The 56,672-nt window shown below is 64.8% G+C and carries 52 protein-coding genes, 1 tRNA gene and 1 pseudogene (2 of these 54 cut by a window edge); 35 read left to right on the forward strand and 19 right to left on the reverse strand.

The window, feature by feature from the left end; translation table 11 throughout:
• A protein-coding gene (locus tag E2484_RS08015; protein WP_137284677.1) for a hypothetical protein crosses the window boundary here: on the reverse strand, window positions 1-49 show its 5' portion. The gene continues 224 nt to the left of window position 1, outside the view; 49 of the gene's 273 nt are visible here — the first part of the coding sequence; it begins with the start codon at window positions 47-49; the stop codon falls past the left edge of the window.
• 442 nt (window positions 50-491) lie between these two features.
• Here E2484_RS08015 and E2484_RS08020 point away from each other — a divergent pair, with 442 nt between their 5' ends.
• The 5 genes and pseudogenes from E2484_RS08020 to lhgO all read left to right on the forward strand — a co-directional run bounded on the left by E2484_RS08020 (window position 492) and on the right by lhgO (window position 8,293).
• Window positions 492-2,015 (forward strand): NADH-ubiquinone oxidoreductase-F iron-sulfur binding region domain-containing protein, encoded by a 1,524-nt coding sequence (locus E2484_RS08020; protein ID WP_137284678.1) that lies wholly within the window; start codon window positions 492-494, stop codon window positions 2,013-2,015.
• Window positions 2,012-5,341: a formate dehydrogenase subunit alpha gene (gene fdhF, locus E2484_RS08025; protein ID WP_137284679.1), complete on the forward strand. Its 3,330-nt coding sequence runs from the start codon at window positions 2,012-2,014 to the stop codon at window positions 5,339-5,341. The genes E2484_RS08020 and fdhF overlap by 4 nt, the downstream gene beginning before the upstream one ends.
• Window positions 5,342-5,432: 91 nt before the next feature.
• Entirely contained in the window at window positions 5,433-6,161 is a 729-nt protein-coding gene (gene yqeC / locus E2484_RS08030; protein WP_137284680.1) for a selenium cofactor biosynthesis protein YqeC, read from the forward strand.
• 394 nt (window positions 6,162-6,555) lie between these two features.
• A pseudogene (locus E2484_RS08035) lies at window positions 6,556-6,918 on the forward strand (VOC family protein); the annotation flags it as partial.
• Window positions 6,919-7,075: 157 nt separating this feature from the next.
• Window positions 7,076-8,293, forward strand: a complete 1,218-nt coding sequence (gene lhgO, locus E2484_RS08040) for an L-2-hydroxyglutarate oxidase (protein WP_137284682.1) — start codon at window positions 7,076-7,078, stop codon at window positions 8,291-8,293.
• Between the two features lie 399 nt (window positions 8,294-8,692).
• Here the strand turns inward: lhgO and E2484_RS08045 are convergent, their stop codons facing one another.
• A complete protein-coding gene (locus tag E2484_RS08045; protein WP_137284683.1) occupies window positions 8,693-9,484 on the reverse strand; it encodes an IclR family transcriptional regulator in 792 nt (263 codons plus the stop codon).
• Window positions 9,485-9,831: 347 nt separating this feature from the next.
• On the opposite strand from E2484_RS08045, the gene E2484_RS08050 reads away from it, so the two are divergent.
• The 5 genes from E2484_RS08050 to E2484_RS24840 all read left to right on the forward strand — a co-directional run bounded on the left by E2484_RS08050 (window position 9,832) and on the right by E2484_RS24840 (window position 16,342).
• On the forward strand, window positions 9,832-10,944 hold the full coding sequence (locus E2484_RS08050; protein WP_137284684.1) for a TAXI family TRAP transporter solute-binding subunit: 1,113 nt from the start codon (window positions 9,832-9,834) through the stop codon (window positions 10,942-10,944).
• Between the two features lie 78 nt (window positions 10,945-11,022).
• Complete coding sequence (locus E2484_RS08055; RefSeq protein ID WP_137284685.1) at window positions 11,023-13,053, forward strand: TRAP transporter permease; 2,031 nt, start codon at window positions 11,023-11,025, stop codon at window positions 13,051-13,053.
• Between the two features lie 17 nt (window positions 13,054-13,070).
• Entirely contained in the window at window positions 13,071-14,234 is a 1,164-nt protein-coding gene (locus E2484_RS08060; RefSeq protein WP_137284686.1) for an acyl-CoA dehydrogenase family protein, read from the forward strand.
• 3 nt (window positions 14,235-14,237) lie between these two features.
• Complete coding sequence (locus E2484_RS08065; protein ID WP_137284687.1) at window positions 14,238-15,485, forward strand: CaiB/BaiF CoA transferase family protein; 1,248 nt, start codon at window positions 14,238-14,240, stop codon at window positions 15,483-15,485.
• 692 nt (window positions 15,486-16,177) lie between these two features.
• A complete protein-coding gene (locus E2484_RS24840) occupies window positions 16,178-16,342 on the forward strand; it encodes an HVO_A0556 family zinc finger protein (protein ID WP_170977271.1) in 165 nt (54 codons plus the stop codon).
• 39 nt (window positions 16,343-16,381) lie between these two features.
• Here E2484_RS24840 and E2484_RS08070 read toward each other — a convergent pair whose 3' ends face one another.
• Window positions 16,382-17,545 carry a tubulin/FtsZ family protein gene (locus E2484_RS08070; protein WP_137284688.1) on the reverse strand — a complete coding sequence of 388 codons (1,164 nt, stop codon included), beginning with the start codon at window positions 17,543-17,545 and terminating at the stop codon, window positions 16,382-16,384.
• 366 nt (window positions 17,546-17,911) lie between these two features.
• Between E2484_RS08070 and trmY the strand changes: the two genes are divergently transcribed.
• From trmY to E2484_RS08100, 6 genes are all read left to right on the forward strand, one after another.
• A complete protein-coding gene (trmY, locus tag E2484_RS08075; protein ID WP_137284689.1) occupies window positions 17,912-18,508 on the forward strand; it encodes a tRNA (pseudouridine(54)-N(1))-methyltransferase TrmY in 597 nt (198 codons plus the stop codon).
• A gap of 72 nt (window positions 18,509-18,580) precedes the next feature.
• Complete coding sequence (locus E2484_RS08080; protein ID WP_137284690.1) at window positions 18,581-19,303, forward strand: CPBP family intramembrane glutamic endopeptidase; 723 nt, start codon at window positions 18,581-18,583, stop codon at window positions 19,301-19,303.
• A 71-nt stretch (window positions 19,304-19,374) separates the two neighbouring features.
• Entirely contained in the window at window positions 19,375-19,830 is a 456-nt protein-coding gene (locus tag E2484_RS08085) for a TIGR00725 family protein (protein WP_137284691.1), read from the forward strand.
• Window positions 19,831-20,021: 191 nt separating this feature from the next.
• A tRNA-Pro gene (locus E2484_RS08090) sits at window positions 20,022-20,094 on the forward strand.
• Window positions 20,095-20,238: 144 nt separating this feature from the next.
• Window positions 20,239-20,877, forward strand: coding sequence for an SDR family oxidoreductase (locus tag E2484_RS08095; RefSeq protein WP_137284692.1), 639 nt, complete (start codon window positions 20,239-20,241; stop codon window positions 20,875-20,877).
• A 180-nt stretch (window positions 20,878-21,057) separates the two neighbouring features.
• Window positions 21,058-21,846 carry a chemotaxis protein CheC gene (locus E2484_RS08100; RefSeq protein ID WP_137284693.1) on the forward strand — a complete coding sequence of 263 codons (789 nt, stop codon included), beginning with the start codon at window positions 21,058-21,060 and terminating at the stop codon, window positions 21,844-21,846.
• Window positions 21,847-21,960: 114 nt separating this feature from the next.
• On the opposite strand, the gene E2484_RS08105 is transcribed toward E2484_RS08100, so the two are convergent.
• Window positions 21,961-22,644, reverse strand: a complete 684-nt coding sequence (locus tag E2484_RS08105; RefSeq protein ID WP_137284694.1) for a haloacid dehalogenase type II — start codon at window positions 22,642-22,644, stop codon at window positions 21,961-21,963.
• Between the two features lie 126 nt (window positions 22,645-22,770).
• Between E2484_RS08105 and E2484_RS08110 the strand changes: the two genes are divergently transcribed.
• Window positions 22,771-23,490 (forward strand): hypothetical protein, encoded by a 720-nt coding sequence (locus tag E2484_RS08110; RefSeq protein ID WP_137284695.1) that lies wholly within the window; start codon window positions 22,771-22,773, stop codon window positions 23,488-23,490.
• 43 nt (window positions 23,491-23,533) lie between these two features.
• Here the strand turns inward: E2484_RS08110 and E2484_RS08115 are convergent, their stop codons facing one another.
• Complete coding sequence (locus tag E2484_RS08115) at window positions 23,534-23,920, reverse strand: DUF5684 domain-containing protein (protein WP_137284696.1); 387 nt, start codon at window positions 23,918-23,920, stop codon at window positions 23,534-23,536.
• A gap of 106 nt (window positions 23,921-24,026) precedes the next feature.
• Complete coding sequence (locus E2484_RS08120) at window positions 24,027-25,199, reverse strand: M20 family metallopeptidase (protein ID WP_137284697.1); 1,173 nt, start codon at window positions 25,197-25,199, stop codon at window positions 24,027-24,029.
• A gap of 313 nt (window positions 25,200-25,512) precedes the next feature.
• Here E2484_RS08120 and E2484_RS08125 point away from each other — a divergent pair, with 313 nt between their 5' ends.
• The 7 genes from E2484_RS08125 (at window position 25,513) to E2484_RS08155 (ending at window position 32,721) form a co-directional block, all read left to right on the forward strand.
• Window positions 25,513-26,040 carry a P-loop nucleotide/nucleoside kinase family protein gene (locus E2484_RS08125; protein ID WP_137284698.1) on the forward strand — a complete coding sequence of 176 codons (528 nt, stop codon included), beginning with the start codon at window positions 25,513-25,515 and terminating at the stop codon, window positions 26,038-26,040.
• Between the two features lie 280 nt (window positions 26,041-26,320).
• Window positions 26,321-27,109 (forward strand): endonuclease NucS, encoded by a 789-nt coding sequence (nucS, locus tag E2484_RS08130; protein WP_137284699.1) that lies wholly within the window; start codon window positions 26,321-26,323, stop codon window positions 27,107-27,109.
• A 159-nt stretch (window positions 27,110-27,268) separates the two neighbouring features.
• Complete coding sequence (locus tag E2484_RS08135) at window positions 27,269-27,982, forward strand: DUF2270 domain-containing protein (RefSeq protein ID WP_137284700.1); 714 nt, start codon at window positions 27,269-27,271, stop codon at window positions 27,980-27,982.
• A gap of 83 nt (window positions 27,983-28,065) precedes the next feature.
• Window positions 28,066-28,998 carry a hypothetical protein gene (locus tag E2484_RS08140; RefSeq protein ID WP_137284701.1) on the forward strand — a complete coding sequence of 311 codons (933 nt, stop codon included), beginning with the start codon at window positions 28,066-28,068 and terminating at the stop codon, window positions 28,996-28,998.
• Window positions 28,999-29,130: 132 nt separating this feature from the next.
• On the forward strand, window positions 29,131-30,798 hold the full coding sequence (locus E2484_RS08145; RefSeq protein WP_137284702.1) for a potassium channel family protein: 1,668 nt from the start codon (window positions 29,131-29,133) through the stop codon (window positions 30,796-30,798).
• 88 nt (window positions 30,799-30,886) lie between these two features.
• Entirely contained in the window at window positions 30,887-31,933 is a 1,047-nt protein-coding gene (locus E2484_RS08150; RefSeq protein WP_137284703.1) for an ABC transporter ATP-binding protein, read from the forward strand.
• Window positions 31,930-32,721, forward strand: coding sequence for an ABC transporter permease (locus E2484_RS08155; RefSeq protein WP_137284704.1), 792 nt, complete (start codon window positions 31,930-31,932; stop codon window positions 32,719-32,721). Before E2484_RS08150 ends, E2484_RS08155 begins: the two co-directional genes overlap by 4 nt.
• Window positions 32,722-33,024: 303 nt before the next feature.
• Here E2484_RS08155 and E2484_RS08160 read toward each other — a convergent pair whose 3' ends face one another.
• The 5 genes from E2484_RS08160 to hmgA all read right to left on the reverse strand — a co-directional run bounded on the left by E2484_RS08160 (window position 33,025) and on the right by hmgA (window position 37,562).
• Window positions 33,025-33,852, reverse strand: a complete 828-nt coding sequence (locus E2484_RS08160) for a hypothetical protein (protein ID WP_137284705.1) — start codon at window positions 33,850-33,852, stop codon at window positions 33,025-33,027.
• Between the two features lie 344 nt (window positions 33,853-34,196).
• On the reverse strand, window positions 34,197-34,694 hold the full coding sequence (locus E2484_RS08165; RefSeq protein ID WP_137284706.1) for a DUF302 domain-containing protein: 498 nt from the start codon (window positions 34,692-34,694) through the stop codon (window positions 34,197-34,199).
• A 99-nt stretch (window positions 34,695-34,793) separates the two neighbouring features.
• The gene (locus E2484_RS08170) at window positions 34,794-35,774 is read right to left on the reverse strand and encodes a ribose 1,5-bisphosphate isomerase (protein ID WP_137284707.1); all 981 of its coding nucleotides are present in this window, start codon (window positions 35,772-35,774) and stop codon (window positions 34,794-34,796) included.
• Between the two features lie 47 nt (window positions 35,775-35,821).
• Window positions 35,822-36,145, reverse strand: a complete 324-nt coding sequence (locus E2484_RS08175) for a hypothetical protein (RefSeq protein WP_137284708.1) — start codon at window positions 36,143-36,145, stop codon at window positions 35,822-35,824.
• Between the two features lie 187 nt (window positions 36,146-36,332).
• On the reverse strand, window positions 36,333-37,562 hold the full coding sequence (gene hmgA, locus E2484_RS08180; RefSeq protein WP_137284709.1) for a hydroxymethylglutaryl-CoA reductase (NADPH): 1,230 nt from the start codon (window positions 37,560-37,562) through the stop codon (window positions 36,333-36,335).
• A 480-nt stretch (window positions 37,563-38,042) separates the two neighbouring features.
• Between hmgA and E2484_RS08185 the strand changes: the two genes are divergently transcribed.
• Window positions 38,043-38,417 (forward strand): CBS domain-containing protein, encoded by a 375-nt coding sequence (locus E2484_RS08185; RefSeq protein ID WP_137284710.1) that lies wholly within the window; start codon window positions 38,043-38,045, stop codon window positions 38,415-38,417.
• 102 nt (window positions 38,418-38,519) lie between these two features.
• Here the strand turns inward: E2484_RS08185 and E2484_RS08190 are convergent, their stop codons facing one another.
• Window positions 38,520-39,050, reverse strand: coding sequence for a DUF5817 domain-containing protein (locus E2484_RS08190; RefSeq protein WP_137284711.1), 531 nt, complete (start codon window positions 39,048-39,050; stop codon window positions 38,520-38,522).
• Window positions 39,051-39,514: 464 nt separating this feature from the next.
• Between E2484_RS08190 and E2484_RS08195 the strand changes: the two genes are divergently transcribed.
• Window positions 39,515-39,853 (forward strand): cupin domain-containing protein, encoded by a 339-nt coding sequence (locus E2484_RS08195; protein ID WP_137284712.1) that lies wholly within the window; start codon window positions 39,515-39,517, stop codon window positions 39,851-39,853.
• A gap of 292 nt (window positions 39,854-40,145) precedes the next feature.
• Here the strand turns inward: E2484_RS08195 and E2484_RS08200 are convergent, their stop codons facing one another.
• Window positions 40,146-41,045 (reverse strand): hypothetical protein, encoded by a 900-nt coding sequence (locus E2484_RS08200; RefSeq protein WP_137284713.1) that lies wholly within the window; start codon window positions 41,043-41,045, stop codon window positions 40,146-40,148.
• 134 nt (window positions 41,046-41,179) lie between these two features.
• A complete protein-coding gene (gene icd, locus E2484_RS08205; protein WP_137284714.1) occupies window positions 41,180-42,457 on the reverse strand; it encodes an isocitrate dehydrogenase (NADP(+)) in 1,278 nt (425 codons plus the stop codon).
• 213 nt (window positions 42,458-42,670) lie between these two features.
• Here icd and E2484_RS08210 point away from each other — a divergent pair, with 213 nt between their 5' ends.
• Window positions 42,671-43,567 (forward strand): isoaspartyl peptidase/L-asparaginase, encoded by an 897-nt coding sequence (locus E2484_RS08210; RefSeq protein WP_137284715.1) that lies wholly within the window; start codon window positions 42,671-42,673, stop codon window positions 43,565-43,567.
• A 153-nt stretch (window positions 43,568-43,720) separates the two neighbouring features.
• Here E2484_RS08210 and E2484_RS08215 read toward each other — a convergent pair whose 3' ends face one another.
• The gene (locus E2484_RS08215) at window positions 43,721-45,298 is read right to left on the reverse strand and encodes a hypothetical protein (RefSeq protein ID WP_137284716.1); all 1,578 of its coding nucleotides are present in this window, start codon (window positions 45,296-45,298) and stop codon (window positions 43,721-43,723) included.
• A gap of 231 nt (window positions 45,299-45,529) precedes the next feature.
• Between E2484_RS08215 and map the strand changes: the two genes are divergently transcribed.
• A complete protein-coding gene (gene map / locus E2484_RS08220; RefSeq protein WP_137284717.1) occupies window positions 45,530-46,426 on the forward strand; it encodes a type II methionyl aminopeptidase in 897 nt (298 codons plus the stop codon).
• Window positions 46,427-46,614: 188 nt separating this feature from the next.
• Here map and E2484_RS08225 read toward each other — a convergent pair whose 3' ends face one another.
• Entirely contained in the window at window positions 46,615-46,815 is a 201-nt protein-coding gene (locus tag E2484_RS08225; RefSeq protein ID WP_137284718.1) for a DUF7835 family putative zinc beta-ribbon protein, read from the reverse strand.
• 455 nt (window positions 46,816-47,270) lie between these two features.
• Between E2484_RS08225 and E2484_RS08230 the strand changes: the two genes are divergently transcribed.
• The 3 genes from E2484_RS08230 to E2484_RS08240 all read left to right on the forward strand — a co-directional run bounded on the left by E2484_RS08230 (window position 47,271) and on the right by E2484_RS08240 (window position 49,214).
• Complete coding sequence (locus E2484_RS08230) at window positions 47,271-47,807, forward strand: HIT family protein (RefSeq protein WP_137284719.1); 537 nt, start codon at window positions 47,271-47,273, stop codon at window positions 47,805-47,807.
• 113 nt (window positions 47,808-47,920) lie between these two features.
• On the forward strand, window positions 47,921-48,844 hold the full coding sequence (locus tag E2484_RS08235) for a cation diffusion facilitator family transporter (RefSeq protein WP_137284720.1): 924 nt from the start codon (window positions 47,921-47,923) through the stop codon (window positions 48,842-48,844).
• A 124-nt stretch (window positions 48,845-48,968) separates the two neighbouring features.
• Window positions 48,969-49,214 (forward strand): hypothetical protein, encoded by a 246-nt coding sequence (locus tag E2484_RS08240; RefSeq protein ID WP_137284721.1) that lies wholly within the window; start codon window positions 48,969-48,971, stop codon window positions 49,212-49,214.
• Window positions 49,215-49,252: 38 nt separating this feature from the next.
• Here E2484_RS08240 and E2484_RS08245 read toward each other — a convergent pair whose 3' ends face one another.
• On the reverse strand, window positions 49,253-50,503 hold the full coding sequence (locus E2484_RS08245; protein ID WP_137284722.1) for a tRNA (N(6)-L-threonylcarbamoyladenosine(37)-C(2))-methylthiotransferase: 1,251 nt from the start codon (window positions 50,501-50,503) through the stop codon (window positions 49,253-49,255).
• Window positions 50,504-50,631: 128 nt separating this feature from the next.
• On the opposite strand from E2484_RS08245, the gene E2484_RS08250 reads away from it, so the two are divergent.
• The 4 genes from E2484_RS08250 (at window position 50,632) to E2484_RS08265 (ending at window position 55,307) form a co-directional block, all read left to right on the forward strand.
• Window positions 50,632-51,639, forward strand: coding sequence for a sodium:calcium antiporter (locus tag E2484_RS08250; protein WP_137284723.1), 1,008 nt, complete (start codon window positions 50,632-50,634; stop codon window positions 51,637-51,639).
• 451 nt (window positions 51,640-52,090) lie between these two features.
• Window positions 52,091-52,870: a mechanosensitive ion channel family protein gene (locus E2484_RS08255; RefSeq protein WP_137284724.1), complete on the forward strand. Its 780-nt coding sequence runs from the start codon at window positions 52,091-52,093 to the stop codon at window positions 52,868-52,870.
• A gap of 83 nt (window positions 52,871-52,953) precedes the next feature.
• On the forward strand, window positions 52,954-54,033 hold the full coding sequence (locus E2484_RS08260; protein ID WP_137284725.1) for a YhjD/YihY/BrkB family envelope integrity protein: 1,080 nt from the start codon (window positions 52,954-52,956) through the stop codon (window positions 54,031-54,033).
• 65 nt (window positions 54,034-54,098) lie between these two features.
• Entirely contained in the window at window positions 54,099-55,307 is a 1,209-nt protein-coding gene (locus E2484_RS08265) for an outer membrane protein assembly factor BamB family protein (protein WP_170977272.1), read from the forward strand.
• 18 nt (window positions 55,308-55,325) lie between these two features.
• On the opposite strand, the gene deoC is transcribed toward E2484_RS08265, so the two are convergent.
• Window positions 55,326-55,967 (reverse strand): deoxyribose-phosphate aldolase, encoded by a 642-nt coding sequence (deoC, locus tag E2484_RS08270; protein WP_137284727.1) that lies wholly within the window; start codon window positions 55,965-55,967, stop codon window positions 55,326-55,328.
• A gap of 587 nt (window positions 55,968-56,554) precedes the next feature.
• On the reverse strand, window positions 56,555-56,672 hold the 3' portion of the coding sequence (locus tag E2484_RS08275) for a hypothetical protein (protein WP_137284728.1). 317 nt of this gene lie beyond the right edge of the window; only the last 118 of its 435 coding nucleotides appear in the window; its start codon lies beyond the right edge, outside the window; the stop codon is at window positions 56,555-56,557.

Raw genomic sequence — 56,672 nt, forward strand, 5'->3', positions numbered from 1 at the left:
CTGCTTCGGCAGTCTGTTCCTGGAGTTCCTCGAACCGTGGGTTCGTCATCGTCCTGGCAAACGGAACGCCACTCCCTCAACCCTTTGATAGCGCCGTCACCGTGCCACTTCGGATGATTGATGTTAACACCGTCGAGAGCGAGACGGAGGTATTAGGTTGTCGACCACTGTACGGTCGACCGATGTCGAGAGCCAAATGGTCCGCATTGCTCGCCTGCGTTCTCATCGTCGCGTCCGTCCTCGGCCGGTACCTGAGGCAGGACGACCCGACTCTCGAACCGCCGTTTTGAACCAACACACTACGGTATCTTCTCGACGTGAACTGCTGTGAACCGATGATCTACTGTCATAGCGTCAGAACGATCTATAAATGCCATAGGGAAACAGACCACCATTTAGTTGGGAACAAACGCCTTATCCTGACACCTTAGTCCCATTTTCGGGAGCGATGTTCGTGGATTTTTAATCCCCTCGTTACAAGGAGGGTATCGATGACGAACGTCACAGGAGCTGTTGGCCGTTCTCCGGTCGTTCGCGTCTCGGCAGACGTGACAGCTGCTCGTGGAGACCGAGTCTTCAACGCTGCTCGCGATGTCGCGGACTCTATACCTGTCGTGCGAACGGGACCGACCGGCATCCTGGCACTCGAACCGCTCGTCCTGGCAACGGAGGGAGAACGGACGACCTTCTTCGCGTCCCCCCGTCCGTCCACCGTACGCGATCTCGTCGAAGACTTCGAATCGGAGGGACTTCCGACGGACGATGCCGATGCCGTCGTCGAACACGATCCGGAGGTAGCGTCGCTACCGGTTCCGTCGGACGGACCGTTATCGGTTGGAGAGCGACGCACGCTCGGCCCCTGCGGATGGGTCGACCCCCTCGACCCGACCGAACACACTCTGGTCTCGACCGAGCGCGACGTGGGTTCCGTCGCGGACGTCGGCCTCCTCGGCCGCGGTAGGGGCGATGCCGCTGCGGACGAACCGATTGGTGAGACGTGGGAGCGCGCCCGCGGGACCGACGGCGAACCGGTTGTCGTTGTGAACGCCAACGAGTCCGACGACCGCCCGCGGGCGGACCGGACGCTACTCGCCGGCTCGCCGCTGTCGGTTCTCGATGGGGTGGCGGCCGTCGCGGAGTACGTGGACGCCGAGGACGTCGTGCTCTACCTGAACGAGACCGATACCGAACTCCAGAAGCACGTCCGCCGAGCCGTCGAGGCGGCTGAAGACGAACTGCCGGTGGTGCCTCAGATAGTCGCCGGCCCCGATGAGTACCGCGCCGGCGCTCCGACGGCCGCGCTCGAGGCGCTGGAGGGCGCGGACCGCATCGAACCGCGCGTCCAACCGCCCACCCCAGCAGAACACGGACTCTACGGTCGTCCGACGGTCGTTCATACGCCGCGGACGTTCGCCCACGTCCGACACGCACTCCGCAATCCGGAGACGTTCGACGCAGACGATGCGGACCCTGGAACCCGGCTCGTGACCGTCACCGGCGACGTGGACGCCGCGGCGACCGTCGAGCTGGGGTCCGGCGGTAGTCTCTCAGATGTGGGGGATGCCGTCGTGATGGACGGGTCGTTCAAGATGGCCTGCGTTGGGGGCGTCTTCGGCGGCATCACTTCCGAACTGGACGTCCCGCCGACCGCGCAGTCACTCGACGCCGCGAACCTCGGGACGGACGGCGTCGTGGAGCTGTTGAGCGACGAACGCTGTGCGGTCGCGACCGTGGGTGAGCGGGCCCGGTTCGCGTCGACGGCGAACAGCGGTCGATGCGTTCCGGGGCGAGAGGGGACGAAACAGCTCACCGAACTGTTACGCGAGATATACCAGGGGGCGTTCCGAACCGACGACATCCGCGAACTCGGACGCGTCATGCGCAAAACGAGCAACTGTCGAATCGGCGCTCACGCCCCGCGGCCGGTGACAACCGCGATGGACGAGTTCGAACCGGAGTTCCGGGCGCACGCCGACGGCCGCTGTCCGAGCAGCACCTGCGAGGAGAAACTATGAGTACTGACGAACCACTTCCAGGCGTTCCAGACGTCGACGACCCGCAGTCACAGACGCCGGTCACCGCGGAGTTCGAAACCGGGACCGCGAACGACCCCGACGTCGGCACGGACGGAGACGAGCCGACGACGCTGACAGTCAACGGGGAGGCGGTCACCGTGCCGCCCGGTTCGACCATCGTCGACGCGATGCAGGCCGTCGACGACGAGACGGTTTCGGTCGAACCAGGCGCCGACGGCGTCGAAGACGATGCCGACGTTCCCGCGCTCTGTTACTACGACCGGGAGGGAGACGCGAGCGACGAGATCGGCCCGCGCAGCGAGTGTCGCACCTGCATGGTCGAGACGGAGAAACACGGCCTTGTCCCCTCCTGTTCGTTCCCGGCCGAGGACGGACTGACGGTGGAGACCGACACGCCCGACGCCGAGGAGAGCCGAAGCGTCAACCTCGACCTCGTACTCTCGAATCACAATCTCCGCTGTACCACCTGTAACGGGAACGGTCGGTGCGAACTCCAGGACACCGCCATCAGCGAGGACGTCGAACATCCGCGCTACGGCGTGTTCGACGATCGCGACGAGTACGAACCCGTCGACGACACCTCGTCGTTCATCCAGATCGACCGCAACAAGTGCATCCTCTGTAATCGGTGCGTCGAGGGCTGTAACGACGTGCAGGTTGAGGGCGTCCTCCGCATGGAAGGACACGGCGAGGACACCCGTATCGGCTTCCAGTCCGACGCCGAAACGATGGCCGACTCGGAGTGCGTCTCCTGCGGTCACTGTGCGACGGTCTGTCCGACCGGCGCGCTCACCGAGAAGGGAATCGACGGCCCGGGAACGCTTCCGCTTCCCGGATTCACCCAACGGAACTCCGTCGGCAAAGTCATCGAGGGCGAAGCGGCCGAAACGCTGGACGACACTACCGCGCCGAACCGCTCGCCCGACCCCGGCGGCGACGTCGCGGTCGGGTCGAGTCCCAGCGTCGACGGTCGGAAGCGCGGCGTCGCGGGCTTCATGGAGCAGGCCAAGCACAGGGTCGCGGACGCCGCCAGCGAGTACGGCGAGAAGGCGTTCCTGGCCGCAGAACACACCGCCGAGGGCATCGCCGCGAACACGCTCCCCGAGAAGTACATGTTCGACATCGCCGAGAAAGTCAGCGACCACGGGCTCGACAAGCTCGACACCGAGGAGACGACGTGCGGGTTCTGTGCGGTCGGCTGTCGCTTCGAGATGTGGGGCAAAGACGGTGACTCGCTCGGTGTCGTCCCCGTCGACGACCCCGAGGACGCGCCCGCGAACAACTTCTCGACCTGCGTGAAGGGGAAGTTCGGCCACGAGTTCGCCAACAGCGACGAACGGCTCACGCAGCCACTCGTCCGAAACGACGCCGGCGAACTCGAACCGGCGTCCTGGGACGAGGCCCTCGACCACGTCGCCGAGAACCTGCGCGACATCCAAGACGAACACGGCGTGGACGCCGTCAGCTGTCTCGCCTCGTCGAAGGGGAGCAACGAGGAGGCGTACCTCGTCCAGAAGTTCGCCCGGCAGGTCCTGGGCACGAAGAACATCGACAACTGCGCCCGCCTCTGTCACTCCTCGACGGTGGCGGCGCTCCAGCAGACGGTCGGCTACGGCGCGATGACCAACCGCATCAACGAGGACATCGGCGAGGCCGACGCCTACCTCATCAGCGGGTCGAACACCACCGAGTCCCATCCGGTACTGGCGACCCGCATCAAGCAGAACGTCCGGGACGGGGCCGACCTGGTGGTGTTCGACCCGCGGAAGGTCGGCATCGCCGAACACGCCGACCAGTACACCCGGACCGAACCGGGCTACGACGTGGCGTGGATCAACGGGATGATTCGGTACATCATCGAAAACGACCTCCACGACGAGGCGTTCATCGAGCGGAACACGAAGAACTTCGAGGCGGTTAAGGAGAAGGTGCAGGCGTTCACTCCCGAGAAGGTCGAGGAGTTGGCCGGGGTTCCGCCGGCGGAACTGAAATCGGCGGCTGAGACGCTCGCCGAGGCCGAGAGCGTCGTGTTCGGCTGGGCGATGGGGATGACCCAGTCCAGCCACGGCACTCAAAATCTCATTGCGATGGCCGACCTCGCGCTCACCCTAGGACAGGTCGGGAAGCCGGGGGCCGGTCTCTCGCCGTTCCGCGGCCAGAACAACGTCCAAGGCGGTGGCGGCGACATGGGGACGCTCCCCGGAAGCCTCCCCGGCTATCAGGACCCGTCCGACGAGGACGTACAGGAGAAATTCGCGGACGCGTGGGGTGAGCACCCGCCCGAAGAACCTGGCCTCAAGGTCCCCGAGATGCTCAGTGAAGTCCACGAAGGGAACCTGCACGGAATGTACGTCGTCGGCGAGAACCCCGCGCTCTCCGAACCCGACATCCAGCACGCCGGGGAAGCCCTGGAGAAGTTGGACTTCCTCGTAGTGCAGGACATCTTCATGACCGAGACCGCGGAACACGCCGACGTGATACTCCCCGCGGCGACGTCGCCGGAGAAACACGGCACGTTCACCAACACCGAGCGCCGCATCCAGCGCGTTCGACCGACCGCAGAACCCCCCGAGAAGGCGCGCCAAGACTGGGAGATCACTCAGGAACTGGCGAGTCGGCTCGGATACGACTGGGGATACGACCACCCGCGAGAGGTCATGGACGAAATCAGCGACCTGACACCCATCTACGGCGGCGTCAGCTACGACCGCCTCGAGGAGGGCGAGGAACACGGCATCCAGTGGCCGGTCTGGGACGAGGACCATCCAGGAACGCCGTACCTCTACGACTACGATGAGGGGAACTTCAACTTCGAGGACGGGAAGGCGCGGTTCGTCCCTGCAGACGGCGGACACCCCGGTGAGGTTCCCGACGAGGACTTCCCGCTCACGCTCACCTCCGGGCGAGTCCTCTACCACTGGCACACCGGCCAGATCACCCGTCGCGTCGAGGGACTCATGGGTCACGTCGGCGAGAGCTTCGTGGAAGTTCATCCCGAGACGGCCGACCAACTCGGCGTCTCGAACGGAGAGTACGTCCGCGTGGAATCGCGCCGCGGCGACATCGTAGTCAAAGCGCAGGTGACCGACCGCGTCGGCGAAGGGACGCTGTTCATCCCGATGCACTTCGCCGCCGGTGCCGTCAACAAACTCACGCAGGAGACCTTCGACCCGCAGGCGGGAATCCCCGAGTACAAGGTGTCTAGCGTTCGCGTCGAGGCGCTCGGTCCCGACACCGACGCCGACGTGCTGGAGACGCCCGACGCCGGAGTGGGGAGCGAGGGAGTCGCGACCGGCGACGACTGACCCCGTTCCGTCGGGGGTCTCGGCAACGACCTTCGTGCCGTCCGTCCCGGAGAAGCGACGGCGCAAAGTACCACCGGGAGAACTGGGACGTATGGACCTCGTCGAAGCGTTGGACGCCGACACCGGCGTCGTCTGCGTCGTCGGCGCGGGCGGGAAGAAGACGACATTATACACACTCGCTGACCGCGTGGAACGGGCGGTCATCACCGCCACGGTACGGATTCCGATCTTCGACGACAACGTCGCGGACGTCGTCGTAACCGACGACCCCCGCGCGGCGATCGAGGACGCGACCACGTGGCCGCTCGGTGTCGTTCCCGAACGGGAACGGGAAGACCGATATCGCGGATACGATTTCGAGGTTATCACGGCTCTCAGCGACGAGCCCCCTGCCAATGTTGTCCTCGTCAAGGCAGACGGTGCGCGAACCCGTCTTCTCAAGGCGCCGAATCAGTCCGAACCCCAAATCCCGTCTGGTGCAGACACCGTCGTTCCCATCGCGAGTGCGCAAGTCGTCGGGAAACCGCTCGATTCGGAGTACGTTCACCGGCCGGAGCGGGTTGCGGAGGTAACCGGTCTCGAACCGGGTCATCGAATTCGGCCCGTCGACGTCGCGACCGTTCTGGCGAGCGAGAACGGCGGTCGCAGGCGGGTCCCCGACGGTGCGACTGTGGTGCCCGTGGTGAACATGGTCGATGATGACGACGCAGAAGCAGTCGGTCGCGAGATAGCGCGGGCGGTGCTGGAACGGGCGGACGTCCCGCGCGTCGTCCTCACCCGGATGGTCGCGCCCGACCCGGTCGTAGCGGTCGTGGACTAGAATTGAGCCATCACTGCCTCGAACTCCTCGCGCGTGTCGATGTTCTCGAAGCTATCGGCGATCGAAAGGTTCGACGATTTCGGGCGTCACACCGGAAAGTTGGCCGTAAGACTACGATTTGACGCGGGTTAGCGCCCCGCCACAGTCGGGACACTTGGGGGGCAGGTCGGCGTCGATCTGGACGGTGTACGCACAATCTGTACAGGTGCAGCGTTCGGCCCGCCCATGGGTCGACGAGGCAGCATTCGAGCGTGGGTCGACTGTAGGGTGGCTGACCCCGACCGGCGGAGAGTCGCTTGCGGCCATAGGGGAAAAGAGGGCCTGAATCCGTAAATATGTTCTATAGCGGATATCACATAGTCCTGTAGTAGTGCATTATGCAGGGTAATTACCGGTCGAGTTCTACCGCAAGATCTTCGGCCTCGACGTGCTTGCCCGATTCACCGTCTCCGGTGAGACCTTTTCGGAGGGTGTCGGCGTCGACGGGGCGACCGGCGCGTTCGCGCATCTCGACGCCGGTTCGGCCCGCGTCGAACTCGTCGAGTACGACCCTGCAGGCGAGGACCGCGGGAACGAAACGGTCAACCAACCCGGTGCGAAACACCTCGGTCTGGCGGTCGACGACCTCGATCGATTCTACGAGGAACTGCCGGCGGACGTCGAAACGGTGAGCGAGGCACAGACGACCGAGAGCGGAACCCGAATCCTATTCCTCCGCGACCCGGAGGACAACCTCGTGGAAATCATCGAGGTGTAGGTAGCATGGTCGATGATAGCGGGGCAACACTTCATGCTGTGGTCGGGCGTCTCGGCAGGCCGTGAGCGACGGCCACGACTGTAATCGGGGGGACGCGGCGTCGACACTGATTTCCGGAGTCCCTATCCTTTTCCCCGGAAGGCAAGCGTTTGCTAGTATGGCAACACACGATGTCGCTGTCGTCGGTGGTGGTTGCGTCGGCTGCTCGGTCGCGAAGTCCTTGGCCGAGCAAACGAGTCTCGATATCGCGGTTCTCGAAAAGGAGTATCATCTGGCAGAGCACCAAAGCGGTCGGAACTCCGGCGTACTGCATCCCGGCTTCAACTACGAACCCGGCTCGCTCAAGGCGCGGTTCAGCACCGAGGGCACGCGGCGCATGAAGGAGTACGCTCGCGCGAACGACATCCCCCTAGACGAGTGCGGCGTGGTCGTCGTCGCGCAATCCGACGAGGAGGAGGCTCGCCTCGAAACGCTCGAAGCGCAGGCAGACGAGAACGGCGTTGCGACCGAACTCGTCCGCGGACAGGACCGAATTCAACAGTACGAGCCCCACGCCGCCGGGCAAGCCGCACTGTACTGTCCCGAAGCGGCGTCGATCGACGCCCAGAAATACGTATACACGCTCGCGTCCGACGCGGAGGACTTGGGCGTCGACTTCTACCTGGGATACACGGTCGAACAGCTGCATCGGCGCCGCGGTGGCTATCGCATCGAGACCGACAAAGGCCACATCGAGGCCAACTACGTCGTCAACGCCGCTGGACTCCACGCGGATGCCATCGCCCACGATATCGGCGTCGGCGAGGAGTATCAGGTCGTCCCGTTCCGCGGCGAGTACTACGAACTCACGCCCGAACGGCGTCATCTCTGCGAATCGATGATCTACCCGACGCCGGACCCCAGTCTGCCGTTCCTCGGCGTCCACTACACACGCCGGACGGACGGCAAGGTAATCGTCGGGCCGAACGCCGTGCTCGCGTTCGGCCGGGAAGCCTACCGAAACACGAACGTCGACCTCGGGGAGCTCGCCGAGACGCTGGGGTACGAAGGGTTCTGGAAATTACTCGCGAGCCCCAAGATGCTACGCGTGGCGTGGAACGAACTCCACAAGTCGTACCGGAAGGCGGCGTTCGTCGACGCTGCCCGGCAACTCGTGCCAACCGCGCGCGACGGTGATTTCCGGCGGAGTTACGCCGGCATCCGCGCGCAGGTGGTCCGCGACGACGGCCAGCTCGTGAAAGACCCCGTGTTCGAGCGAGGGCCCGACTCTCTCCACATCCTGAACGCCGTCTCGCCCGGACTGACGTCGTCGCTCCCGTTCGGGGATCGTCTCGCCGACGAGGTCCTTGACGCTCTCGAAGGCGCCGAGACCTGACGGCCATCCTAGAGTCCTCGTTCGGAGTGTTGTGCCCTGCCTCGGATGCCGGTTGCTCTGCGGTGGCCGACCTCCGCTTGCATTGGCTTCTTTATCTCTTTAGATGACAGATACGGAAATTGTTTTCTTCATGGTGGATTTTCGTCTGTTGTCACTGTAGTCGCCTATTTGGGCTGTCGTATACGCGTATTCCGTCTATAGGAATTAGAACGGTTATGAAACCGGGAGTGAGATTTCCGTATTACTTTCCTACTATTTTCATATCTGGGCGGATCAATTCACGGATGGACGGGAGAGGGACTCACCAGTCACTCACCCCGTGAACAGTAGTATTTTCGCATCGGTGGATACAGTGGTGCTGTCGGAACCGAGGCGTTCGAGGGACGTGAGAACCGACGGTTAGGAGTAGGCGAGGTTGAGTTCGAGTTCGTTGACCACGCTCTTGAGGAGTTGGGGGAGGTCGTTGGTCAACCGCTCGTCGCCCATCCGGTGTTTTGGACCGGCGACGGCGAACGCCCCGATGGTGCTGTCGTCGGGGGCCGTCAGCGGGACGGCTGTCGCTCGGAGGCCTGCAGTGCTTTCCCCGTAATTGGTCGCGAAGCCGCGCTCGCGAATATTCGCCAGCTCCTTGAAGAGTCGCTCCTCGTCGGTGACCGTGGCGTCGGTGAGCGCCGGGAGACCGTGATGGTCGATGAACCGGCGGACCGTTTCGTCGGGGAAGGTCGAGAGAATGGCTTTGCCCGCCGAGCACTGATGGATGTAGAACCGTTTGCCGACCTTCCCTTTCGTGGGCACGCCGTGGCGGCCCGTATCCCGGTAGAGGACGACGGCGCGCCCGTGCTCGTGGGTCGTGAACTGGACGGTCTCCTCGGTCTGCTCGGCGAGCTCGTGGACTTTCTTCTCTATCAGATCTGCGCCCTGAATCTGGCTTCGGGCGTGTGCCCCCTCGTCCAAGAACCGGAGGCCGACATGGTACTCGTCGCCCTTCTTGGTCACGAAGTCGCACTGGAGGAGCGTCGTGAGGTGCTTGTGGACCGAGCTGGAGGACATCTCGGTCGCGTCCACGAGCTCGGTCAGCCGCGCTCCGTTTCGGTCCTTGATCGCTGCGACGATGTTGAACGTGCGCTTGAGGGACTGTATCTCCTGCCCGCTCTTCTCCGTTGGGAGGGCGTTTTCGAGAGTGTCTACCATACCTATCTCGCCTGACTCCCTCCTTATAAATTCCACTAATAGTGGACGCGATGGCAATACGGTGCGCATAAGTTAATGATTATAAAGCGGGGGTGTCATATTCGGCGGTGGGTCCACTCATAATAGATATTATTATAATATTTGCTGACTGTTCCGGAGCGTCTCGCCGCTGACCCCTGCCGGAGTATTTTTCTAACAATATCTCATAAATTCTGTACAGAAAGAACGGATATTAACTCAGTATCTATTCCTTCATAGTGCGAAAATCTGGCGTTCCAGCGCCTGAGTCGCCTGAATAGCAACATATATTAAATGGTGGGCCGGTATTAGTGTGTGTAGGTTTGACGATGGACGATTCACCCACTACCGATAGACGTACGTATATCAAAACAGTTGGCGCAACCGGACTGGCGGGACTCACTGCGCTCGCGGGCTGCAGTAGCAGTTCCGAGAGTAACGACAGCACCGGCGGCAGTAATACCACCGGCAGTTCTGGGAACCAGAGCTGGCGGCTCGGGACGTCCGGACCGGAGACCGCAACACACGCCTCCGGCGTCGCGATGGCGAACGTCGTGTCCGAACAGTCCGAGGAACTCAGCGTTAGCGCCCAGACGACCGGCGGGACGGCGTCGAATCCCCGACTGATGTCGAAGGGCGACATCGACGTCGCGCAGTCGACGACGTGGGCCGGGAAACGTGCCAACACCGGTCAGAAGCCGTACGGAAAGCCGGTCGGCGAGACCATCACGCAGGTCATCCCGTTCATGTCCCTCGAGTACTACCTCGTCAAGCGGGACACGGAGAAACTCGCTGACGTCGAGTCCGTGTCAGACATCCCGACGGACAACTCGATTTCGATGGCGTTCGGGCAGCGGGGCGGGACGAACTACTTCGCCGGCCTCGACGGATTCCGCCTCTCTGGCATCGAGAATCCGCAGGACAAGTACGACATCCAGTCGATGTCGTGGGGCCAACAGGCGTCGTCGTTCCGGAACGGTCAGCTCGACATCATCCTCACGTACGGCGTGAGCCGCGAAGTCCTGACCGGGTGGGCCCAGGAGGTCGGCTCGACCACCGAGGTCGACGTCGTCACTTGGGAGTTCGACCGCGACACGCTCGCGAACTCCGAGCACTCGTATGTCTACCTCGAGACGCCGGCCGACCTCTGGAATCAGGACCTCAGCGTCGATACCATCCCCTCCGTCGGCGTCAGCTACGAGACGGTGTTCCCGTCGAGCGTCTCCAAGGAACGCGGCTACCAGTTCACCAGCCTCGTCATGGACAACATCCAGCAGGTCCGGGACGCCTCGTCCGTGCTGTCGCGCGCCGGTCCGGAGTTCGCCTCCGAGTTCCTGCTTCGGTCGCCCGACCTCCCGGTCCACCCCGGCGCGGCGAAGTGGTACAAAGAACAGGACCTCTGGAGCGAGGACCTGACCTCGCTCGAGGAGTACGAGTCCTAACCGTCCCCGCTCCACCCGTGAGCACTGCAGTCGGACAGGCTATAACTGAGACCTCTCGAACCTTCCCAATACATAACAATGGCATTCGGTGAAACGCGGCAACGGACCGCCAAATACGCAGTCCTCATCGCGCTCGGGGTCGCGTCGCTCGTGTACCACCTCTGGTTCACGCGGACGTACGGCCTCGAGATGAACAAACACATCGTCGTCCACGTCGCCCTCATGCTGCTCGCGACCGGGATCGTCGCCTTCGAACCCGGCGCCGAGACCACCCGCGAACGGGTCGGCAACGCGGTCGCGCTCCTCGAAGGCGTCGCCGGGTTCCTCACCGCGGGGTACATCGTCCTCGGCTACGACCGCATCGTCTACCAGCAGTTGGGCGTCTACACCACCGCCGACACGGCCGCAGGGCTCCTCATCGTCCTCCTCGCGCTCGACCTCTGTCGACGCATCTACGGCCCGATTCTCTCGGTGGTCGGCGTCGTCGGCATCGTCTACGCGCTCTACGGACCCTACTTCCCCGGCCTGTTGCACCACCAGGGCGTCGACCCGCTCCGCTTCATCCAGGGGATCACCGTCGGGTTCGGGAGCGGCGTCTTCGGCATCATCACGAAGGTTTCGGCGACCTACATCGTCGTCTTCATGATCCTCGCCGGCCTGCTGGAGGCCTACGGCGCCCTCGAGTACTTCATCAAGCTCGGCTCGCTCCTCGGCGGCCGCATCCAGTCCGGCATCGCCCAGATGACGACCATCGCCAGCATGGGCATGGGATCGGTCAACGGGAGCGCGGCCGCGAACGCCGCGACCACCGGCGCGTTCACCATCCCGCTCCTCAAGAACCACGACGTCGAGAAGGACACGGCAGCGGCCTTCGAAGCGGTCGCCTCGAGCGGCGGTCAGATCATGCCGCCCGTGATGGGTGCCGCCGCGTTCATCATGGCCCAGATCACCGGCGAGGGATACCTGACCGTGATTACGGTCGGCTTCCTCCCCGCGCTGTTGTTCTACGGAACCGTCTCCATCGGCGTCCACCTGACCACACTTAAGGAGGGCATCACCGACACGGCCGACACGGACGAACTCTCGGAGATGGACACCGGCCAACAGGAACGCAGCGAGGCGCTCGCTTCGCTCTTCGGCTCCTCAACCGACCCTGTTTCGTTCGACGGCGTCTCGGCTCGCCGCCTCCTAGTCGACGGACTCGCGCTCTGGGTGCCGCTTGGAGTCCTCCTGTTCACGCTGGTCGTCCTGCTGTACGAACCTCTCTACGCCGGCTTCTGGGCAATTATCGCCGCCTTCATCGCGGCGTTCCTGCAGGGCATCTTCTTCCGCGACAGATACGGTGTCAAGGACTTCGCCATCGATACGCTCGACGGCTGCGCTCGCGGGCTCGAAAACGCGGCGCCGCTGGCCGTCGCGCTGATGGTGATGAACCTCTTCGTCGGCGTACTCAACCTCACCGGATTCACGCAGACGTTCGCCCAGAACCTCATCGCGCTGTCGGGCGGCATGCTCCCGCTCCTGCTGGTCTTTGCGATGGCCGCGGCGCTCTTGTTCGGCCTCGGCATGCCGACCGTGGCCGCCTACATCACCTCCGTGCTACTCATCGCGCCCGCGCTCACGAACATGGGCATCGACCTGTTGAGCGCCCACTTCTTCGTCTTCTATTTCGCCATCCTGTCGGCGCTCACACCGCCGGTCGCCATTGCCTGCCTCGTCACGTCCGAAATCAGCGGCGGGACGTTCTGGCGGACAGCCAGGAAGTCGCTCGTGCTCGCCGGCCCGCTGTTCGTGCTCCCCTACGTCTTCGTCGTCAACGATAGCCTGCTGTACTGGACCTTCCCCCAGACGATCACGACGTTCCTCGTCCTCGGGGCCGCGTTCATCGCTATGGTCATCAGTTTCGTCAACTACCTCGCTGGCGAGCTCCCGGTCGCGCTCCGCGGTGCGCTCTTCGCCGTCTCGGCGACCGTCATGTTCGCGCCGATTCTCCCCGCCACGCCTCTCGTCCGGGGCGTCGGCGCGATTCTCATCGCGACCATGGTGCTCTGGCGGCTCAACAGCCTTCCCGCGAGCCTCCAGACGCTCCTCGGACAGTCCTCGAACTGAACCTACACCATCCACCAATGCTCGACTACGTCGACCTCGAAACCGACCTCACCGAAGAAGAACAACTCATCCAGCAAACGGCCCGCGACTTCGTCGAAGAGCAGGTCAAGCCCGACGTCGCCGACCACTGGCTCGACGGCACGTTCCCGACCGACATCATCGGCGAGATGGGCAATCTCGGGTTCTATGCATCCAACCTCGACGGCTACGGGCTTCCCAACGTCAGCGAGACGGCCTACGGGCTGTTGATGCAGGAACTGGAGGCTGGCGACTCTGGCCTCCGCTCGATGGCCAGCGTGCAGGGCGCGCTCGTCATCTATCCCATCCATCAGTACGGGAGCGAGCGACAGAAAGACGAGTGGCTCCCGGACCTCGCGCGCGGCGACGCCGTCGGCTGTTTCGGGCTCACCGAGCCCCAGCACGGGTCGAACCCGTCCGCAATGGAGACCGACGCCGAGGAGGCCGACGGCGGCTACGTCTTGAACGGGTCGAAGACCTGGATTACCAACTCCCCAATTGCGGACGTGGCAGTCGTCTGGGCCCGGGACCGCTCGACTGAGGACGACCCAGTCCATGGCTTCCTCGTCGAGACCGACCGAGACGGCGTCACCACCAACAAAATTGACGAGAAGTTGTCGCTCCGGGCGTCCATCACCGGCGAAATTGGCCTGAACGACGTCTGGATTCCCCGGGAGAACGTGTTGCCCGGCGTGGAGGGAATGAAGGGACCGCTGTCGTGTCTCACCCAAGCGCGGTACGGCATCGCGTGGGGCGCCGTGGGGGCGGCCCGCGATAGCTTCGAGACGGCTCGGGAGTACGCCACCGAGCGCGACCAGTTCGGCGGCCCCATCGGCCGGTTCCAACTCCAACAGCAGAAGCTGGCCGAGATGGCGACCCAGATTACGACGAGCCAGCTCCTCGCGCATCGACTCGCGGACCTAAAAGAGCGCGGGGATCTCCGGCCCCAGCACGTCTCGATGGCCAAGCGAAATAACGTCCGGATGGCCCGCGACCAGTCGCGCATTGCCCGCGAAATGTTGGGCGGCAACGGTATCTCGGCCGACTACTCGCCGATGCGCCACATGGCCAACATGGAGACGGTCTACACCTACGAGGGCACCCACGACATCCACACCCTCATCCTCGGCGAGGACCTCACCGGTATCCCCGCCTACGAGTGACCGATGACAGGGGAAGCAAAGCAGCCGGACGGCGACTCCGGGCCGCTCGACGGAATCACCGTCCTCGACGCCTCTCGCGTGCTCGTCGGCCCGTTCTGCACCATGCAGTTAGGTGACCTCGGCGCGGACGTCATCAAGGTCGAACGCCCCGGAACGGGCGACCAGACCCGACACTGGCACCCGCCGCGATACGGCGACGCCGACGAGAGCGCCTACTACATGAGCGTCAACCGCAACAAGCGGTCGGTGACTCTTGACCTCACCGCGCCGGAAGGACGGGACGTGTTCCGGGACCTCGCCCGCGACGCGGATGTCCTCGTCGAGAACTTCCGGGTCGGGAAGATGGAGGAGTGGAACCTCGGCTACGAGCGGCTCAAAGAGGACAACCCCGGACTGGTCTACTGCGGGCTCTCAGGCTACGGCGAGTGGGGCCCGGATAAGGACCGTCCGGCGTACGACGTCATGATGCAGGCCGAGGGCGGCCTTATGAGTATCACCGGCGAGGAGAATGGCGCGCCCGTTCGCGTCGGCGTCGCCATCGCCGACATCGGAGCGGGGATGTACGCGACGCAGGCCGTCCTCGCAGCGCTGTTCGAGCGGGAATTCGGCGACGGCGGCGGACAGAAGGTCGACGTCAGCCTCCTCGACGGCCAGGTCGCGTGGATGAGCTACATGGCGACGAACTACTTCGCGACCGGCGACTCGCCGGGCCGGATGGGAAGCCAACACCCGACCATCGTCCCCTATCAGGCCTACGAGACCGCCGACGGGTACGTCGTTGTCGCGGTCGCGTCCGAGCACATTTGGCCGCGGTTCTGCGAGGCACTCGACCGCCCGGACCTCCTCGCCGACGACCGGTTCGAGACGAACCCCGACCGCGTCGAACACCGCGACGCCCTCAACGCGGAGCTCCGCCCGGAGTTCGCCGCGCGGCCAACCGACGAATTCCTCACCGCGTTCGAGCGCCACGACGTCCCGGCGAGCGACGTCAAGGATATGGAGGCGGTCTTCGAGAGCGACCAGGTGCAGGCGCGCGGCATGCGCGCGTCCGTCTCGCATCCGACCGCCGGCACCGTGGAGATGCCCGGTTCTCCGATGCACCTCTCGCGGACTCCAACGAGCGTCCGACAGCACCCGCCGCGACTCGGCGAGCACACCGCCGAAGTGCTCCACGACCACGGGTACACCGACCGACAGATTGACTCCCTCTACGAGGACGGCGCGCTCGGAGAGCGGTTCGTAGACGGCTGAGAGCCCCCGCGGTGTTCGTTCCTCAATTGAGAGCTACCGACCGTTCCCGCGTTTTCCGTCGTCTCGATAGCCGAAGCAGAGCGTCACTCGTCCCGTATCTGGACTGAGGACGGGACGCCGGCCGAGCCGACTCCAAACGCTTTTCTGACGGTTCAAGTCGGTGGAATACGGAACTGGCGTTCCCGCTCTCCACTCGAAGTTCCGAGTCGGCCGACCCTCTCGAGGCCGGGTTCGGCCCCGAAGGCCTGCGAGCAGCAGTCGAATACGCGAAGCGCCGCGAGATGCCGCCTGCGCGACGCTCGCCGAGGAGTACGGCGGGTATATGCGCTTCGGGGTGGACTAGACGTCCATGACCGCGACGTACGGACCCATCGCCGCCGACCCGCTCGGGTACGAACCCGGCGATTGTGTCGGCCTCTGTCTCGATATCGATGGTACCGTTTACCGGTCGAGTTCCGTCTTCATCGAGACGCTCGCGTTCCTCCCGTACGCCGACGGAATCACGCTGACACCTGCCGAACGACGACACCGCCGCACCGCGTTGACGGCCGTCGCCGAGTACCCTCGACTTGGCCACCGACATGCCCGGCTCCGTCGTTCTCGCTACCCCACTCGCTCTATCGTCGTCGGGATACGTCGAACGCCGGTTTCGACCGGTAATTTGACATTTCGTCACTGTTCCGTTCTGGACGATGCACTCGAAGACTCGACAGAACACGTCGGAACCGGTTCTCGCCGCGCTCGTCGGTGACGACTGTAGTTGGTGCGCGTCGGGAGCGCTGGCGCGCGAGGAGTTCAAGGGCGACGCGGCGGTGGTCTGCAACGAGTGCGGGACGCCCACGGTCCGCGTCTGGTGACTGCCGTCCCCCGCGTTCGCTCGAACGACTGCTCGATTTTCAGAACAGGGCTTCCAGTTCGTCGCCCTCGTCTCGGACGAGACTTTCGAGGTTCTGGTCGCTCTCCTCCTCGATGTCATCGAGGTTGTCCTGGGTCTCGACCGCGATGCCCTGTAGGTCCTTGATTCGGGGGACGTCCGTGACTCCAGACAGGAGCGTCACGGCCGCGACGTGGTCGGTCCCCTGCATCGGGTAGTCGCCGCCTCGGACCTCCATGCTCGCGGTCTCGTTCTCCAGCCACTTCCGGCCGCGTTCGATGCCTTTCCGGTTGAGATAGTCCTGGGGGCCACCGACGACGACCAGCGAGCGGTCGGTGCTTCGGACCTCGCAGGGGAGCGTGAGACGGCCCAACGCGGCCTTCCTGACGAGACTCGTGATGCGATTCGTGGTCGCGGTCGCGTCGAGTTCGTCGTCGGAGAACCGGCCGAGCAGACCGCCGCCCGCGGTCTCGACTTGCTCGGTCGCGTACCCGATGGTCGAGACGCCGCCACACGAGAGCGTGTTGATGATTTCGCTGGAGTCCACGACGCTCTCGGCGACTTCCTGGCCTGCCTGGACCTCCCCGGCTGAGAAGAGGACGCCGAACCGCCGAACGATCTCCTCGTTGATGCGGTCGTAGCCGCCGCGGATTGACTCGCCCGTCTCGCGCCACGCGTCGTTGTCGAACACGAGCAGGTTGTCCACCTCGTCCACGAAGGTCTTGAACGACCGCGCGGCGTTCAGGGTGTAGATACCGCCCTCGTCCTCGGAGGGCAGGACGCCCAGTCCGTACACCGGTTCGGTGTATATGCGCTTGAGGTGGTTCGCGAGGACCGGCGCACCGCCCGACCCGGTTCCCCCGCCCATGCCCGCGACCACGAGGAACGCGTCGATTTCGTGGACCGGAACGTGGTCGATTGCTCCCTGGATCTCGTCGATATCTTCCTCGGCGATGTCCGCGCCGAGCTCGTTGTCCGCGCCGACCCCGTGGCCCTTCACGCGGGCCTGTCCGATGAGGACGCGGTTCTCTTCTGGGATACGTTCGAGTCCCGCGAGGTCCGCCTTCGCGGTGTTGACTGCGATGGCCGACCGAACGACGTTGCTTCCCGTCTCCCGGTCGTACTCTACGAACTTGTCCACTATCTTACCGCCTGCCTGCCCGAAGCCGATCATTGCGAGCTTCATATTTTGGTGCCTCCCTAACGCCGATTTCCGCGAGTTACCCGGCGACTGACCGCGAGTTGTGCCGGGCTTATCGGCTGTATCACGTCACGTCGGGAGTTTTACCCATAGTTATACGGCGGCACACGGGATTTCAGGCTGTGCCATACGAGTTGCGACTCCGGCGAGCGACTGCGGACGGGCGGAGTCCGGCCGTCGGTTCGTCGGTCCACTCCGACCCGTCGTCCGTCGCCACCGCACAGACCATTCCGCTACCGTTGGGCGATTCTCGACAGTAAAGACCGCTTACTGCCGAGCGTTGTTATTGTCTGTCCAACTATTTCCGCGGGCTTCGACGCGCGTATTACGCCGGCGCGAGTAGCCGACAGCATGCGCCAGTTCATCGTCCTCGGTCACGACGCTCCGACGACGCCCGACTTCTCGCTGGACGACCTCGCGGGCGGCGCGGGCCGCCTCGACGTGCTGTGTCGGTGCGTCAACTCCGCGTTCTTCCTCTCGCACGCGATTCGGGAGGACGTGCGGGTCCACCTCGTACTTCGGGACGAGGTGACGATTCGCTTCGAGGGGAGCGACCTCCGGCGACTCAACCCCGACGAGCGGAGTACGGCGGCCCTGATTCGGAACGCGCTCGACGAGAAAGGCGAGGCCATCGGCCACATGGAGGCCGAGAGTTCGCCAGGCGTCCACGTCTCGAAGCGCGGGGTCGAACCGGTGCTGGAGGAGGCCGCCCGCGACGGAACCGTCGTCCAACTCCACGAGGAGGGCGACCCAGTGGTTGACGTGGACCCGCCCGAGAATCCCGTCTTCGTCCTCTCGGACCACCACGACTTCGGCGACGAGGAGGCGTCCCTGCTGGCGGAGGCCGCCGACCAGCGCGTTCGCCTCGGCCCGGAACTGCTCCACGCCGACCACGCGATTACGGTGGCCCACAACTACCTCGACACCGAGGGATTCACGAGTTACTGAGCCTCCGAGGGGAAACCCGCCGTTCCTCTATTTCGATAATTTTTATAAGATTAGATATAAATACGCGGCTACATGGTCGCCGAATCTCTCCGCCGTGATTCACTCCGGACTCGCGCGTCGTCGGTTTCGGACCGTACCGTATTGGCGCTGGTCGCCGCCGCGATTCCGGTACCGCTAGCTATCGGTCTCGGAGTGGCCTACGGTCAGTTGGCCGGTCTCGAAGCCGACCAGTTCGGTACGGTTGCGAACAACGTCAGCTACGGGATTGCCTCGCTGGCCGTGGTAGCGACCGTCTGGGGCCTGCTCTCGGAGACCGAGCGCGACGCCGCGTTCCGGTTCGAGCGGCCGGGTCGCGCGGAACTCGGCTGGACCGCGGTGTGTTTCCCGGTCGGCGTCTTTCTGTTCGTCACCGCGACCGAAATCGCGGCGGCGTTCGGGGCCGAGATGGGCGGGTTCGGCTACACGCTCGAAGACCCGGTGACGGTCGCGGCGGTCGTCTTCGGCGGCGTCCTCGTCGCACCGTTCGTAGAGGAGGTCCTGTTCCGCGGGTTCCTGCTCGGGAGCCTCCTCGGTCGCGGCGTCTCGCCGGTGGTCGCCGGCGTCGTGACGGTCGTCGCGTTCGGTGCCATCCACCTCCCGCTACTCGGCGTCGCGGGAGTGTTCGCAACCACCGTCTGGGCGATTCTACCAACGGTTCTCAGACTCCGATTCGACAACCTCTCCGGGGCGTGGCTCCTCCACTTCGTCAACAACGTCTGGGCCAACGTCGGCGTCGTCGCGCTCGGATTCGCCTGACGGAGGGTCCCGCGTACTCCGGGTAAAGCGCAAGCGACATCCACAACTTCTCGCGCGCGGAACGAACGCCCATGCGAGTCAGCGTCATCGGCGGCGGGACAGTCACCGAAGCGGAAGCCGACACCGCCGAGGAGGTCGGCCGACTGCTCGCGGACGGAGGTCACACCGTCGTCTGCGGCGGCCTCGGCGGCGTCATGGAGGCCGCGTGTCGCGGCGCGAGCGAGGCGGACGGCCGAACCATCGGCATCCTCCCCGGCGAGGACCGCGCCGCGGCCAACCCCTACGTGGACACCGCCATCGCCACCGGCCTGGGCCACGCCCGGAACGCGCTCGTCGTCGTGAACGGCGACGCCGTAATCGCGATCGACGGCGGCGTCGGCACGCTCTCGGAGGTCGGATTCGCGGGCGTGTTCGACCGGCCTATCGCCGGGCTCGGGACCCACGACGTGCCGGGCGTCGAAGCCGTCTCCTCGGCCGCCGACGCGGTGGCGTACGTGGAGTCGGCCGTCCGGTCCCGCGACGATTGAGCAATGTATAAGATTATCAGAACTTTATACATATTTCTAAAGGACGCATAATCATTTCCCTGCCGAGGCCGACCGACTCGGCGTCTTTCGCTCGGGCGGCGCGGCGCTCTCGTGCGACCGGGCGACGCCGCCTTCGGTCGGTCGCGCAAATCCGGAAGGATTAAACTTCCGACCCGCTTTGGTTTACCTGCGGGCCGGTGGGGTAGCTTGGTATCCTTCGGCCTTCGGGTGGCCGTAACCGCGATTCGAATTCGCGCCGGCCCACTTTTCCCGCATTTCGTTCCTGTGACCGTGAGTCGGGCGTCCGTGGAGTGAGCGACTTCTCGGCCGGTGAGTTTCAGAGGTGTACAAACGACACCGACCGGTCACAAGCCTCTTGCAAACACGACCCGTCCCAAAACACGTCTCATGAACGTACTCGTAGCAGGTTCCCACGGCCAAGTCGGCCAGCACGTCACCGGGATGCTGGCCGAGAGTGACCACGAGGTTCGGGGGATGGTCCGGGACGAATCACAGGTTTCGGACATCGAGGACCTCGGTGCCGAAGCGGTCGTCGCGGACCTGACGGAAGACGTTACGCACGCGGTCCGGGGGTGCGACGCCGTCGTGTTCGCCGCCGGGTCCGGCGGCGAGGACGTGTTGGGCGTCGACCGAGATGGTGCAATCAACATCATCGAGACGGCGGAGGAACAGGGCGCGGACCGATTCGTCATGTTGAGTTCCATCAACGCCGACTCGCCGGAGGAGAGTCCCGAGGCGCTTCGGGAGTACCTGAACGCGAAAGCCGAGGCCGACGAGCGACTCCGAGAGACCGAGTTGACGTACACCATCGTACGGCCGGGGGCGCTGACGAACGAGGAGGGGACGGGTCGGATTCGAACCGGAGCGGACCTCGACCGAGACGATAGCGAGATTCCGCGCGAGGACGTGGCGGAGACGCTCGTCACCGCGCTCCCGATGGAGAGTACCTACGAGCGTACGTTCGAGGTCCTCGCCGGGACCGAACCGATAGCGGAGGCGTTGGAGAACCCGCTGAACGAGGAGTGAGCGCACTCGGGCGCGAGGCATCGAATCATAAGAAATCTTAATTATACGGCGAACAACGTTTTATGTTTTCAGTAGCATCGCTACACGACGACAAATGGCGACTGCCACAGGCGTAGCAATCCCAGGCCACCGGACACAGCACCCGCTTTCGACAGCACCCCACAGCATCGCCGCAGAACCATGATGCGCGGAGAGGACGCCGCGGACCGCGACGGCCACGAAGACCACGACGGGCGCGAGGACAAATTCGAACCCGCGGAGCCAATCGACGCCGACCGCGAGCGCGGGACGCCGACCGACCGCACAGACGCATCGTCCGACGTCGACGCCACGGAACCGATGCCGCGGACCGACGACCGACTCTCCATCCCGCTCGAAACCATCGCGGTCCTGAACTGGCTCGGCGAGGTCGGCGTCGACGGCGTCGAGTCCCGACTCCGGAAGGTCGCCGCCGACGATCTGACGGTCGAGACCGAGCAGGTCAAAATCGGCTACGCGGGACCGGAGACCATCCTCGACCAGTTCGGCGTCGAGGACCGCGCCGGTGCGCGCGTCCGGATGCGCGAGCCGTTTTCGGGGACCATTTTGGTGCTGTTCCCGGTCAGGAGCGCGAACCGTGCGGCGTCGCTCATGCTCCAGCGAGCGGTCGAGGACGCCGAATCGGTGGTCTCCACCGAGATGGGTCGGGACGCGCTGACCGAACTCTGCAACGTGATGGCCAACGGGTTCGTCGACGAGTGGGCCGAGACGTTCGACACGCCCATCGACACCGGCCCGCCCGTGGCGGTCCAGAACCCCCAGATGACGCTCATCCACCACATCTTCTCGGTCTCGGACGTGGGGCTGTATCTCACGTCTCGGTTCCGCATCGCGTCGGACGACATCGACGCGACCATCTTCGTCTTTCCCGGCGAAGCGGAGTTCGTCACCAAGATTTCGCAGGTCAGCCCCGAGGTCGTGGACCGATAGCTCCCGTCCGGCGTACTGCATCCGCTTTCGCCCGGACGAGACTCTCCGACGGGGACCTTCCAGTGGGAACTCCCAATGGGTACCCTCCAGTGGGGACCACCGATGGAGCCATCGTCAGGCGTCGAACTCGTCGGCGAGTTCGCGGAACGTCCCTATCGTCAGGTCGGGGTCGGTGTCGTACGGCCCCCAGAGCGTGTCCTGACGATTCACCCAGACGCCGTGCATTCCCGCGTGCATCGCGCCCGGAACGTCCCACCAGCCTGCGGCCACGAAGGCGATTTCGTCGGTCGGCGTTCCGATGCGGTCTGCGGCGTGGCGGTAGAGTTCGGCCTCCGGTTTGAACCGCTCGACCTCGTCCGCGCTAATCGTCGCTTCGAGCAGGTCGCCGATGCCCGCGTGGTCGACCATGGATTCGAGCATCTCCTCGTTGCCGTTCGAGACGACGTAGAGGTCGTAGCCCGCGTCCCGCAACCGCTCCATCCCCTCTCGAACGTCGCCGAAGACGTCCAGTTCGTGATACGTCGAGAGGATCTCCTCGCGTTCGCTCTCGTCGAGGTCGACGCCCTGCGCGTCGAGCGCCCACTTCAGCGCGTGGCGAATCAACTCGTAGAACGAGTGGTACTCCTCGATGGCGTTGCCCACCATCGCGTACTCCAGCGACCGATTTCGCCAGCGCGTGGCGACCGCTTCGGGGTTGTCGACGTACTCCGATAGCGGCTCTTCGACAGTGGTAACGTCCACGATGGTTCCGTAGGAGTCGAACGCGATCGTCTCGACCGCGTCGGTGTCGAGCGCCATGTTGGGTGTACGTTCACTCGGACGCCGAAATAGCTTCCCGCCGTGACGGTCCGGTCCTCGTACAGAGTTCGCGGCGCCGAACCGGGGTTCACACGACTTTTACCCCTCGCGTTCCTCCGGTCGCCAATGACAGAGTCGTTCGACTTGCCGGTCGATTCCGCCGAGGACGCCGCCGAGCGCCGGGACGAGGTCGTCGCTCGGGTCCGCGACCACGCCGGGACGATCGCTCGAGAACTCGCACTTCTGCAGGGCGGCGACTATGGCAAGCAGACCTTCGAGACCGACGACGGCGAGTGGACGGTCAAGTACGAGGCGGGCGACCTCCAGTTTCTCCTCTTCGAGGGCCGGAAGGCCGAGACCTACGTCGTCTCGACCCACCAGCCACCGGACCCCGAGGACCTCTCGGCCGCGATGACCGACTACGACGCCTTCGTCGCGGCGTTCAACCGTTACGTCGGGTCGCTCGACGGTGTGTTGGACGACGTGCCCGCCGAGTTCCCGGAAGTCGCCTCCACCGAGTCGGTCGTGGCCGAACGCCGGCGAATCCTCGGCCGCGTCCGCGACGTCGCCGACCGGATGGCCCGCCAACTCTCTCGGTACGAAGGCGGCGACTACGGGTCGTTCGCCGCGCGCGTGGCCGGAAACCGATGGGAACTCAAGTGGGAGGACGGCGAAACGTCGTATCTCCGGGTCGGCGGCGAAGGCGGCATCTACCTGCTCTCGCAGTACCAACCGCCGTCGGCCCACGACGTGCGCAACCTCGCCGAGGACGTTCCGACGTTCGTGGAGGCGTTCAACGACCACGTGGACGACCTCGACGCGAGTCTCGAACACGTCTCGCTCTGAGTAACTCCCTCGAAAAAAGCGGATTTCGTCGTTCGCCGAACCGTCAGACCGCCGGTTGGCCGCCCGCCGACCCGCCGCCACTGCCGCCGCCGTGGTACGACGCGTCGCCGAACGCCAGCATCGGGAAGAACACGAATGGCAGGAACCAGAGGCCGACGCCCCAACCGACGCCTTTGCCGAACGCTTTCGCGATGCCGACGTGCATCTTTCCGATAGCGTAGAGGTTGGCGATCGGGATGATCATCAACAGGAGGTACCAGCCCGGATTGTCACCTATCTTCAACATAACGTAGGTGTTGTAAATCGGGATGAGTGCCGCCCAACCGGGTTCGTCGGCCTTCTCGAACACCTTCCACATGCTCGCGACTATCAGGACGAGGAATCCGAGATAGCCGACCACCAGCATCGTGCCTGCGATATCTTGTGCCATGATTGAGTGTGTCAACCCACATTTATTGCAATAGTTTATAAGTTCTTCGGGGTTTTATTTAGTCGGTAACAGACTTGGTGCAGGCGTAGCGACCGAAAGGCCAGGGTTACTCCGCCGAAAGTAGTCTCCTCGCGGCCCGTTTGAGAATCGTCAGGCCGAGCGCGGCGTCTCCGAGGTCGATACACTCGTCCGCGGTGTGGGCCTGCGCGAGTTCGCCCGGGCCCCAGATGACGGCCGGAGTCCCGACCGCCACGAACTCCCGGGCGTCGGTCGCGGCTTCCAACCCCCACGGCGCTTCGGGTGCGTCGGCCAGTTCGGCCGAGAGGTCGCGGAACTGCGCGGCGAGCGCGTGGTCCGAGGCGATTCCGGCGGAGGCGTAGTGCTGGACGAGCGTCAGGTCGGTCTCGACGCCAGCCTCGCGCTCTACATCCGCGAGCAGGTCTTGGATTTCCGCTTCGACCTCTCCGAGGGTCTCGTCGGGCAGGATGCGCCGGTCGAGCAGGAACTCGGCCCGACCGGGAAGCACCGCCATGTTCGAGTCGGTCCCGGCCTCGAACTCGGTCACGTTCGCGTACGCCCGGCCGACGAGGGGGTCCACGCGCCCGCGCACGCGGTCGTCGTACTCGTCTATCGCCGCGAGGACGGGCCGGGCGGCGTCTATCGCGTTGGTGCCCTGGTCGGGCCGACTCGCGTGGGAGGCCGACCCGGAGACGCCGACGCGGTAGGTCACGACTCCCTTGGCGCTCGTGCCGACCCGGAAGTCGGTCGGTTCCAGCACGACGGCGTAGTCGCCGCCGTAGCCTTCTTCGACGAGCGTCCGGGTGCCGGGGTCGCCGGTCTCCTCGCCCATCGCGCCGTGGAACACGAGTCTTCCGTCGAGGTCGCCGTCCTTGATTTCGGGCGCGAGGTCCCGGAGGGTCAGCATGGCGAGCGCGATATTGGTCTTCATGTCGGCGCTCCCCCGGCCGTAGAGTCGCCCGTCTTCGACGGTCCCGGCGAAGGGGTCGTGGCTCCACTGGTCGGGGTCGCCCGCGGGCACCACGTCGAGGTGGCCGTTGAGGACGAGCGTGGGTCCGTCTTCGCGTTCACCTACTTCTGCGACCGCCTGCGCTCGGTCGGCGTCGGGCTTTTCCACGAGGCGAGCGTCGATGTCGCGCTCGGTGAACCACTCCACCACGAACTCGGCGCAGGGTCGTTCACCACCCGGCGGGTTCTCGGTGGGTATTCTGACGAGTTCGGCCGCGAGGTCGGCGAGTCGGGGGTCCGATCGGTCCGTCATCGTGAGTACCCTCGTCTTCGACCCCCGGTGCGTTAGTACTCCCGGTGAGTCGGGGGCGTTTCGACTCGGCCACTTCGCTCCGTCATGACCCGCCGCGGCCGAACAGTCGGTCCACGACCGCCACGTCCGGTCGGCCGAACAGATTCGACGTCACGAGTGACTATCGACCGTACGACACCGGTCCGGAAAGTCACGACGGCGGCCGACCCGGCCCCGTTTCCACACCTTGATAAGGGATTGGCTTCGTGGGTTACAGTAATTGAGATGACTCGGACCTGCGCGAAAATGAATTCGGGGACGGTCGGTGGTGGCCATGTCTGAGACCGAAGCACTCGACGGACGCCAGGGGACGCCGCGACTGGTCGTGGTCTGTGGCCTGCCGGGCGTCGGCAAGACCACCGTCGCAGAGGACATCTCCGACCGACTCGACGGGCGACTCCTCCGGACCGACGTAATTCGCAAGGAGATTCTGTCCGACCCCGACTACACCGAGGAGGAGGCCCGGATGGTCTACCGGGAGATGTTCGACCGCGCGCGCGAGAGTGTCGAAGACGGCGAGAGTGTGGTCCTCGACGGGACGTTCAAGGACACCGTCTACCGCGACCACGCGACCGACCTCTCGGAGTCGCTGGACGCCGACTTCCGACTGGTCAAAGTCGAGTGCGCCGCGGAGGTAGTCCGGGACCGCATCGAGAGCAGAGAGGGCGACGAGAGCGACGCCGACTTCGATGTTCACGCCATGTACCGCGAGCAGTTCGACCCCATCTCGCTGGACCACGTTACCGTGGACAACTCCGACGGGATGGCCGACACGCTCCGGCAAGTCGACCAGAAGTTCTGAGACTCGGTGGGACAGAGATGGAATAGTTCTAACAATATCTTCCTGCCTTTAAACTCCATAGATATCTCTGAAGGAACAGTATACGTATCTTAGCTGACTACCCGGCGCGTGTTGTCCTCCGGCGCGGGGCCGCGCTGTGCGGTTGGGGTGGACTCGGAGTCGGCAGTAGCTACCTCCTTCGCGACAGTTCAGGCAGTAGATGGTCTTTGGGCGAATCAGACACCGACGATAGAGAATCCACTACCTTTTTGCTCCGGTGATGACCACCGAGCAAAGACGAATGGTCGCCGAGCAACTCGACGCGCCCGACCCCGAAACCCTCGTCGCCGAGGCGAAGGCGGCGTTCCGGGACGGCGCGATGCTGACCGTGCAGGCCCGCTGTGAAGTCGAATACGAAGGCCGGACCTCCGGCTATCTCGGGCCGGGCGACCGGGTTCTGGTCGCCAAGCCCGACGGGACCTTCCTGGTCCACCAGCCGACCGGCCACAAGCCGGTCAACTGGATGCCCGGCGGGGGAACCGTCTCCGCGCGCACGAGTGAAGATGATGCGGTGCTGCTCGCGCGGCGCACGAACCCGAGCGAGCGCGTGGAGGCCCGGATTCTGGACGCCTACGGCCTGACGCGCTTCGACGCCACCGACGGCGCGACCTACGAGGAGTCGGGCACCGAAGCCGAGATGCACGAGTACATCGAAGCGAACCCCGACGTGCTGGAGGAGGGCCTCCGCATCGTGGAACACGAGCGCGAGAGCAAGTACGGCTTCATCGACTTCTTCGCCCGCGACGAGGAGGGTACCCCGGTCGTCGTGGAGGTCAAGCGAATCCAGGCCACGCTGAACCACTTCGACCAACTCCAGCGCTACGTCTCGCTGTACGAGGAGCGCGAGGATTCACCTCGGGAAGGCGGTGTGACCGCCGGAAACGAGACCGTGCGAGGGATGCTCGTCGCGCCCGACGCGTCCGAGCGCGTCCAGCGCGCGCTCCGGGACAACGACCTCGAATTCGTGGCGCTCTCGAAGTTCGACACCGACGCGAAGGGGTCGATGGAAGCGAAACTGACCGACTTCTAACCGACGACGGCGTTTCGGTCTCGTCCGATTGGTAGAGATTTCCGACCTCGACCGACCGGTAGAGCGTTTCGACTTCGACGACGGCCGGGTGGTCGGAACTGTTTTGTATAGTAACTCGATTACCAGACAATACTAAATGAGCCGAGGTGATTCGACAACATGACCGACGAAGACGACGGCGCGAGCGGTGCAGACGAGGAATCGCTTCCGGAGGGTGCGACCGTCGGGAAGGGACTGCTCGACGTCGAGATGGGGCCGAGTTCGGCGATGGCCCACCTCTACCGCGGGGAGATACACCGGATGAAACTCTGGCGCGAGCGCCTCGACAAGACGACCAACTGGGCCGTCCTCGTCATCGCGGCGATTCTGACGTGGGCGTTCTCCAGCGCGCAGAACCCCCACTACGTCGTGCTGGTCGGCGGGGCGGTTATCTCGCTGTTCCTCGTCGTGGAGGCCCGTCGGTACCGGGCCTACGACGTCTGGCGCTCTCGGGTCCGCACGCTCCAGGAGAACGTCTGGGCGTACGGTCTCGACCCGTCGAAGGGTCTCGTGGACAAGAACTGGCGGGCCCGCCTCGCGGACGACTATCGAACGCCGACCCTCAAAATCACCGCCGAGGAGGCCATCGCTCACCGTCTCCGCCGGGTGTACCTGCCGATGTTCACGGTCCTGCTGGCGGCGTGGGTCATCCGCGTGGTCGCGTTCGCTCCGCGACCGTGGCCCGCGAGCGCCGCCATCGGCCAGATTTCGGGGGTTGCCGTGACCGCTGTCGTGGTCATCGCCTACGTCGCGGCGGCCGTCGTCGCGTTGCGACCCCGTACCTGGCACGCCCGCGACGAACTCCGAACCGAGAACCTGCGGCGGTATCGGTGAGTCGTCTTCGTCCGCACCGACCCGCCGTACTCCGCGTTCCAACGAGAGAATAACAAAGGCCGACCGAGTGCAAGCCGCGGTCGATGTACTCGCTCGAACAGTTTCGGCAGGGGGTCGAGAATCCCCGCGCCGCGCTTCGGGAACTCAATCGGCTCTACTGGACCCGCCTCGGCGAGCGCGACTACAACACCGACGGCACTGCGCTCTTCGACGAGGACTGGGACAACTGCCTGATTCTCGACGGCTGTCGGTACGACGCCTTCGCCGACGTGGGCCGGAAGTTCGACCTCGAAGGCACCCTCGACTCCCGCGAGTCGAGGGGGTCGGCCACCGCCGAGTTCCTGCGGGGGAACCTCGACGGCCGGGACCCGACCGACACCGTCTACGTCACCGGTTCGACCATCTTCTATCAGGAAGCCGTCTGGAAGGAGCGCCTCGACGCGGAGTTCCACGAAGTCGTGGACGTGTGGGGCGAGGCCATCAACTACGGCGACGACGGCGTGCCGCCCGAACCGGTCGCCGAGGCCGCCCGTGAGGCCGCCGACGAGTTTCCGAACAAGCGCCTGCTGGTCCACTTCGTCCAGCCGCACGCCCCGTACCTCGGCGAGACGGGCAGGGAGGTGTTTCCGGAGTATCGGCCCAATCCCCTCGCGGACAAGTTTCTCGGCCGAATCGACGTGTCCGAGCGCGTCCTCCGAGAGGTCTACCGCGAGAACCTCGAACTCGTACTGGGCGAAGTCGAAGCCCTCCTGGCGGACCTGTCCGGCAAGTCGGTCGTCACGGCCGACCACGGGATGCTGTTGGGCGAGCGCGAGTTTCCCGTCCCGATTCGGAGCTACGGCCACCCCGAGCGAATCTACACCGACGAGATGGTCGAAGTCCCGTGGTTCGTCATTCAGCAGGGCGAGCGAAAGGAAATCGTGGCCGAGTCCTCGGCAAGCGCCTACCACCAGAAGCAGACCGAGGAAGTGGACGAGCAGGCCCGCGAACACCTACGACAGATGGGGTATCTGTAGCGTTCGCTGGCCTTCTGCGACGTCAGTCGCGGTAAATCGGTCAAACGACTCTTGGTTTTCGAGCGTGTTCTTCGAATCGGATATGAGGAACCGTTCGACGGACCATCGTTCTCGATGTGACCGTTCTGATACATGACCACTAACTGGTCGAAGTGGTTCAAAGGGGAGAACGCGCTGTTCCCGTGGCTGACTCGGCGACAACGTCTCGTCTTGGTCTACGGTTTCGTCATCGTGGCGATAATTCTCATATATACCGTCCTCTACAACTACGGGATGCGGACGCTGGAGGGACACGACCACTCGATGTTCCGGTCGCTTCAGACCGTCGTAGAGACGATGACTACGACGGGATACGGCGCGGACTCCCCGTGGTCGTCACCGATAATGAACGTATTCATCGTCTTCATGCAGTTGACGGGCGTCGTCATCGGGTTCGCCACGCTCCGGGTGCTGGTCATCCCCCTCTTCGAGCGCGCTCCCCTCGACCTGAGCGACCGCCTGACTTCGAAGGACGACCACGTCGTCGTCTGCGAGTACCGGCGCGACACGGGCGTTCTGCTCGACGAACTGGAGCGACTGAACGTCGACTACGTGCTGATCGAGTCCGACACGGACGAGGCCAAGGCGCTCTCGGACGACGGCTATCAGGCGATTCACGGCGACCCCGAGGAGGTCGAGACGCTCGACCGCGCGATGATAGACGACGCCAGCACCCTGGTCACGGACGCTGGCGACCGCAACGCGAGCGTCGTCCTGACCGCTCTCCGGCGAAACGAGAACCTCCGGGTCGTCGCAGTCACCGACACGCCCTCTCACGACGGAGCGCTGCGGGAGGTTGGCGCGGACGCCGTGGTGTCGCCCGACGCGCTCATCGGCCGCCGACTGGGCCAGAAGACCAACGCGTGGGCCGAAGCGCCGGAGGCGATGGGGGACGCGACCGTGGGGGACGCCCGTATCCGGGAAGTGCTGGTTCGGCGCAACAGTCCGCTGGCGGGCGTCCAAATAGAGGACACTGCCCTCGCCGGTCACTCCGATCTCACGCTCGTCGGGGCGTGGATAGACGGAGACCTCCGACTGCCGCCGGACCCGACCGAGACCGTCACCCCGAACTCGGTGCTCATCGTGGTCGGAACCGAGGATGCCATCGACGACCTTCAGGAGTTCGCGGCCGGAGTCCGGCCGCCTCGGCGTCACTCGAACGTAATCGTCGCGGGGATGGGCGTCGGCGGCCAGGCGGCCTACGACGCGCTGGCCGAGGACGTCACCGCGACGACCATCGACCGCGAGGACGGCCGGAACGTGGACGTGGTGGGCGACGTTCTGGACCCAGAGACGCTCGAGTCCGCGGGTATCGAGGACGCCAGCGCGCTCGTCGTGACGGTCGACGACGACTCGACCGCCATGCTCGCGGTCGCCATCGCCCGCACACTCACCGACGACATCGAGATTCTGGTCCGGGTCGACAGCACCGCGAAATCGCCCACCGCGTTCGACGCCGGAGCCGACTACGTCCTCTCGACGCAGCGAGTCAGCGCCCGCCTGCTGGCGCGAGAGCTCCGCGGCGAAGACGTTCTCACTCCGGTCGAACAGCTTCGAGTCGTTCGCACGGACACCGCGGCGTTCGCGGGTCGGACGCTCGACGAGATGAACGACGAGTCGGACACGGAGTACGTCTTCGTCGGCGTGGAACGAGACGGGGAATTCGTCGTCGACGGGTCGACCCGAATCGCGTCCGACGATAGGCTCATCGTGGCCGGGTCCGACGCGACGATTCGAGAGTTCGAGCGCCAGTTCGCGTGAGCAGTCGTCGGTCCAGCCTCGCGCGGAAATCCCCCGAGGTCGACCGCTACCAACGCCCTTTTCGCCGCGACGCGTCTACGCCTCGCCAATGACTGCCGCCATCGAAGTCGAGGATCTCCGAAAGCAGTACGAGGGGGTACGGGCGCTCGACGGAGTGTCGCTCTCGGTACCGGAAGGGAGTTTCTTCGGCCTGCTCGGGCCGAACGGCGCGGGCAAGACCACGTTCATCAACATCCTCGTGGGGCTGGTCCGGCGGACCGGCGGCCGCGCCGAGGTGTTCGGTTACGACGTGGAGGACGACTACCGCGAGGCCCGCGACGCCATCGGCCTCGCGCCGCAGGAGTTCAACGTCGATCATTTCTTCCCGATTCGGGAGGTGTTGGAACACAAGGCCGGCTATCACGGGATTTCGGGCGACCAGGCCCGCGAGCGCGCCGACGAGGTACTGAAGCAGGTCGGCATCTATGACAAGCGCGACACCCGGTTCAACTGGCTCTCGGGCGGGATGAAGCGCCGGTTCATGCTGGCGCGGGCGCTCATCACCGACCCCGACCTGCTGATTCTGGACGAACCGACCGCAGGGGTGGACGTGCAGTTGCGCCACGACCTCTGGGACCTCATCACGGAACTCAACGAGTCGGGGACCACCATCCTGCTCACGACCCACTACATCGAGGAGGCCGAGCGCCTCTGCGACGAGGTGGCGATTCTGGACTCGGGCAACCTGCTGACGGTGGCGACGCCGGAGGACCTGATGGACCGCGGGCCGGACAAGATTCGGGTCACGCTCCGCGACGCGCCCGCAAGCGTTCCCGACCTACCCATGTTCACGGGTCGCGGGACGCAGAGCGAGGGTCGCATCGACGGAGTCGAGATGGACGGCAAGCAGTTGGTCGTGACCGCGACCAGAGGCGGACTGGTCGCTCCCGACCTCGTGCGGGCGCTCGACCGCGCGGGCCACGAAATCGTGGACTTCGACATCTCCCGGACCTCGCTCGAAGAGGTATTCGTGGACATGACCCGCGAAGGGGGAAGCGACCAGTCGGCGGAAGCGGTCGCCGCGGATGGCGGGTCCGAGCGGACGGACGGCGAACTGGGGCAGACGAACGACGAACTGGGAGGTGCGCGAGAATGAGTTTCGTCTCCGGACTCACCGGCTTCAAGACGCTCGTGCGCCGGGAAATCCTGCGATTCCTCCGGCGGCCTCGGAACACCTTCGTCCCGCCGTTCGTCACCAACGTCCTCTACTTCTCGGTGTTCGGGGTTATTCTGGGCGACCGCGTGGGCGAAATCAGTATCGGCGCGGGCAGTGAGCCGATTCCGTACATCCTGTTCATCCTGCCCGGTCTGGTCGTGCTCGGAGCCATCTCGAACGCCTTCGAGAACGCCTCGTTCTCCATCTTCCACGGGCGCTGGAACGACTACATCGAGGAGACCCTCACATCCCCGATGTCCTACTCGCGGATGGTCGTGGCCTACATCGTCGCGGGTGCGACCCGCGGCCTGCTCGTCGGGTCGCTCATCGCGGTCATCGGCGCGTTCTTCACCTCGGTCGGGGTCGCTCGGCCCCTCTACCTCGTCGCGTTCGCGGTGGTCATCACGCTGCTGTTCTCCAGTTTCGGCGTCGTTGGCGGTCTCTGGGCCGACGACTGGGACAACCTCACGATGATGAACCAGTTCATCGTGCGCCCCCTCGTCTTCTTCGGCGGGGTGTTCTACGCGGTTCGGGAACTCCCCTCGCCCTACTACGAACTCTCGCTTTTGAACCCGATGGTCTACATGGTCAACGGGGTTCGGTACGGCTTTTTGGGCGTCTCCGAGGTGGACCCCAACTGGTCGCTGGCGGTCCTGTCGGGCCTGACCGCGGCCATACTCGCACTCGACATCGTGCTGTTCAAGCGCGGGTACGGGCTGACGGACTGAGGGGCAGGGTCGGGCGCTCCTCGGCTCGTCTCTCCTTCTCCGGCGCTACTGCCACCTTCCATCCCGGCGCGCGCAGTTCTGCGCGCGCCCGACCGCGCGAGGGACGAGGACCGCAGCGTAGCGAGGACCGCAGGAGGACGGGGAGGTACGAGGCCGGCAGTCGCGGTGCTGTGCTGTGCAGTTGCGGTCTTCCTTTGCTCGAGCCCGAAGCCAGCTCCTCCGCAGTCACCCATCACCACAACTACCAATCACCATAACTACCTATAACCACAACTACCCAACACGATTCACCTTCGCGGCGTCTCACTCCACCCGAAACCGTCGCTCCCGGCCTTCACCGTACATGTTCTTCAGCCCGCCGCCCTCGCCACGGGCCTCGGCGTAGTAGGTGTACGACCCCGCAGGTAGGTCCGAGAGCGTCGCCGAGAACTCGCCCGAGTCACCCTCATCGTCGATTGGAACGTAGTCGGTCCAGTTCTTCTCCCCGTCCTCGCGCTGGTAGAAGAAGTGGCCCGTCACCTCGTCGTAGGCGTCGAGGCCCCGCGCGGTCCCGTGGAGCGTCACCGCGCTCCCGTCGTCGCTGGTCTCGGGGGCCAGCGTCTCCACGCGCAGGCAGTTGGTCGATGGACCCGAGCAGGGGTCGCCCGCGGTCACGGCGAACGTCTCGCTGACCCGGCGCGACTGGCCGTCGTAGTTCGTGAGGTACGCCTCGGCCCGGTACTCGTAGGTTCGGCCGGGTTCGAGGCCCTCGGCGGTGGCTTCGAGGTACACGTCCTCGGCGAGCGGGCCGGTCTCAGAATCGAGTTTCCGCCACTCTCCGCCTCCCGCGCTCGTCGCGGCACTCGCGTCCCCTGCGGCGTTCGAGTCGTTCGGGTTACTCTCACCGCCCGCCCGCTTCGGTCGGTAGAAGAGGACGACTTCGACCTCGTAGTCGGTGACGTACTGCGATTCGGCGGAGGCCCGGAAGGTGACCGCGGTGTCGCCGATCTCGGCGGGTCGGGCGTAGACGCCGCCCAACTGCCATCGCTGTCCGACGCCGGGTTCGCCCGAATCCTGCGCGGCGGTCGTGATTCCCATGCCTGTCGTGCCAGCGACTGCGTAGCCGAGCAGTTCGCGTCTGCTGAGTGCCATCACTTCCGGCGACTCTCCGGAACCGTCATGAACCCGCGTCACCGTTTCGGAGGAAATACCGGATTTCTCCCTTCCGTTGTCCGGTAAGCCCTGCTTTCGACGTCGTTTCGGGTGTTTTCACGGTTCGCGACTGGCCGCCCGGCGCGAGGGTAGGGAAGTGTATTCGATTCCGAAACGATTAGAAAAATCTGTTTACCTACACTATTTATTTCCCTCTCCACGTCACCGCGCGTTGGCGCGACGCATAGGTGCGTCGCGCCAGCACGCTGTGCGGCCGTACGTCGCACCGGCACGCTGAACCGGTTTGTTCGCGGTCCGCACTCGGGTTCGACAGTCGCGGGTCGCTATCCGCCGGTCGCCAGCGAGTCGAGCGCGTCGGAAACCTGTCGCAACAGCATCTCCGGAGCATCGACGTCGTGGCGCTCGGCGACCCACGCGGGGTCGTTGTAGGTGACGTTGACCGACCCGTCCTCGGCCTCCCAGACCAGCATCTTCTGGGGAAGGTCGATACCCGCGGTCTGACTCCGTCGCATGAGTCGCGTCCCGATTTGGGGGTTCCCGAAGACGAACAGGGTCGTCGGGCGGAGGTCCATCCCGACCGACTCGGCGTTGCTCGCGTGGTCCACGGTGGTCACGAGCGTCATGTTCTCGCTCTCCTCGATGCTCGTCCTGATTCGCTCGACCGTCGCGCCGAAGTCGTCGTCGCTCTGGACCGTGACGAGACCGTCCTCCTCGTCTCCCTCTGCGGTCGTGGTCTCCTGTCCGGCCGCGACGCCGGTGAAGGCGAGACCGCCCGCGAGCCCGGTCGCTCGAAGGAACGTGCGTCTGTCGGTGTCTCTCATGACTCGTCGGAGAGAACACTGCCGGACGGTTAATTATCTGGAGGCTATGGGACCGAAACGACGGATTTGGACGGGTCAGTGGACGACTGGCGGTTTCGACTACTCCTCCCACGGTTCGCCGCCCTGCTGGTCGCCGAACAGTTCGCGCATCAGCGTCACGATGCTCTCGGGCGGGAACTGGCCGCGTTCGGTCACGATGGCGTCCACGTACCGCGGCGGCGTCACGTCGAACGCCGGGTTCTCGACGGTGAATCCGTCGCTGTCGAGGTCGCCCTCGATCTCTTCCTCCTCGTCGAGGCCGAGGACCTCGCGCTCGTCGCGCATCTCGATTTCGACCGTGTGGCCCGTCATCGTGTCGGGATGGAGTTTGAGCGTCTGGGCCGCGACCATGATGGGGACGCCGCGTTCGCGGGCGTTGACCGCGAGCCCGGAGGTGCCGATTTTGTTGATGACCGACCCGTCGGCCGCGATGGAGTCCGCGCCGACCAGCACGTGGTCGGCCTCGTCCAGATACCGGCGGGCGGCGTTGTCCACGACGAGCGTGACGGGCACGCCCATCTCGCGGAGCCATCGGGCGGTGATGTGGCCCTGCTTGCGCGGCCGGGTCTCCTTGACGATGGCGCGAATCTCCTTGCCCTGTTCGAGCGCCTGCTCGACGCACGAGAGGGCGTCGGTGGAGTGGCAGTGAGTCATCACGGTGTCGCCGTCTCGGAGGCGGTTCGCACCGATTCGGCCGAGGTTGGCCTGGGCCTGGTCGAGTTCGCGCTGGAACTCGCGGGCGCTCTCGACGGTGCTTTCGCGGAGTTCCGCGACCGTGTCCCCTTCCATCCCGCGGAGGACGTATCGCAGGGCGTTCGGGAGGCTGACCGCGGTGGGTCTGGTCTCCCGGAGGTGGCGACCCGCGGCGCGCATCTCCGCCCGGAAGGCCTCGGGCGTTTCGGCGTCGCTGTGTTCGGCCTGGTCCGCGAGCGCCTCGGCCGCGGCGTCGGCGATGGTCGCCGCGCCCCGGATTTCCATCTCGGCGATGTCGGCCGCGACGTCCGCGACGGTCGGGTGGACCTCGGCGTCGGATTGACTCATAGCTGGTACGTACGGACTAAGACAAGAAAAACGAACCGGGTAGCCAGTCACCGCGCTTGGTCGGGCAGGTCGACTTCCTCCGGCGAGGGCATCCAGAAGACGTCCAGCGACACCGCCAGCGTGAACGGTACGACCCAGACCAGAATCAGTGCCGTCCCCCGGTCTTGGACCCCGCTTCCGCCGAACCCGATGAACCCCGAGAGCAGGATGGTGGTGGCGACGTACATCAGCGGGACGAGTACCGCCGTGTACACGACCACGCCCCACGTCGTCGAGAGCCGGAGGCGGAAAAAGCGGATGGCGACCGCCGCCAGGACGGTGTTGACGACCATGATGAGCAGGAACCCGAAGATTGTCGCGGCCGAGGGCATTGCTACGTGGGTCTTGGAACTCGGCGCTCTTGTGGCTACCGGATGCGAGACGGAGAGGTTTCGGCGACTGGAAGGTCGGTAATCGAACGAGAACCGGGGTCGGTGAGACCGGGGTGGGAACGAGTAAAAGTCCCATCCTGGCCGTTGATTTGGAGAGCGCGTCTAGGTGGTCTACGTCCCCGTTGCGCTATCGGCCGAGGTCCTCGTGGGCGCTCGACAGGTGCTGGGAGGCGAGCGCGGCGAGGAGGGAAAGCTCCCCGGCGAGCGCACCCACGGCGATGATCTCGGCGAGCGCGTCGGCGTTGCTCCCGGCGGGGTCGCCGCCGCCGCGGAGGCCCAGCACGTCGAGGGCTTCCGACTGGGTGGGGAGTTTGGTCCCGCCGCCGACCGTGCCCACTTCCAGACTGGCGAGGCTCACGCTGGCGTAGAGGTCGTCATCCCGGGCCTCGATGGTCGTGATGGCGTTGGACCCTTCCACGACCTGCGCGGCGTCCTGTCCGGTGGCGAGGAACGCCGCGGCGACCACGTTGGCGGCGTGGGCGTTGAAGCCGAGGCTTCCGGCCTTCGCGCTCCCGACGAGATTCTTCCGGGTGTTGGCCTCCTCGATGGCCTCCGGCGTGGTGTGAAGTCGGTCCTCGACCGTCTCGCGCGGAATCGTCACGTCCGCGGTGACGCTCCGACCTCGGCCCTCGATGGCGTTGATGGCTGCGGGCTTCTTGTCGGTGCAGAGGTTGCCCGAGAGCGCGACCAGCGAGGCGGGCGTCTCGTCCTCCACGATTTCGGCGGCCTCGCGCGTGGCGATGGTCACCATGTTCATCCCCATCGCGTCCTTGGTGTCGTAGACGAATCGCAGGAAGACGGAGTCGCCGACCACGTAGGAGTCCACGTCGAGGAGTTCGCCGTGGTTGGTGGTGGACTCGGCGGCCTCGCGCAGGCGGTCGGTGTTCTCGCCGACCCAGGAGACGACTTCCTCGGCCTCGGCGACGCCCGCGACCCGGAACACCGGCGCGCGGGTCATTCCGGTCTCGGTGACGCGGGCGTCCGCGCCGCCCGCGGTGGCGATGACCGAGCAACCGCGGTTGACGCTCGCCAGTAGCGCGCCCTCGGTGGTCGCCAGCGGGAGGTAGTAGTCGCCGTCGGCCGCGCCGCCCGCGACCTCCACCGGCCCGGCGACTCCCATCGGAATCTGTGCCGCGCCGACCATGTTCTCGATGTTGGCGTCGGCCTGCTCGGCGTCGAAGGTGTAGTCACCGATGGCGTCCACGTCGGCGTCGGTCTCGGCTTCCAGCAGGCGTCTCCGCGCCGCCGCGGCCGTCTCGTGGTCGGCGTACCTGTCGAGTTCGTGGAGTCGCAGTTCGCCCTCGCGCACCTTCTCGGCGATCGCGTCCGGGTCGTGAGAGTCGGAGTCGTCGGCCATGTCCGGGCGATAGCGGGGACGGCCCCTAACAGTTCTCATTCGGGGCGGGCGACCGCCGGTCTCGACCTCACGGGTACGCGACCACTTTTACTTTCACCACGGACATGGCCGAGGTTTATGTCGAAATCGCCCGTAGCCAAAGATGGTCCCCGAGTGGCCCACCGGAAGGGGAGAGAGTTCCTGCCACCGTTTCCCCCTTCGTCCGGCGCGGAACCGCAGTCGAGTTCGATTCGGTCTCCAACCGTCGCTCGTTTGCGCCTGTCATCCCTTGCCATCGACCGCGCCCCCGCCACTGCGGGACCGTTTGCCACGATTTGCGTGGGGTTCTCGGCTCTCTCGAAATCCGTAGCCGTACTGTTGGCCGTGGTGACGACCACCACGTGGAAGCTAACGCGTCGGGCCGAGAGATATCCGATATACCTGTCAGGACCGCCTGCCTCCAGGGAAAGTCCCATAGTTCCCGCGTTCGTTGTTAACGGTATGAGTACCGACGACAGACCTACTGTCGAGGACGTGATGTCCACGCCACTAGAGACTATCTCGAAGGACGCGACGGTGATGGAAGCCACTCAACAGATGCGAGAGAAGGACATCAACGCGTTGGTCGTTCCGACCACGCCACGGGCGATTATCAGCAGTACGGACGTGCTTGACGCCGTCGCTGACGGACGAGATACCTCCGAACTGCAAGTCTCCGACGTGATGACGACCGACGTCGAGACTGCCACACCGGACCTCTACATGGAGGAGGTCGCCGCGATGATGACCACTTACGGTATCAAACACCTCCCGGTCGTCGACGACGACTACGTCGGGATGGTCTCCTCGACCGACATCGCTGCCCACCTCTCGTAAACGAAATCGCGGAACCCCGTTTTCCGGACGCGAATCACCTCGCTATTTTGTCCCCCTCAGTGACCACCGATTTCGACAACGCCAACGCTCCGAAAGCCGCGCTCACAGCAACCGATACCGGCCGCGACTCTCGCTGACCTCGCCGCGCCGGGCCAACTTCTGGAGGGCGTCGCGCACGTAGTCAGCCGGAACCCCGCGTTCGTCCGCGAACGCGACCACCTCGTCTTCGGTCGGCCGGTCGAGTTCCCGCAGGGCCGCTAGCACGGTGTCCTTCCGGGAGGTCCCGCGCGTGCTGGCCGACCGGTTCTCGACGCGCTCGGCGGCCGCTTCGACCTCCTCGGTGTCGATGCCGGAGGCCTCCAGATACTCCTCGTCCGAGACGCCCGCGTCCTCGACCTGCGCCTCCATCTCCGCGAACGAGTCGAGTTCCGCGAACGCCTCGCCCTCGTCCTGCCGGTTGGCGAGCATCGACGACCGGACCTCGCGGGCGTGGTCCTCGTCGTCTGTCTCCACGAACTTCCTGAGTTTCTCGAACTTCCGGCGCTTGCCACATCGGGGACACTGAGTCGTCTCGGGCCGCCCTTCCACGATTTTGAGCGCCTGACAGTCGCTACACCCCACGACGGCGTACATGGTCTGTGGTCGGGCTTTTTCCTACGTGAATGTTCGGACTCGAACTGGTGCTGCCGGTTTGGAGAAGTGTTTTCCTTTCCTTGAGGCAATTATGCGTTTCTTTAATCACTCTATACTTGTCCCTCGACTATCGGCGCGTGCTGGCGCGACCTCGAACCGCGAGGTCGCGCCAACCGCGCGAGGGACGAGTGAACGACCGGAGGGAGTGAACGAGGAGGCTGGGGAGGCGTGAGGCTGTCGCGGTGCCGTGCGGGGCGGTTGCGGTACTCCTTTGCTCAAGGAGTAGCTAGCTTCTCCCTCCCTCTTGCGTCTGCCACTCTATTCCCTCGCTCTCTCCTCGTATCTACCTCTCTACTCCCTCGCTCTCGCGTCTGCGTCCCTACCGCTCGGACGACGACTTCGGACCGACGTGGCTGCCCAGAGTCGAACCTTTAGGTACTCGGCCCTCATCGATACAGCCACGCATGGAAGTCGTACCCAAAGACACCGAAGAGTCCACCGAAGCCGTCGATGGCGTCCACCTCTCGCTGCTCGCCGGGGCCGACGAGATGAACGTCCAGCACTTCTTCATCGAACCCGACGCGGAGGTACCCGAGCACAGCCACGAGAACGAGCAGACCGGCTACATCACCAACGGGACGCTGACCTTCCTCGTGGACGGTGAGGAAGTAGACGTGGCCGAGGGTGATTCCTACGCCATCCCTGCCGACGAACCCCACGCCGCCGAGAACCGCGGCGACGTGCCGGTCGAGGGCGTGGACATCTTCAGCCCACCGCGGGAGAATCCGGACTGGAAGGACTGAGAACCAACGAAACGGGTTCAGGGCCGACTACGAGGACGAAGGACCCGCCGTGACCGTCGCGCCGAGGTCACGTCGCGAGGTCACGTCGCGGTTGGAAGACACTGCTCGATTCGAGACGGGTGAGACGCTAGCTACACCGTGACTGGAGACGAACGAGACGGTTAGCCACTGTTCGACCCGAGACGAACGAGACACTAGCTACTCCGGAGCCAACCAGACCGTAGCCGCCCCGGACGGCACCGCGACAGCCTCGCGGGGCGGAAAGACGCGAACGGCGAAGCCGAGAGCCGAATCAGTCGAGTTCGGCGAGGAATCGTCCGAACACTTCGGCTTCCACGTCGCGAAGTTCCGCCTCGTTTTGCGGACCCACGCCAGTTTTGAGGTCCTCCGGGTCGGCGTCGGTCTCGCCCTCGTAGAGGTGCTCGAACAGCGTCGTCGCGGCGTCCGAGAGTTTCTCGCGGTGGTCGGCGACCAATTCGAGCGTCTCCTCGCGGTCCACGTCCCGGTCGGCAATCTCGGCGTGGGCGACTCGCCCGACGCCCGCAGCGAGGACGACCCGGAACTGGCCGACCTGCTCGCGGACGACTTCGCGGCGTTCCCACGTCGCGTCGAGCAGGTCCACGCCCGGCTCCTCCTCGTCGGCCAGGAATCGCTGGAGTGCGAACCCGTAGAGCCGTCCCGCGCTGTCCTCGCTGTGAATCTGGTCGGCGTACTGCCGGAGAAGTTCGTCCCTGCGCTCGTTCGAGACCTCGCCCGGTTCGGCCTTCCCCAGAATCATCAGGGCGTGGCCCCACCACTGGGAGAGTTCGTCGTCCGCGCCTTCTGCGTCGAGGATGTCGAGCATCGGTTCGAGAGCGTCGAGCGCCTCGCTGGCGTTCTCCCGCCGAGCGTGGAGTTCGACCACTCGCTCGTAGTGGTTGCGGGCCGTAGCGAGGTCACCGTTCTCGTGAGCGAGGCCAGCCAGTCGCAGTCCGAGGTCGATTGCGGCCTCGCGGTCGCCGAGTCGGCCCCGGGCGCTGATCGCTCTGTCGTAGTACTCCCGTACCGTCTCGTAGTCGCTTTCGCCTGCGAGTTCGGCTCGCTTCTCGTAGTAGAACGCCTCCGCGCGTCGCTTCCACGGGAGAAGCTGGTCGAAGTGTTCTCCGAGCAACCTGTCGAGTCGGCTCGCGTTTCCCGGTACCTTGGTGCTCATGTGGTAGTCACCCACGCGGAGTTTTATAAATCTCTCCCTCGGAGAATTTAACGCCGATAGTTGCGTGAGTAAAACGGTCGGCAGGCTGACTGGATTCTCGGCGCTCGAAGAGAAAGCAGGAGAGAGGAGACGCTCTACGCGAGTTCTTCGATGTTCTTGCAGATCTCTTCGGCGTACTCGCTGGTACCGAGCTTCTCGCCGCCCTCGATCTGGCGTTCGAGGTCGTAGGTGACCTTGCCCGAGGAGATGGTCTTTTCGACGGCGTCGCGGATGAGTTTCCCGGTGTCGTCCCAGCCGAGGTACTCGAACAGCAGGCGGCCCGAGAGGATGAGTGCGCTCGGGTTGGCCATGTCCTGACCGGCGCGCTTGGGCGCGGAGCCGTGGACCGGTTCGGCGAGACAGCGGTTGTCGCCGAAGTTCGCGCCGGGCGCGATGCCGAGACCGCCGATCTGGGCACCTGCGGCGTCCGAGAGGTAGTCGCCGTTGAGGTTCGGCATTGCGAGCACGTCGAACTCGTCTGTACGGAGTTGCATCCACTGGAGCATCGCGTCGGCGAGGCGCTCCTCGACCATCACGGCGTCTTCGGGGATGTCCACCTCGTCCTGCTCCTCCCAGAGGGAGTCGGGCGCGGCGAACACTTCGTCGTCGGGGTACTCCTCGTCGGCGACTTCCATGCCCCAGTCACCGAACTGACCCTCGGTGAACTTCATGATGTTACCCTTGTGGACGAGCGTGACCTTGTCGCGGTCGTTCTCGATGGCGTAGTCGATGGCCTCGCGAACGAGGCGCTTGCTGCCCTTCTCGGAGATGGGCTTGAGACCGAGACCGATGGGACCCTCGTGCATCACGTCGTCGAAGTCCATCTCGTCTTCCACGAAGTCCCGCACCTTCTCGGCCTCCTCGGTGCCGGCCTTCCACTCGATGCCCGCGTACACGTCCTCGGTGTTCTCCCGGAACGTGACCATGTCCATCTCCTCGGGCGCTTTCATCGGGGACGGGACGCCGTCGAGGTAGTAGGTCGGTCGGACGTTCGCGTAGAGGTCGAGTGTCTGACGGAGCGCGACGTTCAGCGAGCGGTAGCCAGCGCCGACCGGGGTCGTGAGCGGGCCCTTGATGGCGACGCGGTGTTCCTCGATTGCCTCGACCGTCTCGTCGGGGAGGTTCACGTCCTCGCCGTACTTCTGACGTGCGCTCTCACCGGCGTAGAGTCGCATCCAGTGGACGTCGCGGCCGGTCTCCTCGGCGGCCTTCTGGAGAACCTTCTGGGCGGCCGGGCCGACGTCCTGCCCGATTCCGTCCCCGTGGATGATGGGGATAATCGGATTGTCCGGAACGGAGAGACCGTCCTCGCCTTCCTCCTCGACAGTGATCTTTTCCCCACCTTCGGGAACTTCTATCTTGTCGTAGCTCATAACATCCGAACCTGCGTGAGAGAGGGATAAAAGGTCTGCCGTTTAGCCGCGTGAGTCCCAAAACACCCTTAAATTCCTAGTTTGGGTACGGAACTCACTCTCAAACTCTCCGGTCGATACTCGACCCGTGCCGGCAAACTTGTGACCCGTCACGTCGGCGTTCCGCGTCCCGATTGACCGGAAGTTAAGAACCCGGACGAACCACCCACCAGCATGAAGGTCATCGTTCACGGCGGGGCCGGAAGCGACCCCGACGAACCCGAACCCAGACAGGCAGTGTTGGACGAGGCGGCCGAGACCGGCGCGGCCGAGCCGTCGGTCGTAGACGCGATAGAGTCCGCGGTCCACGTCCTCGAATCCTCGCCGCGGTTCAACGCCGGGGTCGGCGGCGCGGTCCAGAGCGACGGCGAAATCCGGACCGACGCGGGCGTGATGACCAGCGACCGCGAGGCGGGAGCGGTCTGCTCGATGCCGGGCGTCGAACGCGCCGTGAGCGCCGCCAGAGTCGTGATGGAGGAGACGCCGCACGTCCTCGTCTCGGGCGACCACGCGGTGGACCTCGCCGAGGATTTCGGCGTCGAGACGGGCGTGAACCTCTGGTCCGAGGAGACTCGAGAGAAGTGGGACGACCTCGATTCAGTCCCCGAGGGCACGCCGAGCGACCACCTCGACTGGCTCCGCGAGAAGTTCGGCGGGAGTCCGGAGAGCGAGCGCGACCCGAAGGACCACGACACCGTCGGTGCGGTCGCCACGGACGGCGACGAGTTCGCGGCGGCCACCTCCACCGGAGGCCGATGGCTGGCCTTGGCGGGTCGGGTCGGCGACGTGCCCCAGATCGGAAGCGGATTCTTCGCGGCCCCCGCGGGCGCGGCCAGCGCGACGGGCGCGGGCGAGGACATCGCCAAAGCGACTCTCACTCGGCGGGCGGTCCGACACCTCGAATCCGGCCACGAGGCGCAGGCCGCGGCCGACCGGGCCATCGAGGAGTTCGCCGAACTCACGGGGTCGTCGGCGGGCGTCATCGTCCTCGACCGCGACGGGAACGCCGGGAGCGCATTCAACAGCGACGCGATGCAGACCGCGGTCGGTAGTCGGACCACGAGAGAGTAGCCAGACGGCGAGAGTAGTCGGACGACGAGAAAGTCGCACGACGTCGGATACCGAACTCGTGCGAGTAGCTTCACTCCCGACGTAGGACGCGGGCGAACGACGCCGTAGTTACCTGCCGTCACGCTCGAAAAAAGAGTCGAATCGGGAGTCGCGTTACGCTTCCGCTGTGGTCGTCTCTTCGTCTTCGTCCGTCACTTCGCCGTCTTCGGTCGTGGTCTCCTGACCGCCTTCGGTCGTGGTCTCCTCGTCACCTGCGTCGTCGCCCGTGTTCATCTCGCCCGTGTCGGTCTGATTGCCCGCCGCTATCGAGAGTTCGGCGGTCGAGCGCGCGCCGTCAGTGTAGACGCCGTGGGTGTAGGTCCCGTCGGGGAACTGTCCGACGTTGACCTCGAACGTCGCGCTCGCGGCACCCCGTGCGGGCACCTGCACGAGGTTCGATTCGACGACGTTCCCAGCGATACGGTAGGACATCCGCTTCGTGATTCGCTCGTTTCCGACGTTGATGACCGTCGCCGTCACAGTGTAGTCTTCACCCTGCTGGACCTCCGAGGGAGCGTCCAGGTTCTGGATGACGACGATTGCGAGTCCGCCCTCTCCGACTTGGACCGACCCGACCGACGAGGAACCGACGGTGGCCACGCCGACGTTCGCATTCTCGACGGTGACGCTACTGATGGTCGTTTCCTCTCCGTCGGCTTGAGCACCCGGCTCTTCCTCTTCGGGGGTCGTCTCTTCTTCCTCTTCGGGAGTCGTTTCTTCTTGCTCTTCTTCCTCTTCTTCTTCAGGCGTGGTCTCCTGTTCGCCCATCTCGGTCGTGGTCTCTTCCTGAAGTGCGGCCTCTTCGGTGGTCGTCTCCTCTTCCTCTTCTTGCTCTTCCTCCTCTTCAGGCGTGGTCTCCTCACCGTCCGCGACTTCGGTGGTCGTCTCTTCCTCGTCTTCGGGCGTGGTTTCTTCCGCTTCGGGCGTCGTCTCTTCTGCTTCGGTCGTCGTCTCCTCGGTCTCGATTCCGCCGGTGTCCACGTCCATCAGGATGAGCGTCTGGATGCTCATCTCCTGGACTTCAACGGTCTCGATGGTCGCGCTATCGACCGTGACCTCGCCGACTTCGGTCTGGCCTTCGGCCGCGGTCGTAGTCTCCTGTTCGCCCATCTCGGTCGTGGTTTCTTGCTCACCCATCTCAGTGGTGGTCTCCTGTTCGCCCATCTCGGTCTCTTCCTCGTCCGTCTCGGTCGTGGTCTCCTCCTGGAGCGCGGCCTCTTCTGTCGTCGTAGTTTCGCCAGCGGCCTGCTGGTCAGCGCCGGTCTCCACGCGGAAGTTCTGGACTGTCAACTGCGAGACGTTCATCTCCTCGATGGTCAGGTCCTGCACGACGACGGATTCGACCGACGTGTCCTCGCTCAGCGCCTGCGAGAGCGTCTGGTCCTCGGTCTCTAAGTTCTCCATCGAGACGTTCTCGAGCGAGAGACGCTGGAGTCTGAGGTTCTGTAGCGTCGCGTTGTCGAGCGTCTTGTTCTGGCTCGTCACCTCGACGCTGTCCGCCTGCATCGTCTGAATCGTCGCGTTCTCGACCGTGGCGTTAGCCAACTCTAGCTCTTCGACCGTCACGTTCTGTAATGTTACTCCGTTCGCTTTGTCGGTTGCCGACGGTGAGGTACCCCCGAGGGTCGCCAACGGGACGCTGGCGAGAACGAGCGCCGTCACCATCAGCACTGCACCGGTTTCTCGTTGCATAGGCAGGCAATCATATCGCTGGAAGCGCCAATAAACGGGCCTAACCGTTTCGTACCGTTTGGGGTTTTGACGGGCTATTACTGCCATTACCGCGGAGTTATTTTCCGAGTACGACGGCCCTAACTACTCGGTGATATGTGGATAATCGGGAACGTTTCGCGGGGATATCGGGGGAGTGACGACGCCCCCCGAGACGCAAACTCTTTCCGGCATTCAGGACAACGTAGGGGCATGAGCGAAATCGAGGTGGACCTCGAAGCCGAGAAGTACGAGAAGCACCGCGAAGCCGGCGAGATTCTCGCGCAGGTCCGCGAGGAGGCCGCAGAGCGCGTCGAGGTCGGGACGAACCAGTTGGAGGTCGCCGAGTACGCCGAGGAGCGCATCCGCGAACTCGGCGGCGAACCCGCCTTCCCGGTCAACATCAGCGTGGACGAAGAAGCCGCCCACGCTACGCCCGCGGCCGACGACGACACCGAGTTCGGCGAGGAGATGATCAACCTTGACATCGGCGTCCACATCGACGGCTGGATCGCCGACACCGCGATTACGGTGGACCTATCGGGCAACCCTGAACTACAGGAGGCCAGCGAGGAGGCACTGGAGGCCGCGCTCGAATTGGTCGAACCCGGCGTCGAGACGGGCGAAATCGGCGCGGAGATAGAGTCGGTCATCGACGGCTACGGCTACAACCCCGTGGTCAACCTCACCGGTCACGGTCTCGACCAGTACCAGCAGCACGTCTCGCCCAACATCCCGAACCGCGCGGTCTCCCAGGGCATCGAACTCGAAGTCGGCGACGTGGTCGCCATCGAACCGTTCGCCACCGACGGCACCGGCAAGGTTCACGAGGGCAACGACGAGGAGATTTTCGCGCTCGAACACGAGGGGTCGGTTCGTGACCGGCAGGCCCGGCAGGCCCTCGAACAGATCACCGAGGAGTTCCGGACGCTCCCGTTCGCCACGCGATGGCTGGACGTGGGCCGTGCCGAGATGGCGCTGCGCCGCCTGAAGATGAACAACATCGTCCACGGTTATCCGGTCCTCAAGGAAGACGATGGCCACCTCGTCAGTCAGAAAGAACACACCCTCATCGTGACCGAAGACGGCTGCGAAGTGACTACGGAGTGAATTTCGCAGGAGTCCGGTTTGCCGAAGTGTTTTCAGCCTCGCTACACTGTAACCGAGCGTATACGTCTCGGAAAACGAGATTGCCGTCGAGTCGAACTCGACCGTCCTGCGCTCCCGAAGACGGGTCGAGCAGTCGTCGTCTCGGAAGCCTCCACCCCGTAGATCGCTACGGCGGGAAAGTGGCGGCGTTACGCGTTGTTCATCCGCTGGCTGGTTTCTTCGCCACAGATTTGGCACTCTGTGACCCGGTACGGTTCCCGTGAGAACTCGGCGTTCTCTCGCTTCTGACTCTCGGTCCGAATCTGTACGGAGACGTCGTGTGGCGTCTCACGCTCGCATTCGTCGCACGATTCCGTTATCGCTTGGAAGCTTTGGTTTTGTGTTGCCATCGTGACCTTCCTCTCACTATCTCCTTGCGCTGATAGGAGCATAAAAACCCCAATCCGTTGGGTGGCGTTCGAACCGTTCATTCCGACGCCTTCTTGCGATTTACCCGCGTTATAGGACGAGAATCGGTGAAACAGTTTATACTCTCGTTAGCGGGAGTAATGAAACAAAAACTGCCTGCAACGGCCGGAACTTTTAAATAATATTTCGTGGGCCGGACCGGCGAACGCAGACCGCAGCGAGACCAGGAGGTACGAACCGGCGTACGCCCAAATCTCGTAGCCGAACACCCTCACCACTCGGACAGTTACGCTTCGTTCGACACTTTCGAACGTTCCGCAACGAACGCCACCGTTTCCCGTCCCGGACCACCGGAGGTTGGGAGTGCGACGAACGTTTCGTCCGGTGTCGAACCCGAACCGTGGCAAGCTAAACCCTCCCTCTCCATGGAGGAGACATGGACCAGGTCTTCGCACCGTGGCGCATCGAGTGGGTCGAACGAGACGACGGGAACGACGACATCGACGGCTGTGTCTTCTGTGAACTCCCCGAACGCGACGACGACCGCGAGAATCTCGTGGTCGCTCGGAGCGACCACGCCTTCGTGATGTTCAACAACTACCCCTACAATCCCGGCCACGCGATGGTCGTCCCCCGCGAACACACCGGGGATTACCGCGACCTATCGGAGACGGTCCTGCTCGACCACGCCCGACTCAAGCAGCGAACCTTCGACGCGCTCGAAACCGCGCTCGCGCCCGACGGCTTCAACGCGGGTCTCAACCTCGGGCAGGGCGCTGGCGGGTCCATCGACGACCACCTCCACACCCACGTCGTCCCGCGATGGCAGGGCGACACCAACTTCATGCCGGTCGTCTCCGACACGAAGGTCATCGTGGAGGCGTTAGACGAGACCTACGACCGCGTGCGCGAGGCGTTCGCCCAACAGGAGGGCGCGGACGAGTCGGGCGACGGGGCAGTTCGTATCGAGTAGGTCGGCACTCGCACGTACGCCCGGGCGTGACTCTCGGAGGGACCGCGCAATCGCGGTCCGGACTCGCCTGCGAGAGCGACACTACCTTCTTTCGGGAGTGCGAAAGGCGACCGATGAGCCAACGGACCGTCCGCCGAGTCGGTGCCGTCATCTTGGCGGTCAATGTGCTGCTTATGGTCGCCAAGGGTCTCGTCTGGTGGGCCACCGGGAGTCTCGCCGTCGGTTCCGAGGCGGTCAACAGCCTCGCCGACTCCGCTTACAGCGTAGTCATCCTCGCGGGCCTCTACCTGACGACTCGACCGCCGGACTTCAGCCACCCGCACGGCCACGAGCGCATCGAACCGTTCGTCTCGCTGTTCATCGCCCTCGGCGTGTTCGCGGCGGGTGGCGCGGTCCTCTGGCGGGCAGTCTCCTCGGTCCTCTCGGGCGAGGTCGGGCCCGCCGTGACCTCCCCGGCCGCGGTGGCCGTGCTGGTCGGGACTGCCGCGGTCAAGTTCGGTCTCTACCGGTACTGCCTGGAGGCCGCCGAGCGGACCCACTCCCCGGCGCTGACCGCGACGGCGCTGGACAACCGCAACGACATCTTGACGGCGAGCGCGGCGCTGGCCGGCGTCCTCGGGTCGGGCGTCGGTTTCCCGGTGCTGGACCCGATCGCGGCGGGAGTCGTCTCGGCCGGTATCCTCTACACCGGCTACGAAATCGTCCAGGACAACGTGGACTATCTCGTCGGGAGCGCGCCGCCCGAAGACCTCCGGGCGGAAATCGTCCGGCGGACGCTGGCCCACCCCGAAGTTCGGGGTGCCCACGACGTAATCGCCCACTACGTCGGCCCGGAGATCGACGTGAGCCTCCACATCGAGGTCGAGGGCGACCGCACGCTCCGGGAGGCCCACAACATCGAGACCGACATCGTGGAGTCCATCCGGGAGTTGGAGGAGGTAGACGACGTGTTCGTCCACGTGGACCCGAAGGAACTCGGCGAGTGGAAAGCCGACGAGACCGTGGACGAGTTGGTCGAGGACGAACCGCGAAGGTGAATACGTTCGGATATTATTGCTTAAAGAAACGAATTTATTGCTCTCTCGCCACGCTCCGACGGGCAACCCCGAAACCGCGACCGGGACGCAAGCTACTTGCGAAGTCGGTGAGGGGTACGAACCGATGGTCTCGCTCGAAGTGGACCGGGACGACCCCGTCACGCGCTTCGCCACCCTGTTGCTCGTCGTCGGGACCGGACTGCTCGGACTCGGTCTCTATCGCACGACGACGTACTCCTGCGGACCTGCTCGAGCAGGCTGTGGCGACTCGTTCGGGTTCGCGTTCGTCCTCTGGGGCGTTCCGCTGGTGGCGCTCTCGACCGTGGTACTGGCCGGTCGCATCGCGTCCCAGAATCTACGAGACGAGTAGAGCGCGTCGTCGATCGTCACGTCAGAAGAAGCGACCCGTCAGACCGGTTCGCCAAAGGCGTACACCGTACTGTGGCCCGTGACCTCCACGTCTACGAAGTCGCCGACTTCGACGCCGTGGTCGTCGGCGCTCTGGACGATGACCTGCCGATAGGCCTCGTCGTAGCACTTCACCGAATCGCCCGTGCCCTCTTCGACCACCAGCACCTGATGGGTCTCGCCGACCATCGAGTCGTAGGCGTCGGCCACCACGTCCATCTTCAGGTCGGTCATCGCCTTCGAGCGGTCCTTCTTGGTCTGGCCACCCAGACCCTTCATGTCGGCGGCGTCGGTGCCGGGCCGCTTGGAGAACCGCGTGACGTTTATCTTCTCGGGGCGGGTCTCGCGCAGGAGCGCCATGCTCTGGGCGTGGTCTTCCTCCTCCTCGGTCGGGAAGCCGACGATGAAGTCGGTCGAGAGCGTCCAGTAGTCGAGATACTCGTCGAAGGTCTCGACGATTTCGACGTACTCCGAGACCTGGTGCTGGCGTCGCATGTCGCCCAGCACGTCGTCGCTTCCGGACTGAACCGGCGCGTGGATGAAGTTGTAGAGCTTCTCGTTCTCGGCGAACACCTCGGCCAACTCCTCGCGGATGCCGTGGACGCCCTTCGGGTTCGCCATCCCGACGCGCACCCGGAAGTCGCCCTCGATGTCGCAGATGCGGTCGAGCAGTTCGTGCAACTTGCGCTCGCCCTCGTCCCACCCGTAGACGCCGGTGTCCTGGCCGGTAATCCGTATCTCCTTCGCGCCCGCGTGGACCAGCGCGCGAGCCTTCTCGACGTTCTCTTCGACCGGCGGCGAGTCGATTTTGCCGGTCGCCTGCTTGGTGATGCAGTACGAGCAATCGGACATGCACCCGCGAGCGATGGGGAGAATGCCGATGACTCCATCCAGCACCGGGTCGGCGTCGGGCGTGGTCGTCGGACACTCGCCGTTCGTGACCGCCTCGGGCACCTCTTCCCAGTGGAGCACGTCGGCGTCTACCTCGGCCTTCTGGAACTCCTCGCCCTGCGCGAGCGCCATGCAACCCGTCACGATGAGGTCCGCCGTCTCCGCTTCGAGTTCTTCGGCCCGCCGGAGCATGTTGCGCTCGGTCTTCTCGACCACCGTACAGGTGTTGAGAATCGCGACGTCGGCCTCGTCGGGACCGTCGACGCGGTGGTGGCCCGCGTCGCGGAGCCGCCGCTCTATCTGGCGGCTCTCGCCCCGGTTCGACGTGCAACCGTAGGTCTCGATGTGATACCGGGCCATTCGCTGTGCGTTCGTTTCGGCTACGCGGGCAAAAGCGCGACGGATTGGCACCGACCGTTTCCAGCGGTTGGTCGCGGCGAGCGCCGTCGGCACAACCATCTTGCCCGTCGAGGTTCACGTTCCACGACGTGTTACGGGTCGCGTGGTACTTCCTCGTCGCCGTCGTCGCGACTGGCGTCATCTGGAAGGGGAGTGTTCTACTGGAGGAGTCCGCCGAGAAGTTGGCCGCGTACTACGGCTTGCCCGCAATCGTGCAGGGGGCCGTCGTCGCCGCCGTCGGGTCGAGTTTTCCCGAACTGTCCAGCACTGTCCTCGCCTCGCTCGTTCACGACGACTTCGAACTCGGTGTCGCGGCCATCATCGGGTCGGCGGTGTTCAACATCCTCGTGATTCCGGCGGCGTCGGCGCTCGCGGGCACCGGGGTCCTCCAGTCGGACCGCGACGTGGTGTTCAAGGAGGCCCAGTTCTACATGGTCTCGGTGGCGACCCTGCTGGTCACGTTCTCGTTCGCGGTCATCTACTACCCGCTCCCGGACGCGGGGCTCTCCGGGAGTCTCACCCGGCCGCTCGCGCTGATTCCGGTCGCGCTCTACGGACTCTACGTCTTCCTCCAGTATCTCGACACGCGGGACATGCGCGAGAAGCGAACCGTCGACGCGAGTCCCCTGCGGCTCTGGGGCGTCCTCGGCGCGAGTCTCGTGGTCATCGTCGCGGGCGTCGAAGGGCTCGTGCAGGCGGTGCTGGCGTTCGAGGAGATATTCGGGATTCCGAGTTTCTTCTGGGGGTTGACGGTCCTCGCGGTCGTGACCAGCCTCCCCGACACCTTCGTCAGCGTCAAGTCGGCCCAGAAGGGCGAGGGCGTGACCAGCCTCGCCAACGTCCTCGGGAGCAACGTCTTCGACCTGCTCGTGGCGCTCCCGGCGGGCGTCCTCGTGGCCGGAACGATGCCCGTGAACTTCGCGGTCGTGGTCCCGATGATGGGCGCGCTGACCGCCGCGACCGTCCTCTTCTTCGCGGTGGTCCGGACCGACCTCGAACTCACGGACCCGGAGGCCTACGGCCTGCTGGTGGCCTACGCGGTGTTCGTCGGGTGGCTCTTGCTGGAGACGCTCGGCGTGACGAGTCTGTTAGCGTAACTCCCTTTCCGCGGCGATTCTACCGTAAACGTATCCCGAGTAGAAAACGACCGTTTCATCTACCACGACTCGGACACGTTTATCGCCGATTCGGTGTGTCCTCGATGCGAGGCGACGTGTCCGAGAGAAGTCACGAACCTCAGATAGGTTCGACCGAAATCGGTTGGCGGTGGCGATTCGCAGGCACGTTGCCCGTTTTTCGGCGGGTGACTCGACCGGTCCGCCGTCTTTATTTCGTCGATATCTTAGATGCGTGTCCGTTTCGCCGCGTTTCACTTGGATTTCCGTCGGCTCGCGGGAAGGGATAGGAATCTGAAATATAGGGTAAGCCCCCGGTTTTCGGAGCCTGAAAACCGCGTCGGAGCGGTCAAGTTCCTGAACCCGGTATGCGGCCAAGAACAAACTACTCCTATCACTTGGTGTCAACTGCCGGTCTCCCCGGCGAGAAACCATGAACGGACCATACGTACCACTACAAGCAAACGGTGGAGAACTGTTCGGAAATCTACCGGAATGGCTCGGCAACGCCCTCTCGGAAATCGTGGCCGCGCTCCCGCGACTTATCGGCGCTATCGTCATACTGATCATCGGTTGGATCGTCGGCAAGGCGCTCGGGAAGGTCGTCGCCGGCGTCGCCGACAAGGTCGGAATCGACCAGAGCGCGCAGGGAACGCCGCTCGGCCGGATGATGGGCGACTCGCGTGACGCGTTGTCGAACTTCCTCGGGTCGGTGACGGCGTGGTTCGTCTACGCACTGGCCATCCTCGCGGCGGCGAACACGCTCGCCATCCCCATCCTCTCGGAGTGGATAGCGACCGCGGTGTCGTACCTCCCGGCGTTCATCGCCGGACTGCTGGTCATCATCGGCGGGTTCATCGTCGCCGACTTCATCGGCGACGCCATCACCCGGACCCGCGCGGCGACCCAGTCGGCGTACACCACGTACTTCGCCACCGGCGTCCGGATGTTCCTGTACTTCACCGCCGTCGTCATCGGTCTCGACACGATGGGTATCGACGTGGAGCTGCTGTACATCTTCGCACAGGCACTCGCGTGGGGCCTCGCGGCCGGTCTCGCGCTCGCCATCGGCGTCGGCTTCGGATGGGGGAGCAAGGACTACATCGCCAACAACATGAACCGCTGGGCGGGTAGCGCCCGGAGTAGCGCGTCGAGCATGTCGTCGCAGGAGCAGGGCCAGAGCCAAGGCCCGCCCTCGGGCGACGACGACTGAGACGCACCGCACCGACGACCGAGCCACCTCTGTCGGGCCGACCGGCCGTGTGAGTTTTTTGACTGACTATCGGAACGCTAACTATGGGAACTGTCTCACGGGCACGGGGGTTCGTAAAGCGAGTGTACTCGGACTTCTCCGAGAAGAACGTGACGTTCATGGCGGCGGGTATCGCGTACAACGCGTTCGTCTCGCTCGCGCCGATGCTCCTGTTGCTTCTGCTGGTCGTCTCCGCGTTCGGCGGCGGTCTCGAAGGTCGAATCGTCGCGGTCGCCGGCAACTGGCTTCCCGGCCCGATAGCGAACGTGGTCCAGCAGATATTCGAGGGAGAGTCGTCGGCCGCCGGGGCGTCGGTCGTCGGTCTCGTCGTCCTCGTGTGGGGAACGCTCAAGATATTCCGCGGTCTCGACACGGCCTTCTCCGAGATTTACGAGACCGAGAACAAGAACTCGTTCGTGGATCAGTTGAAGGACGGTCTGGTCGTGCTTGTCGCGCTGGTCGTCGCTATCGTCTCGACTATTGGTCTCACGGTCGCGTTCTCCCGGTTCTCGGACACGATACCGTTTCTCGGAATCCTGACGCCGCTGGTCCTCGTCGCCGGACTCGTCCTCGCGTTCTACCCGATGTACTATCGGTTCCCCGACACCGACGTCGGTCTAGACGACGTACTGCCGGGCGTGGTGTTCGCCGCGGTCGGATGGGCGGCACTTCAGGGTCTCTTCCAGGTGTATCTCACGTTCAAGGACCCCGGTTCGGGAAGCTTCTTCGGGAGCGTCGTCCTCGTCGTCACGTACCTCTACTTCTCCGGGCTTGTCCTGCTGCTCGGTGCCGTCATCAACGCCGTCATCGGCGAACACTCGTCGGGCCAACCCGGCGGGGTGGGACGCGGAGCGACCAGTTACGACACCGAACGCGAGGAGACGCTCGACCGCGACGAACTCGCCGCCTACCTCGGCGACCTCCGGAGCGAACTGGCCGGTCGCTACGACGGGATGAGGCCGACCACCGACTCCGACGACGGAGACCGACACCCACGTCCGGACGGTGACGTGGAACTGGTCGAACACCAGACGGTAGACGGCGACGAGCGCCGCTGGACGGTCACGCTCCAGTGGGACGTTGCCGAGGAAATCGACGCGAGCGAATCGCCCGCCGACGACTGACCGACCGGTATCCGGCGTAGCTGTAACCGGAAAGACATTTGTGGCGGCGGTCTGAACGCCGAGTCGTGCCCTCCCGAAGACGCTTCCTCGCCGCCGCCGCGTCGGCGGGTACCGCCACGTTAGCCGGTTGTACCGGTGACCGAGACCACGACGACGCCGCAGACGCCGCGGGCGACGCGACCGACTGGCCGACGCTCGGCCACGACGCCGCGAACACAGGCTACAACCCGAACGGTCGCGGTCCGGAATCGGGCGTCCGCGAACGATGGCAGACCGACCTCTCGTCGGCGACGGCCCCGCCGGTCGTGGCCGACGGCAGGGTGTACGTCGCCTCGGGCGACGACCTCCACTGCTTCGCCGCGGACGACGGCGGGGAGGTCTGGACGCATCCACTCCGCGAAGACGCCGCGATGGTCCTGTGGTCGGCCCCCACGGTACGCGACGGGAAAGCGTACGTCTCGGCCGGACACGACGAGGGACTTCGAGTCCTCGACGCGAAGACGGGCGAGGAACTCCGCGAGTTCGCCACGCGCGGGGAGGTCTCGGGCGCGCCGCGCTTCGACCGGGACGGCCGCTGGGCGTTCGTCGCCACGCGCGAAGGTTGGGTCCACTGCTTCGACCTCGAAGCGGGGTCGGAGAACTGGCGAACGGAGGTGTTCGGCCACGTCGTCGCGCCGGTCGCGGTTCCGAAACACGGCTCTCTCCTCTACGTGGCGACCGAGGCCGGCGAGGTGTACGCCCTCTCGAAGAGCGACGGCGAGGGGTCGTGGCGACAGAAGGTCCCCGGCACGATTCAGGTCGCTCCGGCGGTCGTCGGCCGGGACGTCTACGTCGCGCCCTTCGGCGGCCAGGTCCACGCGCTCTCGGCGGAGGACGCGGGCGCGATAGCGTGGTCGAGCGAGGAGCGTGCGTCCACCGAACACCACCTCACGGTCGCCGACGGTCGGATCTTCGGGACCGACGGCGATGGGGTTCTGGCGATCGACACCGAGTCGGGGACGACCGATTGGAGGGTCTCGATGCCCGACCACGCCAACTGCGCGCCAGCGGTCGCCGGCGACACGGTCTACGTCGGCGACGAGTCGGGCCACGTCCACGCCGTGAAGACGGGCGGCGCAACCGGCGTCGGCGGTCTGCGGTTCGGTGCGCGCCGCTGGAAGACCGACCTCGGGGGCCGCGTTCGAGAGGGCGTGACGGTCGCCGACGGTCGACTCTACGCCTACACCGCCCCGCCGGAGGAACCGACGCGGCTTCACGCGCTCGAAGAACCGTAGAAAAGAGAGGACTTCACGTCAGTAGTTCTGCCGGAAGTCCTCCACGATTTCGACGCCGGAACTCGCACCGATGCGCTCGGCCCCGGCGTCGAGCATGGCTCTGGCCTGCTCGTAGTTCCCGACGCCGCCGCTGGCCTTGACGGGCAGGTACTCGCTCATCAGTTCCACGTCCGGGACTTCCGCACCGCCGTCTGCGAACCCGGTCGAGGTCTTGACGAACGCGGCGTCGGCCTCCTCGGCGGCCGCGCACGCTCGGCGCTTCTCGTCGTCGGAGAGCAGGGCGGTCTCGACGATGACCTTCACCGGGACGGGGACCGCGGCGACGACCTCCTCGACGTCCTCGCGCACGGTCTCGTCTTCTCCGGCCTTCAGACGCCCGATGTTGATAACCACGTCCAACTCGTCCGCGCCGTCCTCGTAGGCGACGACGGCCTCGTCGCGCTTGGTCGCCGTCGCGTTCTGGCCGTGCGGGAACCCGACGACGGTTGCGAGAGTGACTTCGGGAGCGTACTCGGCGGCCTCGGCGACGTAGCACGGCGGGATGCAGGCGTTCATGCCGTACTCGTCGGCTTCGTCGAGGACCCGTTTCACGTCGCTCAGGGTGGTCTCCGCCCCGAGAACGGTGTGATCTATCTTCGCGGCGAGGTCTCGGTCGTTCATACTCGGACGTGACACGTCGCGGCAGTAAAAAGGCGGTTATCCGCGGCACCGATTCGGCTCGGCGGTGACGATTTGGTTAGAGGACACCTATTTAATTGTTATCACAATAATTTCGATTTCCTCCCGTGTATTTTCATTTATTTCGGACGCTCACTGTCGGTCTCGGGCGGCGTCGGGGCCGTCTTCGGAGACGCGACGGCAGACCGAACAGTCCCCGCTGGTTCACCCGATTGGCCACTCCACTGCTGGTTCGCTCGACCGACCATTCGATGCGGGCGGCTGAAAGGGGCCGGTCGCGCGACTGGCCGGGGCTTTCGGAACTAACCCGACCGATTCTCGTCGCACGACACCTCACCGACGACCGCGAACGTGGGAGACCGAGAGTAGATAGTTACTCCCCGAGCCGCCGAAGACCGCACCGCCCCACAGCACCGCAACCGCCTCACACCCGCCTGCGTTGCTCGGCCACGGGTCTGCGCTCTTACACCCGTCACGCGCGCACGGGCGCAACCTCGTGGTTCGAAGTTGCGCCAGCGCGCTCCGGGTCGTCTTCCGAGAAGTCGTCCGATCGAGAACCGAAGTCTACGCTACGAGGAAAGGACGATTCGCGCGAGCACCAGTACCGTCAGCGTCGGGGCGACTGAGAGCGTGCCGAACCCGCCCAAAATCGCCAGTAGCTCCCACGCGTAGAGCAGTCCGGGACCG

It is taken from the genome of Halorussus salinisoli (genome assembly GCA_005239435.1).
Taxonomy (GTDB): domain Archaea; phylum Halobacteriota; class Halobacteria; order Halobacteriales; family Haladaptataceae; genus Halorussus; species Halorussus salinisoli.

Excerpts from the sequence above, each read along its gene's own strand:
- E2484_RS08020 (WP_137284678.1), top strand. The coding sequence starts at position 492 with ATGACGAACGTCACAGGAGCTGTTGGCCGTTCTCCGGTCGTTCGCGTC.
- fdhF (WP_137284679.1), top strand. The coding sequence starts at position 2,012 with ATGAGTACTGACGAACCACTTCCAGGCGTTCCAGACGTCGACGACCCG.
- yqeC (WP_137284680.1), top strand. The coding sequence starts at position 5,433 with ATGGACCTCGTCGAAGCGTTGGACGCCGACACCGGCGTCGTCTGCGTC.
- lhgO (WP_137284682.1), top strand. The coding sequence starts at position 7,076 with ATGGCAACACACGATGTCGCTGTCGTCGGTGGTGGTTGCGTCGGCTGC.
- E2484_RS08045 (WP_137284683.1), bottom strand. The coding sequence starts at position 9,484 with ATGGTAGACACTCTCGAAAACGCCCTCCCAACGGAGAAGAGCGGGCAG.
- E2484_RS08050 (WP_137284684.1), top strand. The coding sequence starts at position 9,832 with ATGGACGATTCACCCACTACCGATAGACGTACGTATATCAAAACAGTT.
- E2484_RS08055 (WP_137284685.1), top strand. The coding sequence starts at position 11,023 with ATGGCATTCGGTGAAACGCGGCAACGGACCGCCAAATACGCAGTCCTC.
- E2484_RS08060 (WP_137284686.1), top strand. The coding sequence starts at position 13,071 with ATGCTCGACTACGTCGACCTCGAAACCGACCTCACCGAAGAAGAACAA.
- E2484_RS08065 (WP_137284687.1), top strand. The coding sequence starts at position 14,238 with ATGACAGGGGAAGCAAAGCAGCCGGACGGCGACTCCGGGCCGCTCGAC.
- E2484_RS24840 (WP_170977271.1), top strand. The coding sequence starts at position 16,178 with ATGCACTCGAAGACTCGACAGAACACGTCGGAACCGGTTCTCGCCGCG.
- E2484_RS08070 (WP_137284688.1), bottom strand. The coding sequence starts at position 17,545 with ATGAAGCTCGCAATGATCGGCTTCGGGCAGGCAGGCGGTAAGATAGTG.
- trmY (WP_137284689.1), top strand. The coding sequence starts at position 17,912 with ATGCGCCAGTTCATCGTCCTCGGTCACGACGCTCCGACGACGCCCGAC.
- E2484_RS08080 (WP_137284690.1), top strand. The coding sequence starts at position 18,581 with ATGGTCGCCGAATCTCTCCGCCGTGATTCACTCCGGACTCGCGCGTCG.
- E2484_RS08085 (WP_137284691.1), top strand. The coding sequence starts at position 19,375 with ATGCGAGTCAGCGTCATCGGCGGCGGGACAGTCACCGAAGCGGAAGCC.
- E2484_RS08095 (WP_137284692.1), top strand. The coding sequence starts at position 20,239 with ATGAACGTACTCGTAGCAGGTTCCCACGGCCAAGTCGGCCAGCACGTC.
- E2484_RS08100 (WP_137284693.1), top strand. The coding sequence starts at position 21,058 with ATGATGCGCGGAGAGGACGCCGCGGACCGCGACGGCCACGAAGACCAC.
- E2484_RS08105 (WP_137284694.1), bottom strand. The coding sequence starts at position 22,644 with ATGGCGCTCGACACCGACGCGGTCGAGACGATCGCGTTCGACTCCTAC.
- E2484_RS08110 (WP_137284695.1), top strand. The coding sequence starts at position 22,771 with ATGACAGAGTCGTTCGACTTGCCGGTCGATTCCGCCGAGGACGCCGCC.
- E2484_RS08115 (WP_137284696.1), bottom strand. The coding sequence starts at position 23,920 with ATGGCACAAGATATCGCAGGCACGATGCTGGTGGTCGGCTATCTCGGA.
- E2484_RS08120 (WP_137284697.1), bottom strand. The coding sequence starts at position 25,199 with ATGACGGACCGATCGGACCCCCGACTCGCCGACCTCGCGGCCGAACTC.
- E2484_RS08125 (WP_137284698.1), top strand. The coding sequence starts at position 25,513 with ATGTCTGAGACCGAAGCACTCGACGGACGCCAGGGGACGCCGCGACTG.
- nucS (WP_137284699.1), top strand. The coding sequence starts at position 26,321 with ATGGTCGCCGAGCAACTCGACGCGCCCGACCCCGAAACCCTCGTCGCC.
- E2484_RS08135 (WP_137284700.1), top strand. The coding sequence starts at position 27,269 with ATGACCGACGAAGACGACGGCGCGAGCGGTGCAGACGAGGAATCGCTT.
- E2484_RS08140 (WP_137284701.1), top strand. The coding sequence starts at position 28,066 with ATGTACTCGCTCGAACAGTTTCGGCAGGGGGTCGAGAATCCCCGCGCC.
- E2484_RS08145 (WP_137284702.1), top strand. The coding sequence starts at position 29,131 with ATGACCACTAACTGGTCGAAGTGGTTCAAAGGGGAGAACGCGCTGTTC.
- E2484_RS08150 (WP_137284703.1), top strand. The coding sequence starts at position 30,887 with ATGACTGCCGCCATCGAAGTCGAGGATCTCCGAAAGCAGTACGAGGGG.
- E2484_RS08155 (WP_137284704.1), top strand. The coding sequence starts at position 31,930 with ATGAGTTTCGTCTCCGGACTCACCGGCTTCAAGACGCTCGTGCGCCGG.
- E2484_RS08160 (WP_137284705.1), bottom strand. The coding sequence starts at position 33,852 with ATGGCACTCAGCAGACGCGAACTGCTCGGCTACGCAGTCGCTGGCACG.
- E2484_RS08165 (WP_137284706.1), bottom strand. The coding sequence starts at position 34,694 with ATGAGAGACACCGACAGACGCACGTTCCTTCGAGCGACCGGGCTCGCG.
- E2484_RS08170 (WP_137284707.1), bottom strand. The coding sequence starts at position 35,774 with ATGAGTCAATCCGACGCCGAGGTCCACCCGACCGTCGCGGACGTCGCG.
- E2484_RS08175 (WP_137284708.1), bottom strand. The coding sequence starts at position 36,145 with ATGCCCTCGGCCGCGACAATCTTCGGGTTCCTGCTCATCATGGTCGTC.
- hmgA (WP_137284709.1), bottom strand. The coding sequence starts at position 37,562 with ATGGCCGACGACTCCGACTCTCACGACCCGGACGCGATCGCCGAGAAG.
- E2484_RS08185 (WP_137284710.1), top strand. The coding sequence starts at position 38,043 with ATGAGTACCGACGACAGACCTACTGTCGAGGACGTGATGTCCACGCCA.
- E2484_RS08190 (WP_137284711.1), bottom strand. The coding sequence starts at position 39,050 with ATGTACGCCGTCGTGGGGTGTAGCGACTGTCAGGCGCTCAAAATCGTG.
- E2484_RS08195 (WP_137284712.1), top strand. The coding sequence starts at position 39,515 with ATGGAAGTCGTACCCAAAGACACCGAAGAGTCCACCGAAGCCGTCGAT.
- E2484_RS08200 (WP_137284713.1), bottom strand. The coding sequence starts at position 41,045 with ATGAGCACCAAGGTACCGGGAAACGCGAGCCGACTCGACAGGTTGCTC.
- icd (WP_137284714.1), bottom strand. The coding sequence starts at position 42,457 with ATGAGCTACGACAAGATAGAAGTTCCCGAAGGTGGGGAAAAGATCACT.
- E2484_RS08210 (WP_137284715.1), top strand. The coding sequence starts at position 42,671 with ATGAAGGTCATCGTTCACGGCGGGGCCGGAAGCGACCCCGACGAACCC.
- E2484_RS08215 (WP_137284716.1), bottom strand. The coding sequence starts at position 45,298 with ATGCAACGAGAAACCGGTGCAGTGCTGATGGTGACGGCGCTCGTTCTC.
- map (WP_137284717.1), top strand. The coding sequence starts at position 45,530 with ATGAGCGAAATCGAGGTGGACCTCGAAGCCGAGAAGTACGAGAAGCAC.
- E2484_RS08225 (WP_137284718.1), bottom strand. The coding sequence starts at position 46,815 with ATGGCAACACAAAACCAAAGCTTCCAAGCGATAACGGAATCGTGCGAC.
- E2484_RS08230 (WP_137284719.1), top strand. The coding sequence starts at position 47,271 with ATGGACCAGGTCTTCGCACCGTGGCGCATCGAGTGGGTCGAACGAGAC.
- E2484_RS08235 (WP_137284720.1), top strand. The coding sequence starts at position 47,921 with ATGAGCCAACGGACCGTCCGCCGAGTCGGTGCCGTCATCTTGGCGGTC.
- E2484_RS08240 (WP_137284721.1), top strand. The coding sequence starts at position 48,969 with ATGGTCTCGCTCGAAGTGGACCGGGACGACCCCGTCACGCGCTTCGCC.
- E2484_RS08245 (WP_137284722.1), bottom strand. The coding sequence starts at position 50,503 with ATGGCCCGGTATCACATCGAGACCTACGGTTGCACGTCGAACCGGGGC.
- E2484_RS08255 (WP_137284724.1), top strand. The coding sequence starts at position 52,091 with ATGAACGGACCATACGTACCACTACAAGCAAACGGTGGAGAACTGTTC.
- E2484_RS08260 (WP_137284725.1), top strand. The coding sequence starts at position 52,954 with ATGGGAACTGTCTCACGGGCACGGGGGTTCGTAAAGCGAGTGTACTCG.
- deoC (WP_137284727.1), bottom strand. The coding sequence starts at position 55,967 with ATGAACGACCGAGACCTCGCCGCGAAGATAGATCACACCGTTCTCGGG.